Origin of the sequence: Paenibacillus sp. FSL R10-2771 (assembly GCF_038000205.1) — a bacterium.
Lineage (GTDB): Bacteria > Bacillota > Bacilli > Paenibacillales > Paenibacillaceae > Paenibacillus_AQ > Paenibacillus_AQ phytohabitans.
The window spans coordinates 6,804,766-6,862,436 of record NZ_JBBOBM010000001.1; the positions used below are offsets into that span (position 1 = coordinate 6,804,766).

Below are 57,671 nucleotides of genomic sequence, written 5' to 3' on the forward strand. Positions count from 1 at the left end.
CCACGTTGGTGAATATTTCACACTGGCACAAAAAGCACTTGAAGGCGCGAAATAATTATTCGCTATCCTTTTGCAGCTAATCAGACGAATGAGGTGAGTTTCTCTTGAAGAAAATAGTCATTTTGGGCGGCGGCTACGGCGGCGTACTCACGGCTAAGAAACTGGCAAAGAAATTTAAGAACGACAAAGATGTAGAAATCAAACTGATCGACCGAAATCCATACCACACTCTCTTGACTGAGCTGCATGAGGTTTCTGCGAATCGCGCACCTGAGGATTCGATCAAAATTGACTTGAAGAAAATCTTTGCCGGCCTGAAAGTGGATGTTGTTCTCGACGAAATCAGCAACATTGATTTCAAGAACAAGAAGCTGAAATCCGACAAAGCTACCTATGCTTATGATTACCTGGTAATCGGCACAGGAAGTAAACCAACCTTCTTCGGAATTCCCGGAGCTGAAGAGAATACCTTCTCCTTCTGGTCTTATGACGATGCAGTTGCCCTGAAGCGTCAAATCCGCGACATGTACACCAAAGCTGCGAAGGAAAAGAATGCGGCAGTACGCCGTTCCATGCTGACCTTCGTAATCATCGGTGCCGGCTTCACTGGCGTCGAGCTGGTTGGTGAAATGGCTGAGCAACGTGAAGAACTGTGTAAGGAATTCTTCATTGATCCTTCCGAAGTAAGATTGATTGTAGCTGATATGGCTCCGAAGATTCTGCCTATCCTTCCAGAGAAGCTGATTCAGAAAGCCGAAGCCCGCCTGCGTAAGATGAATGTAGAAATTGTTACCGGCGCCAAAATCACCGAGGTAGGCACAGGTTCTGTAGCCCTCGGCGAAAAGAACATCGTGGATGCTCAGACCATCGTCTGGACGGCCGGTGTTGAAGGCTCCGAAATCGTTGGCAGTCTTGATGTTCAGCAACAAGGCCGCAAACGTATTGTTACGAATGAACACCTTGAAAGTGTTGACCATAAGAACGTATACGTTGTAGGGGATAACATCTTCTTCATCCCTGAAGGCGAAGAACGTCCAGTTCCACAAATGGTTGAGAATGCTGAACAAGCTGCACCTGTTATCGCGGGCAATATTACTGCCGATATCAAGGGCACGCCTAAAAAAGCTTACAAACCAGGATTCCATGGCACCATGGTTTCGATCGGCAGCCGCTACGGTGTAGCGAACGTTGGTCTTCCGGGCAAATTCTTCATGCTGACCGGCTTCATGGCTATGCTGTCCAAACATTTCATCAATATGTTCTACCTGTCCCAGGTTGTGGGTTTCAACAAAGTATGGACTTACATGATGCACGAGTTCTTCCATGTTGAGAACCGCAAGAGCTTTGTCGGCGGATACTTCTCCAAGCGCTCGCCGAACTTCTGGCTCGTTCCGCTCCGTATGCTTTTGGGTGGTATGTGGCTATATGAAGGTATAGAGAAGATCAGAAAAATCTGGGTTGATCCCAATAAGATCTTCCTGATTCCTGCAGCTCCTTATGCAGATGCTACTTCTGCAGCCAGCGTGGCTGTGGATGCCGTTAAAGACACCGTAGATGCCCAATCTGCAGCTTCCGCAGTATCCACTGCCAAAGAAGCAGTATCGGCTTTGCCGGTTCCAGGTTTCATCTATGATATTTCTAACTGGTTCATGGATCTTATGTTCTACAACCCGGACGGTTCTTACACCTTCCTGGCTAAATGGTTCCAAATCGGCATGGTTTGTGCCGAAATCGTCTTCGGTGTTATGCTTATCGTTGGTTTGTTCACGGCTATTTCTTCCTTGGCTACTATAGGTATGGCGGTCATGATCTGGACCACCAAGATGGCAGCTACAGAAATGCTCTGGTACGTTGCGGCAGCTATTGCCTGCATCGGCGGATCCGGCAGCGTGTTCGGTCTGGATTACTATGTTCTTCCTTGGCTCAAGAAGCAGTGGAAGAGGATTCCACTCGTCCGGCGCTGGTATCTGTTTACCGACTGACCATACGGGTAACTTCTTAGTAAGTGTATAACTTAAATACAGAAGCGGCGTACGCACATGCTGCGCTGCTGCAAGCTGAATATGATGTTCTTAAGAGTAATGTGTCCCTAGGACACATTACTCTCCTTGTTTAACAAGGGGAAAGCACATATCTGCATAAAGATGTACAGAATGGTTTTGTAGGGATAATCAGGGCTGTGGTTTCTTCCGGCAAAACCGACAAGAAGGAGAGAATCTTGTGAATAAAAAACTCATTGAAGATACATTCCGGATGCTTCAGGCTGAAATGTCCCCGATCGCCGGAATTCAGTTGTATCTCTCTCCGGCAGAATGCGAGCAATTGCTCTCGGTACTGGAACGCCATGATCTGGAATATGACCGCAAAGTCCATTTGCTAGGTATTTATACCATTCTTACCGTGGCTGCACAGCGCCATATGGAATGTGTCCCACATCATCCTGACCTGACCCGCAGCATTTTGGATGGAGATTACCTATACAGCTTTTACCTGCAGTTTGCAGTGAAATGCCGAGAGTTGGATCTGGTTGCTTATTTGGCTCCCTCAATCAAAAAAATGCAAATTGGACGGTCAAATGGAGATTTCACGGAACAGGATCCGGCCCAGGGGTTTGATGAATTCCTCATTCAGGAGCGCAGACAGCGAAGCCGCACAAGCAAAGCCATTTGACAGGTGGGAACACAAAAGATGAAGCTGCACGAAGCCTTGCATATTGATCTCAATGAAATTAACCGTGAAATTAAGAATTTGGTGACCCGCGATAAGGATGTTCCCAAAAAGTCGCTGCTGGCGCAGAGTATTCTTGAACTGACCGGCTCCGGCGGCAAACGGCTACGCCCGCTGATGGTCATAGTCGGCAGCCGGTTCGGACGCAAGCCGGCCGGACGCAGAACCCTGCAATTATCCGCAGCCGCTGAATTCATCCACGCCGCCTCATTGATTCATGATGATATTATTGACGACGCCGAACTGCGGCGGGGCGAGCCTGCGCTGCATACCAAGACCGGCATCCTATCCGCTGTGCATATCGGCAATTATATGTCCGCCCGCGTCATCGAGCTGCTAAGCAAGTATTCAGGTGATAAGAACCGTTACGTTCACGATCTGTCTTCTGTGGCCACTGCCCAGTTATGTCTGGGGGAATACCAGCAAATGGAGCATGCCTTTGATTACAACCTGACACTTGAGCAATACCTGGAGAAGTCCCGTAACAAAACAGCGCTGCTGATGGCTACCTGCCTGCGGGTAGGTGCACTATCCACAGAAAGCACCGAAGAAGTCGCCGATCTTCTCTATAATTTCGGCGAATCGCTCGGCATGTCATTCCAGATTCAGGATGACATCCTCGACTTCACCCAGTCGGCGGATGTGCTCGGCAAGCCAGCAGGCAGCGACCTGCGCCATGGCCAGGTTACCTTGCCTGTACTTTTCGCCCTGCAGGACCCTGAGCTTGCCCCTGTGATCCGCCGGATTGGCCCCTCTTCTTCTTCCGAAGAGGTTGCGCATGTCTTGGAGCTGGTAAAGAACAGCGACGCTCTGGCCCGCACAGAAGCTGTCAGCCAGGACTACCTGTCCAAGGCCGCAGCGATCGTGCAGCAGCTCTCCAGCTTCCCGGCACATGCCGATCTGGAGATCCTGCTGCAGTATTTCGCCGGACGTGACCGGTGAGCCTGAGCAGCCGTGCAGCAGATTAACCACGGCACGCTATATCAATTTCTAAGTAAACGAGTCCTTTGGGGCTCGTTTTTTTTGCTTTATGCGAACCCCCGCCTATATCCCAGCGATTTTTATGAAAATCCTGCACAGAATACAACATTTCCCTCATAAACCTGACTCAAATCCAAAATTGTTGTACAAAAGGCAACATTTCTCCTCTTCCGAGCCGCTTAACGGAACAATTGTTGTATTTCATACAACAATCCGTTCGAATACCCTACTATTAATGAATCAGAGTTGTAATACGTACAACATTATGCCCTTTCAGAGTTACTCAGGTACTTTATAGAGACCTAAACTATACAAGAACCCAGTAGGGTAGGATTCATTCGTGTTTTTTTGATGGATTATACTGTACGGTGCGCAGCAGAAATAGTTAAGCTGGGCATTAATTCTACCTGTATGATGTTGCTAAACAAGTGAACGCAGCAACGCGAACGTGAGCGTGTTTAGCTTAGTGGTTTTGCTTTTAGGTTTGCTTTTTAGGTTTGCTCTTGGGGGTTGTCTCTTGGGGGTTGCTCTTGGGGGTTTGCTCTTGGGGGTTGTCTCTTGGGGGTTGTCCTTGTGTGTTTTCTCTCGGGGGTTTATCCTTGTGGGTTGTCCCTTGGGGGTTGTCTCTTGCGGTTGTCTCTTGCGGTTGTCTCTTGGGGGTTGTCTCACGGAGGCAAAAAGAAAAGCGCGAAGCCTAAGCTTATCGCGCTCTTTGCCGCCCGCCCCGCTGGGTAGGCTTGTTGTCTTTTTGAAGTTAATCTTGCCTGGGGAGAGGTTAGGACGGAACGGAGAGGAATTTTGGAACTGGAGAAGCGTCAGCGTTCGCCTGAAAGCTTTCCGTAGGAAAGCTCGCATCGGAAGCATACGCTAAGCTCGGATTCCTACCGCAAACAGCGGTTCAAATCAGGGAATCTGAGCTTAACAGCGACCGGAGGTCCAAATATTCATCGCAGTGCAGCATCCCAACCTCTACCGCGCGGCCGGCAGCCAGCCGCCAGCCGCGCCTCCGCAAACTAATTAACGTAAAAATAATCAATCAACGTACACAGCAATATCACCATACTGATCACCTGGTTCAAATTATAAGAGGCCACCTTCATCATCTTACGGTTCGAAGGTTTGATGATCTTGTGCTCTGTCATCAGCAGTAATGTAGCAATCCCGATGCCCACTAGATACATCCAGCCAAGATCACGCCAGAGGTACAGGAACAGCAGCAGCATAATCATAATGAAATGCAGCCCCTTGGAGATCCGCAGCGCGTTCTCCAGTCCAAAGAAGCTCGGAATGGACCATAAGCCATTTTTCCGGTCGAAATCGATGTCCTGGGTCCCGTAGATGATGTCAAATCCGGCAATCCAGAGCATGACCACCGTCCCGATAACGAATGGAGTGAATGCAATATTCCCCGTTACAGCAAACCAGGCACCGATCGGCGCTGAAGCAATCACGAAACCCAGATACAGATGGCTCAGGAAGGTAAAACGCTTCGTGTACGAATAGCTCGAGATCAGCACGATGGCCACCGGAGACAGCAGCAGGCAGAGCAGATTCAGCATCCCGGATGCGACAATAAACAGCGCATAGTTGATGATGATGAACAGGATGACTTCCTTCTCAGCGATCAGACGCTGCGGCAGATGCCGGTGTGCGGTACGCGGATTATTCCCGTCAAAGGTACGGTCCACCAGGCGGTTGAACGCATTGGCCCCGTTACGCGCGCCGATTAGAGCGATCAGCCCCCACAGCATCATATGGCCGGAAGGCCAGCCTCCCGCCGCCCATACCATCGAGATGATGGCAAAAGGCAGGGAAAAGAGCGTATGGGAGAACATGACCAGCTCGCTGAACATTTTCAATTTAAGTGCCGTATGCTTAAAAGCATTAATGATAACCATAATGTTGTGCCTCTTTCTTCAATGAATCGCTTGCTTGACCAGGGACAGCACTTCATCCAAGGCAGCAAGCATAGCATCAATATTCTCTGCGGTGACGACCAGCGGCGGCTGGAAGGCGAGAACATTGCGGCCTATGCCGTTTTTGCCGATCAGGTAGCCGCGGTCCTTCATCTCTTCGAGCACATGGTCTGTCCGCTCAGCCGCACCCTCAGCTTCGGAGCCGGCAAGCTCGGCACCCAGCATGAATCCGGTCCCCCGCACATCGGTGATCAGCGCAGGATAACGCTCCTGAAGCCGGAGCAGGCCTTCCTTCAAACGTCCGCCCAGCTCAGCCGCACGTTCCGGCAGCCGTTCACACTGGATATAATCCAGCACAGCCAGCGCCGTAGCCGCGGATACAGGGTTGCCCCCGAACGTCGAGGCCGAAGGCTTGTTCAGTGAAGCGGCAATCTCATCTGTAGTCGAAAATGCGGCGACAGGTACGCCGTTGCCCAGTGCCTTAGCCATGCTGATGATGTCCGGAACTACGCCGAAATGCTCAATGGCAAACATAGCTCCCGTACGGCCATAGCCGGTCTGAATCTCATCGTCGATCAGCAGGACACCGTATTGCTCAAGCAGCGCCTTCACCTCGCGGAAATAAGACAGGGCTGGCATAATCATGCCGCCATTCCCCTGAATCGGTTCAACGATCATGGCGGCGATAGTATCACCTTTCTCGGCGAGAACACGCTTCAGGCTCTGAATCGACTGCGCAGCAGCTTCTTCCAGCGTCATCTCCGGATGATACGGACGCTCAATGAACGTCACATCTTCATCCAGGTAAGCGTCTGTCCGCCACATTTGCAGGCCGGTCACGCTCATTGTAAGATTGGTCCGTCCATGCAGTCCGGCTTCCAGGGCAATGAACCCTTTGCGTCCGGTATGCATCCGGGCCAGCAGGAGTGCCCCTTCATTCGCTTCCGAGCCGCTGTTAACGAAGAAGGTCCGGCGCAACGCGCCCGGCAGCAGACCCTCCAGACGCTCGGCCAAATCTACATTCGGCTGGGTCAGATAGACGGTCGAGGTATGCTGCAGCTGCTGCAGCTGCGCTATCGTACGGGAGGTAATCGCCGGATTGCAGTGGCCGCAGGCGACAACCGATACCCCGGCGAAGAAATCCGTATATTCTTTGCCGTTCTCATCGTACACGTACTGCATGCTTCCGCGTACCAGTTGCGGGGCATCCCGGTAAAAATGTGCAGTGCACGGGTAGAAATACTGCTTTCTTTTGACGGCTACCGCATCTCTTCCAATGATGTTGCTCTGTTCCATGAAGGTTCCCTCGCTTTCAGCTGCTGATAATCCAAGATGATGGCCATAATGTGGATACGAAGTATAAATCAGCTTATTAGTTTGTGAAAATAATAACTTATCAGTACACCACTTACCGTTATTATACTCGCCCTAGCGTTATTTTAAAATTGAATTATTATTAATTAAATTGCAGTGAGCCCAGTGTGTAGCCCGCGTATACCGGCTTAAGTCCTCCCAGCAGATCATCGCCCAGCTTCGGTCCGTTAAGCGCAGCCTGGTAAGCAGCAATAATCGTGCGCAGTTCATCTGTGCTGTAAGTAGCCCCTTCAATCCGGAAGCTCGCAATCCCAAGTCCGTGCATCTCATCCAGCATCGGCAGATAACACAGCTCTTTGGCGAACAGCAGGTGGCAGCGGCCATATTGGTCGCGGTAGACCGGATTCTCACCTTTGTCGGTTTTGAGCACCAGCACATCATTGCTGACAAACTGGTTGTCTTCCTCACCAATCGGCTCCATCACTTCCGTATTCTCGAACAGATCATGCTCCATATACATCAGTGCAGGCGTTCCGTGAACCACAACTTCCAGCGGTAAATCGCTGCGCGAGATGAAGGAGGCAAAGTGCTCCAACGTCATTTCCGGTGAAACTGTAAGCTTCGTAAGGCCGAGTCCGGTATACAGTCCGGCAGACAGGTGGTTGTAAACATTCAGGTTGGCATCGCCAATCATCGGGTAACCGGTCCCGCGGTAGCGGCGGATTGCTCCAAGGTTCGTAATCATCAAGCCGTCAATCGGCAGCTTCTCCCCGTTCAGCAAGTGGTCATATTGATCAAAATGCAGCTCCGTCATCATCCGAGGCATTCCGAGGTACAGCTTAGTCCGGCCTTTGATGGCTCCAAGCTCCTTAATATCCTGCTTCGTGAACGGACGGTCCGGCTCAAACACATCACCCGGAATATATAAGCTCTCTACACCCATCTCCAGCACGACGCGCGCCTGTTCCATATTATTCACCCGCACAGCCAGCTCCGGCTTCGTCTGCTTACTGCGTTTATCTTCGGCCATCCGTTCGCGCAGCTGCATTACCCGTGCTTCGGACAGCTCGCGCTCTGCAGTCGGTGTACTGAATACTTTGCCAGTGCTATAGAACTTGCCTGTACCTTCATAGCGGCGGTTGATATTCGTTAGTCCCGGTTTGCCAAAAGCGTACGCGGTGGAAAAATCACGTTTGCGGTTCTTGTACAGCTCTTTGGAATCCACCGTACGGTCAAAGCCCAGCGGATCATCGATATAGCGGTCAATCGCATCGCCATAGCTGTTGGCCAGGTTCACCATAAACTCCTGGTCGCGCATGCGGCCTTCAATTTTGAAGGAAGTAATACCGGACTCAATCAGCTCCGGAAGATGCTCATACATGAACATATCCTTCACGGCCAGCGGGTATTCCGCAGGGAAGACATAGCCGTCACGTTTGATCCGGTAATCCCAGCGGCAAGGCTTCATGCATTTGCCCCGGTTGCTGCTCATCCCGAACACCTGGGAACTGAAATAGCAGTTCGCTCCGTGCACGGAACACATATCGCCATGGATGAAATATTCCAGCTCTACACCGCTTCTGCTTCCCAGCAGCTTCGCTGTCTGCAGATCCATCTCACGGGAGGTAACGACCCGGCTGACGCCAAGCTCCTTCAGTGCGTGAATCATCTCCAGATTATGCACATTCATCATGACCGAAGCGTGAACCGGAACGGTAAGCTCCATCTCACGGATCAGCTCCAGCACAGCCATATCCTGAACGATCAGCGCATCCGGACGGGCGCCATCCAGAAACTTCAGGTACTCTCGGGCTTCTTCCACGTCTTCTTCGCTAAACAGATTATTTACGGTGACGTATACTTTTTTATCCAGCTTGTGGGCGATCGACACGGCTTCAATTATTTCCTCATGACTTAAGTTATAGCCCTTGCGCATCATTCTCATATTCAGCACCGGACCGCCGAAATACACGGCATCACACTTCGATTCAATCACAGCCTTGAAAATCTCAAACGTTCCGGCAGGTGCCAACAATTCAATCTCTTTACCATTAAAATAACGTGCCATTCTTGTTTCCTCCTAAACTTCCTACAATAATGCTACTGCAACTCCTAAGACAACGAACATAGCAACAAACAGCGTATCAGCGACGCCCCACCTGAGGCGGTGATACCGGCTGCGCGGCGCATCCATACGGAAGCCCCGGGCTTCCATCGAATACACCAGGTCCTGGGCACGCCGGAAAGCACTGGCGATGACCGGAACCAGCAGGGAAACTAGCATCCGCGCCTTCTCTTTCAAAGGGAGCTCCTTCAGATCCGCGCCGCGCGAGGCCTGCGCCTTCAGAATAATCTGCGCTTCATCAAGAATCGTCGGGATAAAGCGCAGCGCGATGCTGATCATCAGCGTGATCCGGTCCGGTGACAGGCCGAGCTTCTTAAACGGAGCGAGCACACCTTCAAGGCCCTGGTTCAGCTTGCCGGGCGTTGTCGTAAAGGTCAGCAGTGCCGTGAAGGTCAGCAGGAAGAGCATGCGGATGACTGAGAACGCCCCCAGCCGCAGGCCTCCCTCATGCAGAGAGAAGGAGCCCAGCGACCACAGGACATCCCCTTCCTTCACGGACAGGGACTGCACAATGAAGATGAATAACATCAGATAACGCAAAGGCTTCGCAGCCTTAATGAAATACTTTAGCGGGATACGGGTGGTTGCCATAACAATGATGGAGAACAGGGCTATGAGCCCAATCGCCATCCACGAATTGGACAGCAGGATAATCACTACGTAGAGCAGCATGCCCGTAATTTTGGACCGGGCATCCAGCTTATGGACCCATGAGCCCGTATCAATGCTGCGTCCCAGCAGCAGGCGTTCATTCATGGCCATTCCCCTTTTCTTCCATGCCGGCGGCGTTCTTGCGCTCTGCGAGCAGGGCGGCGATCCGTTCCGCGAGGGCCTCCGCCGTAAGGAGCGGCTTCTCGCCGGCCAGGCCGAAGCGCTGGGCGACGGCCTGCCAGTACCGGAGCGACTGCGGAACCGTCAGTCCGCAGCGCTCCAGGATCGCCGGATCAGCGGCCAGCTCCTGGCCGCTGCCCTGGAAGGCGAGCCCGCCGTCCTTAAGCAGGGCCCAGCTGTCGGCATACGGCAGCAGCTCATCCATCCGGTGCGTCACGATGATGATCGTCCGGCCCTGCTCGCGGCACAGCCGCTCCAGCAGCGCGATCAGCTCAGCGCGGCTTACCGGGTCCAGCGTCGCTGTCGGCTCATCCAGCACGACAATGTCCGGGTCCATCGCCAGCACGGAGGCGATGGCCGCCTTGCGCATCTGTCCGCCGCTCAGACGGAACGGATTGCGCTCAAGCAGGGCCAGATCCAGGCCCATGTCCGTCATCGCTTTGCGTGCCCGCTCCTTGGCCTCCTCCGGACTCACGCCGAAGTTAAGCGGCCCGAAGCAGAGGTCCTTCTCCACCGTATCTTCGAACATCTGCTGCTCCGGGAATTGAAAGACCAGTCCGACCCGGCGGCGCAGCGGAAACAGCTTCGGCGACTTCTCTCCTGCAGTGATAGTCACATCAAGCACCTGCACCGTACCATCTGTCGGTTTCAGAATCCCGTTGAACAGCTGGAGCAGTGTGGATTTACCGGAGCCCGTTGCCCCGGCAATCCCGGTCAGTGACCCCTGGGCAATATTCAGATTAATCCCATGCAGCGCCGTCTGCTTCCACATACTGCGGTCAGCATACGTATAGCTTACTTCCTGAAGTTGTATGGCCATAGTGTGTCTATAAGCTCCTTTTCGCTGGCGGGTACATCCACCGTAATCCCCCTGCTCTGCAGTTCACGGGCAAGACGCCAAGGGTAGGGTTCCCGCAAATGGCATTTCTCCAGCAGGTCTTCATTACGGAACAGCTCCGCAGGCGGCACATCCGCCGCTATGCTTCCGCCATGCAGCGCAAGCACACGGTCCGAAGCCAGGATTTCATCCGGATCATGTGTAATCAGCAGTATCGTGTACGCCCCTTCTGCCTGCATGTCCCGCAGAATGCCCATAAGCTCATCACGGCTGCCTTCGTCCAACATAGAAGAGGCCTCGTCAAGGATGACGATGCCTGGCTTCATGGCAAGAATCGAAGCAAGCGCGACACGCTGCTTCTGTCCGCCCGACAGCTCTCCGGGATGCTTGGACAGCAGATGATCAATGCCCATCTTCACGGTATAGAGAACAAGCCGCTGCTTCATCTCTTCGTAGGGCAGACACAGGCCTTCCAGGCCGAAGAGGATATCTTCCTCTACCGTCTGTCCGATGAACTGGTTATCCGGATTCTGGAACACCATCCCGATGCATTGCCGGATGTCTCCAATTGTCTCTTCCTGCAGCGTATGTCCGCAGACAGTAATCTCCCCGGCACTCTTAGGCAGCAGTGCATTCAGAAGCTTGACGAGCGTAGATTTCCCGCAGCCGTTGGGTCCTACTATGCTTACCCATTGGCCCTGCGGGATAGACACGTTAATATCATGGAGAATCGGATGCTCCGGATCATATCCGAAGGAGACCCCCGCTAGCGTAATAACGGCCGGTTCCTCACCGGCCTCTGTATCATTGTACGATTGATTCATGTTAGTCATCCTTCCGCAGCTAGTGACCCGGTCCGTTCAGGAACTCTTCAAACAAGGATATCTTGGATAGCGAGTCTACGACATACCGCACGGCGAAGCCGACAGCAATCCCTGTCACGATTCCCATAATCAGCAGAACCGGCAAGTAGTATAAAATACTCATTGATTTGAATACAATCGCTGCCGCCAGCAGTTGTCCGGTATTATGGGCTAGTCCGCCGGCAATGCTGATTCCGATTACACTGAACTTCTTGCCGCCGAGCTTCACCAGTGCGAACATGACCACAAAGCTGAACAGCGAGCCGAACAGGCTGAAGAGCAGACTGGACAGTGTACCGAGCAGAAATGCGGTCAGCAGCGTCTTCAGAATGACCAGCACGAACACATCTCGTCCACGCAAAAAGTAAATACAGGTCAAAATCATAATATTGGCGAAACCCAGCTTGGCTCCGGGCATCAGCCCCATTCCCGCAAGCGGAATCTGAGCCTCGACAATACTCAGCACTACGGCAACGGCCGCGAAAATCGCAATAATAACCGTCCGCTTCAGCGCTGTAGCCGATTCACTACTGGACATAGGCATCTACTTCATCCTCCCCCGACCCGCTTGCAATTTCAACTAATACCCGGTGCGGAAGGCATACTATGGTCTGCTTGGGCAGCGTGATAAATCCAAAGCCGAGACATACCTGATCGGGACAATCCGCATCGTACATCTCAATCCCGTAATCATGCACCTTCAAAATGTTATAGCCCCGATCTGTGCGAATATCAATGGTTTGCTCTTCTTTGGTAAGCGTTACTGTTTTGAACAGCTTGCCGTCTACCGTTATATTGGCCGTAAGTTCCTTGCCCGGCCCACCTTTATCAGCATCATTTGACAGCCATCTCGGCACCAGAAAAGCGAGCGCAGCAATCAGAACGATAGAAATCAGCAGCACATCTGCGCGTTTCATAGAAATCTCCCTTATTTTTTAATTAAAATCCAGACTTAATAATTATAACGGTCCGCCCGCAATCCTTCAATGAATGTAGTCGTTAATTGTCGCATTTCAATGGCAGTTCACAAAATAGGCACGCAAAGCAGAAGCGGAACCCACCATAAACTGGATGGCATCCGCTTCTGCAAGAAATATAAGGATAACCGGAAGAACGCTGCATCCTTATCCTGTTTTGACGGGATAGCCTGTTTGAATAGGTTCCGGCTTCCGTCCAAAGTAAGACAGAAACAAGCCGGCGAATTCCGGGTCCCATTGAGTGCCCCTTCCCTGCTCCAGAATAGCCAGCGCCCGGTCGTGATCCATCCCTTTGCGGTACGGGCGGTTAGAGGTCATGGCATCATAGGCATCCGCCACAGCGATAATCCGGCCATGTAAAGGAATATCCGTACCGGCAAGGCCATCCGGATATCCTTTACCGTCATAACGTTCATGATGGGAACGGACGCCGCCCAGATAGGGTGCCATCTTTTCTACCGGTTCAATCTGCCGCAGAATATTCTCTCCAAGCACCGAATGGCTCTTGATCTGGTCAAACTCCTCATCGGTAAGGGCTTCTTCCTTGAACAGGATGCTGTCCCTCACCCCAATTTTGCCAATATCATGCAGCAGGGCCGTCTTGCGCAGATCGTCCAGCTGCTGCCCGGTAAGTCCGGCCAGCTGGCCGATAATGACAGAGTATTCCGCGACACGCAGGGAATGCCCTGCCGTGTAAGGATCACGGGCATCCAGTGCCACAGCCAGTGTAGTGAAGTAGCTGCCCAGCAGCTGCCGGCTCTGTTGCTCCCGGGCCTGCAGCCCCCGGACCATCATATTAAACCCCGCTACCAGCTTAGAGAATTCATCGGAGTACTCATCCTGCACCTGAATCATATTGCCGTCTTTCACATGATTCATTGCCTGATACAGCTCATTAATAGGGTGCTGCACACTATTGGTCAGCAGCCATGCCGCAATAGAGGAGAAGAGCGTGCCGATCAGCAGCACCATACTCGCCCAGGCCCAGTAACTTTGAAGCCCCACCACAACTACAGGACTCTCATGACCATTCAGACGAATGTGGGTAGCCATGATAAACAGGAACAGCGGAAAGGTGCCGATCAGCATGCAGCTCACCAGAAACTTGGGACGGATAGGTACAAATACATGTCCTTCCAGGGAAAAGTCGACGCCATACTGCTCCAGCGCCCGGTTCCTGAATTCTTTGATCAGCGGAATAATGGCCGTACAGGTCAGAAAAAATTCAATCAGCGCATGCATACACGCCACAAGAACAGCGCCGCACATAGCCAGAATCAGATAAAAATACGGGATAGTGATCCAGCCGTTGTAGATCATCCAGAATGTCATCAGGACAGCCGGGAGGGACAAGCCCAGAAGGTGAGGCCCCATAATCCGCTGAACCGCGCGCTTCGGCAATTGATGTGTATGCAGATATGCCTCTTCCAGCATAGACAAAGTAAGGTTATCTTCATACAGCGCAGTGCGTACCGGTCTGATCTGATTGATAAAAACACCGATCTCCATGACCGCCATGATCACGAATGACAGGGCGAGCACAAGCAAGAGCCTGAAGTATTCGATGCTGCTTATCTCCAGAGAGGAGAGCAGAATCAAACTCCCTACCGCCAGTACCGCTACTGCTGAGCCGAATATATAATTCCGGATCTGATTTTTCAAAAATCTTCTGTATAATCTCATCTGTCCCATCATCCGTCCCGGCCTCAGCCCAATATCCGCTTGCATTTCTATATATCGCATGTTATAATAATATAATATTTGTTTTCGTGTATGATTATCCCCATCAAGAAGATGTCAGGCCGGTGAATTACTTGTCTTTATTATCGGCAGTTTGGACACAAAATCTTACGTTTTCTTGCAGTACTTTTCCTTTTTATGAGATTAAATTCGAACATAGCATTCCGATTCGCACTGGCGCGGCCACGGAGCCGCAAGGACAAAAGAGAGGTAGGGCTTTTGTCGTATTGGAAGGATTTCTCTCGCCACACGGCTGCTGGAAATAACAAGGAACAACGACACCCGTTTCGCTCACAAACGGCGGGGGATTCATATACCGATAAGACATGGCTGGCTGCTTCCCTGACACAGGGAAAGGCCCCATGTGTGGAACATAATAAGCGCCCGATACCCGCTGTTTGCGGATATCGGGCGCGTCTACGTTCCGGGGACTTTTTTTAGACCCAATCAGCCGCTGCCGGGCTGTGTACATAACGTTCCACGAAGTCGCCTACTGTGCGGATATACTCCCTTTTATCCGTATCATAGGCAAGACCATGCCCCGCTCCATGCACCACCAGCTTCTCCTTCGGACTCTTGCAGGCATCATACAGCTCATCCATCATCGCAAAAGGCACAAACTTATCCGCATCTCCATGGATAAACAGAATCGGCACCCGGGCTTTACGCACCTGATTCAGCGCTGACGCTTCACCGAAATAATAGCCGGCCTTCATCCGCGTTACCAGGCTGGCTATCTGCACAAAGGGAAAGCCCGGCAGATGATACATCCGCCACAGCTGGTAAGTCAGCTGCGCTTTGACTGAGGTGTAGCCGCAATCAGCGACAACGGCTTTGACCTGCGGAGGAAGCTGTTCACCGGCGGTCATTAACACTGTCGATCCGCCCATAGATACGCCATGCAGCACAATTTGCGCCTCCGGCCCGGTCTCCTGCAGAATAAATCCGATCCACTGCAGATAATCACGGCGCTCCGGCCAACCGAAGCCAATATAGTCCCCTTCGCTCTTCCCGTGACCTCTGGCGTCGGGCAGCAGTACATTATATCCCAGGTTGTCATAATAGTTTTTGGCGGTTGCCCCCATGTCCTTAGCCTTGCCGGAATAACCGTGGGCGATAATTACGGTACGGCCCGCAGCACGCTCTGAAGCCAGATAGTAGCCTTGCAGCTTCAGTCCATCTTCCGAGACCAGCTCCACTTCCCGGAAGTTCTGCCGTGCCACCCATTCCGCCCCTTCCCCCCACGAAGCTCCGGCTACCGGCGGGTCCACCTTCAGATCTGGCGTCTTGCCCAGGAATTCCTTGGGCGCCCGCTTAATAGCCACTCCATAAAAGTAAAATCCGGCATAAGCCAAAATCCCCGTGATTACAACCAGCACTATTAGCAGGTATATACCCCACATAACGTTCACCCTTTCAGTAAGCAACCATTCCTTTGAGGAAATGTGTATTCTTGCTTTTGAATTCTCCCCCACTTAGCTAACGCTTGAAGTGGCGGATTCTTGCGAACAGAAGAGTACCCTCTTCTTATGGAGCAAGCGATCCCTGCGTTCCCGCAGTTTTACATTTTTGACGCAAGTGAAATGTTGAATTCTATCGTTTGGTTAGGTGGCGGTTAAACCGCTACTTGTTCAATATTGTGAGCGGCGTTTTCGTCACGGTCATGGATCGTCCCGCAGGCCGTACATGTCCATTCCCGAACGGACAGGTTCTTCACCTCGGGGTGGATCGTGCCACACACATGGCAACGCTGACTGGTCGGCTCAAACGTGTCGGCGATCCGAAGATTTCGTCCATACCATTTCGCTTTATACGTCAGCTGTCGCACCCACTCGCCCCAAGACGCATCAGCAATGATTTTGAAAGCTTGGGGTTCTGAATCATATTCGCCACACGCAGATGTTCGATACTAATCGTTTGGTTTTCACGAATCAGTCTCGTGGTCAGCTTGTGGAGGAAGTCATTTCGTTTATTGGCAATGCGTTCGTGAATACGAGCGATATGCTGCCTTGCTTTCTTCCAGTTGGAGCCGCCCGGAGTACGCCCAGCCATCCGCCGCTGCCAAAGCGCCAGCTTGTTCTCGTATTGACGGTAAAAGCGAGGATTGGCGATATGTTCCCCGTTTGAGCATACTGCATATTCTTTCAAGCCTAAGTCGATGCCAATAGGTGTATCCACTTGGGGCAGAGGGTTCTTTTGAACTTCGCAAACGAGCGAAACGAAAAATTTCCCGCTGGCGTTTTTACGAACGGTAGCGGACAATATCCGGCCTTCCAGCTTCCGGGAGTTTGCAAAACGTATCCAGCCGAGTTTTGGGAGCTTCAAGCGACTGCCCTCCATGGCGATATTCCCGTTGGTGAATTTGGTCGTGTAACTTTGAATCGGATGCTTTCGGCTCTTGAAGCGTGGCGCTTGATTTTGCTTCTTGAAAAAACGATCAAAGCTATCCGCCACATGACGAGCAGCCGACTGCAAAGCGATGCTATCGACTTCTTTCAGCCAGTCGTATTGTGCTTTTAAACCGGGGAGTTGTGTTGCACAAGCATCATAAGACAAGCCTTTTCCCGTTTCCGCATAACTTTGATTCCAAGCTCCCAAGAAGTAATTGAACACAAAACGGCAGCAGCCAAACATTCGACGAATGAGTTGCCGTTGCTCTGTATTGGGGTAGATCCGATATTTATAGGCTTGATGAACCAGGGGTTTCGAAGAAACCTCCTGCGCAGACACGAGCATGTGCAACACCTCCTTTTAGTGATCTCATCCATATTATAGCACATATGTTCGTCTTGAAATCGAAAACTGCTGATTCATCCCCACCCTATCGAGGGTGGAGTATTCTCAGCTTTTTTAGATAAATAATTTGAGCATAGTATAGCATGGTATCCGTCCAACTAAAAACACTGCCGTCAGTCTGCGCTGCCTGGTGTGTGTAAGTAGTGAGCTACGAATTGAATGCGCTCCCCGTATACAAAAAGACTGCTTCCCGGAGAATCTCTCCGGCAGCAGCCCTCATCCAAACACAGCGGCTTAATCATAATCATTTGCGCTTGTTCACTCTGGCAGTTCTTCTAAGAAGCAGGCCCAGACCGGCAAGAACAACACCCGTAATATAGTACGGCGCAGGACTTGATTCACCCGTCTGCGGCAGGGTTTGCTCTGCAGTCACACTGCCCAGAGGAATCTCGTCATCGATAATGATTTCTTCAGGTGCCGGTCCTGCTACAGGTGAAGGTCCAGGTGCAGGAACCTCCACAACTGGCTGTAGCGCTGTTGTTGTCAGCACCGTCACAACCGGTGATGCTGCCGGCCCGAGAGGAACCGGGTCATCAATAATAGTCGTGTCAGTATCAGTCACAATAGTCCCAATCACTGTCGGAGCGGTTGATGTCGGAAATACGAAGCTTGGGACAAAGACGCTCGTGCTGGTTGCTGTCGGTGCTGTTGTCGGTACAGCGGTCGGCACTGTTGTTGGTGCCGCTGCCGGTGTTGCCGTTGGCACTGTTGTCGGCGTTGCCGTTGGTGCCGCTGTCGGTGTTGCCGTTGGTGCCGCTGTCGGCGTTGCCGTTGGCGCTGTTGTTGGCGTTGCCGTTGGTGTCGGCGTTGGCGCTGTTGTCGGCGTTGCCGTTGGTGCCACTGTCGGTGTTGCCGTTGGTGCCGCTGTCGGTGTTGCTGTTGGCGTCGCTGCCGGTGTTGCCGTTGGCGTCGCTGCCGGTGTTGCTGTTGGCGTCGGCGTCGCTGCCGGTGTTGCCGTTGGCGTCGCTGCCGGTGTTGCCGTTGGCGTTGGCGTCGCTGCTGGCGTTGCCGTTGGCGTCGGCGTCGCTGCCGGTGTTGCCGTTGCCGTTGGTGCCACTGTCGGTGTTGCCGTTGGTGCCGCTGTCGGTGTTGGCGTCGCTGCCGGTGTTGCCGTTGGCGTTGGTGTTGGCGTCGCTGCCGGTGTTGCCGTTGGCGTTGGCGTTGCTGTTGGCGTCGGCGTCGCTGCTGGCGTTGCCGTCGGCGTCGGCGTCGCTGCTGGCGTTGCCGTCGGCGTCGGCGTCGCTGCCGGTGTCGGCGTCGCTGCCGGTGTTGGCGTCGGCGTCGCTGCTGGCGTCGGCGTCGCTGCCGGTGTTGCCGTCGGTGTCGCTGCTGGTGTTGCTGTTGGCGTCGGCGTCGTTGCCGGTGGCGTCGGCGTTGCCGTTGGCGGATCTTGGCCTTTATAAGGTATATGGTGGGATTCTCCCGATCCTGAGAGCGAAGCTCCGATCAGATTCCCGTTGATTTGACCATTATTAAATTGAATAGAGGCATATGGAGCCAGCACAGATCCCAGAACTCCGATACCTTCGATTTGAAGACTGGTCGCTTGACTGAAGTTATATAACACTTTACTGTTCATAGCGTTATCCTTATTTCCGTTACCATTAATTCCAGTCCCCATATTCTTCATAGTTACTGAAGTACCGGAGATATTAACTATAGCTGTTGAGCCATCGGGAATCTTAATTCTCAACTCATTTGCACTAGACAGCTTGCTGCCGTCTACAGTAAATATGTTAACATCCGAATTTGTACCTTCCAAAAAGAAATTACCGGAGTTGGCAGTGGTAACCCCATTAACAGGCAGAGAAGCAAGCTGCTGAGATTTCTCACGGAGCAAACTGAACTCGGCTGCAAAGTCCACAACATTTACTTGTTGTTGTAAGCTTCCTGTTCCCCGCGCGGGCCGCCGCTGCCGCTATAACTCCCCCCGTAGACTACATCACCCACGGTTTCTCCCTGGGAATAATACAGATTACCACCGGCGATGAGAGAGTAGGCTTCCTTCGTTTCCTCACTAGTAAGACTATGTCCCACAGAATAATTAACATTTAAATTCACGTTTCCGCCGGCAGCTAATCTACCTTCAATATCACTATGTTTAACATCAACATCTCCCAAGATGAACACATTATACTTGGATGCATTGCCCGGCAAAGAGTTGCCCTCGGCTTTAACTGAGGTGCTCCCCAGTGAAATAATTCCGCCGCTTCCTACAATCAGAACTGCTATAAGTCCGAACACCGTAAGACGTTTGAATTTTTTTAATTGGAACATACAGCTCACCTCACAGTTAATATAGATATAGGCCACATTTATATAACAAAAAAGACCGCCGGAAAGAGGATTGCTCTCTTTACGGCAGTCGGACGATCATTGCGCTCCATCGCGCTTTAGACTCCTGGACTTTGCGTCCCGTCCTTTCGAACGGTTTGCGTTTATACGTCAGTGGAAGATTAGGTTGTGAAATTATGTACTAAATCAAACTTTTATACTAATGTCTATGACATTCGTTACTTTGGAACTATTTTTAGTTTATCCGCTATCAAGGCTGATTGTCAATGAAATCCTTTGAAACATCTGGTAATAGATTATATCTGCTAATTCATTCCAAAGCACTGTTACAAAAGGTTTTTTTAAAGAATCTATAGCTTTTTCACCTAAATACCGATCCTCTCATCGCCCTCGATGGCACCTACAAGAATATTTTGGAACCATGTATAAAGAACTAATTTTAATATTGCAAATTTTAATATAAACATGAGGGCCCATGATCTTAAAGACGCACCTCTTTCTCCTTAGCACATTTTCTTTTAAGAGGAAACATAATAACAAATGTATATCCCATATGAAAAAGGCTGCTTTCAGGAGAACGTCTTCTCCCAAAGCAGCCTTTTCCCGATTTAGCGGTGATATCGCCAGCCTTTCGGAAAGGATCTTACGGATTGCATTTATTTACGTTTATCTGTTCTGGATCTTCTGCCGAGGAATATTCCCAATCCTGCAAGGGCTAGACCGACTAAGTAATAAGGAGCCGGACTGGACTCACCAGTCTTCGGGAGCGCGGCATCCGCAGGTACATTGCCTAACGGAATCTCTTCATCAATGATTGTCACAATCGGCGTTGAACTTGGTGTTGCGCTTGGGCTTGGCGTTAGGGTTGGACTTGGTGTCACCACTAACGGCCGAGGTGTTGCTGTTGCCACAGGGCCCAAAGGCAGCGGATCATCAATGATTATGGTATCCGGATTTACAATATAGCCGATTATTGGAGTCGGCGTTGGCACTACATTAATAAAGACGGGCGGTGCAGACGATGGCACTGGTGTCGGTGGTAATGTCGGTGCTGGTGTTGCCGTTGGTGTCGGTGTCGGTGTCGGTGTCGGTGTCGGTGTTGGCTCTGCCGTTGGCGTTGGTGTCGGTGTTGGCTCTACTGTTGGTGTTGGTGTTGGTGTTGGTGTTGGTGTCGGTGTTGGCTCTGCCGTTGGTGTCGGTGTCGGTGCTGGTGTTGGCGTTGGTGTTGGCTCTACTGTTGGTGTTGGTGTTGGCTCTGCCGTTGGTGTCGGTGTCGGTGCTGCCGTTGGCGTTGGTGTTGGCTCTGCCGTTGGCGTTGGTGTTGGTGCTGCCGTTGGTGTCGGTGTTGGATCTGCCGTTGGCGTCGGTGTCGGTGCTACTGTCGGTGTTGATGTTGGATCTGCTGTTGGTGTTGGTGTCGGTGCTGCCGTTGGCGTTGGTGTCGGCTCTACCGTTGGTGTCGGTGTCGGTGCTGGTGTTGGCGTTGGTGTTGGCTCTACTGTTGGTGTTGGTGTTGGCTCTGCCGTTGGTGTCGGTGTCGGTGCTGCCGTTGGCGTTGGTGTTGGTGTTGGCTCTGCCGTTGGCGTTGGTGTTGGTGCTGCCGTTGGTGTCGGTGTTGGATCTGCCGTTGGCGTCGGTGTCGGTGCTACTGTCGGTGTTGATGTTGGATCTGCTGTTGGTGTTGGTGTCGGTGCTGCCGTTGGCGTTGGTGTCGGCTCTACCGTTGGTGTTGGTACTGCTGTCGGTGTTGGTGTTGGATCTGCTGTTGGTGTTGGTGTCGGCTCTGGCGTTGGTGTCGGTGCTGCTGTTGGTGTCGGTGTTGGATCTGCCGTTGGCGTCGGTGTCGGTGCTACTGTTGGTGTTGGTGTCGGCTCTGGCGTTGGTGTCGGTGCTGCTGTTGGTGTCGGTGTTGGATCTGCCGTTGGCGTCGGTGTCGGTGCTACTGTTGGCGTTGGTGTTGGCTTTACCGTTGGTGTTGGTGCTACTGTTGGCGTCGGTGTCGGTGTTGCCGTTGGCGTTGGTGTTGGTGCTGCCGTTGGCGTTGGCGTTGGTGTTGGTGCCGCTGTTGGCGTTGGTGTCGGTGCAGCCGTTGGCGTTGGTGTCGGTGCTGCCGTTGGCGTTGGTGTTGGCTCTGCCGTTGGTGTTGGTGTCGGTGCTACCGTTGGCGTTGGCGTTGGTGCTACCGTTGGCGTTGGCGTTGGTGCTGCTGTTGGTGTCGGTGTTGGTGCCGCCGTCGGCGTTGGTGTTGGTGCTACCGTTGGTGTTGGTGTCGGTGTTGGTGCCGCCGTCGGCGTTGGTGTTGGTGCTACCGTTGGTGTTGGTGTCGGTGCTACCGTTGGCGTTGGCGTTGGTGCTGCTGTTGGTGTCGGTGTTGGATCTGCCGTTGGCGTCGGTGTTGGCGCTGCTGTCGGTGTTGGTGTTGGTGTCGGTGCTGCTGTTGGTGTTGGTGTTGGATCTGCCGTTGGTGTTGGTGTTGGCTCTGGCGTTGGTGTCGGTGTCGGTGCCGCTGTTGGCGTTGGTGTCGGTGCAGCCGTCGGCGTTGGTGTTGGTGCCGCTGTTGGCGTTGGTGTCGGTGCTGCCGTTGGCGTTGGTGTTGGTGCCGCTGTTGGCGTTGGTGTCGGTGCTGCCGTTGGCGTTGGTGTCGGTGCTGCCGTTGGCGTTGGTGTCGGCGCTGCCGTCGGCGTTGGTGTTGGTGCCGCTGTTGGCGTTGGTGCTGCTGTTGGTGTCGGTGTCGGTGCTGCCGTTGGCGTTGGTGTCGGCGTTGGTGTTGGTGCTGCCGTTGGCGTTGGTGTTGGTGCCGCCGTTGGCGTTGGTGTTGGTGCCGCCGTCGGTGTCGGTGTCGGCGCTGCCGTTGGCGTTGGTGTTGGCGTCGGTGTCGGTGTTGGCTCTACCGTCGGTGTTGGTGTTGGTGCTGCCGTCGGTGTTGGTGTCGGTGTTGGTGCAGCAGTTGGCGTTGGTGTCGGTACCGCTGTTGGCGTTGGTGTCGGTGCCGCCGTTGGCGTTGGTGTTGGTTTCACTGTCGGTGTTGGCTTCACTGTCGGTGTTGGTTTCACTGTCGGTGTCGGCTTCACTGTCGGTGTTGGTTTCACTGTCGGCGTCGGCTTCACTGTCGGCGTTGGTTTCACTGTTGGTGTCGGTTTCACTGTCGGTGTTGGCTTCACTGTCGGTGTTGGCTTCACTGTCGGTGTCGGCTTCACTGTCGGTGTTGGCGTCGGAGTGCACTTAGGTGTCGGCGTCGGCTTCACTGTCGGCGTTGGCTTTACCGTTGGTGTCGGCGTCGGCTTCACTGTCGGCGTTGGCTTTACCGTTGGTGTCGGCGTCGGCTTCACTGTCGGCGTCGGCTTTACCGTTGGTGTCGGCGTCGGCTTCACTGTCGGCGTCGGCTTTACCGTTGGTGTTGGTGTCGGCTTCACTGTCGGTGTTGGCGTCGGAGTGCACTTAGGTGTTGGCGTTGGTTTTACCGTGGGTGTCGGTTTCACCGTTGCTGTCGGTGTTGGTGTCGGTGTTGGAGTTGGTTTCACCGTCGCCGTCGCCGTCGGCGTTGGCGTTGCGGTCGGTTTCACTGTTGGTGTCGGGCTTGGTGTTGCGGTTGGTGTTGGCGATGGGCTGGGTGTTGGTGTTGCGGTCGGTGTCGGACTTGGCGGCGGTCCATCTCCCTCGTATGTTCCAAGGTGCATTTCTACTCCGCCGCTAAAAGACTTGGCAATTAGCGTTCCGTAAAGCTCTGCACCGGAATAATTGACATCCGCCTTAGGCGCCAGTATCGTTCCCAAAAAGGTCGTATACGCAATATTCACCTTGGTCGCTTCGTAGAAATTGAACAACACTTGACTTGCTCTACCGTTATTCATTGCGAAACTTGGTACATTGACCGTAGCTCCACTTATGTTAATAATTAACGTGGCATTCTGGGCAATGTTGAATTGAATATTGTTTGTATTCGCCAGCGTTGCCGCATCCAGATGAACTACGTTGAAAAGATCCGGCGCACTTATTGTAAGTGTTCCATAATTATTACCAATTTCTTTCGTAGCGGACAATGCCCCGTATGCTGCAGAACGCGAGATCAGATACTGCTTCTCAGCCGGGAAATCAATCGGGCTTCCCTGCTTCTTCGCGCCTATAATGTTCACACTAGGCTCATTGGCTTCAAAGGTGTCCCCATACACAACGTTTCCGTAGATTTCTCCGCTGCCCGAATGTTTAAACTTCTTGCCGGCAACGAGTACGTCGGTGGCTGAAGAATTCCTGTAGGCCCTGGCTACCCCGTAACCTCCAGAGAGAGTAATATTCCCCCCCGCTGCAAGACGGCCTTCAATTTGATCATTGCCTTGCGTGAAATCGTCAAAGATAAAAGCATTAAAATTCCCGGCAATCCCCAAGACCGGCGTTGGATTGTAAGGCACACCAGATGTTGCCCTTACCTCCGTCCCCCAAGTGAAGGCGCTACTTACGGTCAGTACGCCCGCCAGAATAAAGGCGGCCGCTTTTCGCATTTTTCTTCTCAATAATCTACACCTCCTATTCAACTATTCTATGAAATCGCCGCAAAACTATAACAAAAAAAAGACCGCCACGAAGGGTTAGCTTCACGGCGGCCGGACGACCATAGCCCGGACTTAAGGGGCATCAGATTCCTGACTTTGCGTCCCGCTCTTTCGAAACGGTTTGCGTTTGTACATGATTGATATGAAATTGGAAAAGCTTATGTAATACCCAACTGAAACCTGTGATATTTGTTACTTTAGAACTAACTTCAGTTTAGATGCCGACTGGCATATTGTCAATATATTTCCAATTGATTTCACAGCTATTTTTTTGATGAAAAAAGATTGAAAAAACCCTTTATTTATAAGGATTTATAGAAGTTGAGAATATAACCTCCTGACGAAAAAGGTCGATAATTCCGCTAATTCGCCGCAGTATTTTTCCCTTTTCACAGAGCTATTTCTTACAATTTTAAATATTAAAATTTAGTATTTTAGTCCTATTCCTTCTCCCTTCCCCCAACTCATCTCCGCTAAAGCAACCTCACCATGGTAAACGCGAAGAAACGGGCGCCATCCCCTTTAAGGATACCGCCCGTTTTCCGTTCATACCGGAGAGCTCTTTTATAGTAAAGGCCCTATGATATTCATATATTTTCACAAAAACTGGCGCCTAAGCAAACCCTGGCAGCAGTCTTTAATCGACATTTCTAGGGAGTTTGCGTAGAGGGCTGAAAATCTGCACACGCAGGAATCCATTTTTAGAGCAGCTGAATCCAGCCAATCATTGACACCCAGAGCGGAACGCTAAGGAATAACCCGAATAATAAACCGCGGCGGAGATTTCCTTCATGACTCATTGCCATTCTCCTTTTAAACTGATTTATTTTTAATCTTTATTATTTCAATTTTAATATAAAATAATTTTTCCTATTTTATTGTGAATTATGTCACATTAATAGCCTTCTTTTTTAAATACCATTGATTTTTTTTGAACTTCGGGTTAAATTACGAATATATGTTCTCATTAGAGGGGGTGAGATTGATGCACAGAGCAGAGAGCCAGGACAATATGCTGGTGAAATCGTATATCTTGCTGCCGCTCATTTTATCCGCCTTTGAACGCGATGCTTCCATCCTATCTGCAGAGCTGCGTACACCCGCTCCTTACCTGGAGGTTGTCCGGACAGCGGCGGGTGCAGCCATAGCCGATCTGCGGAATGTCCGCACCGAGATGAGAGCCCGTGGTCTGAAGGTCTATGCACAGCAGCAGCTGGAAGTTGGCATTGAAGCCAAATTTGTCTGCAGGGGTTATCATGAACGGATGCTGCTGCTGGATGATGTCATTACCGCCCAGTCTACTATCCGCATGCGCAGATATCTGGGTCTTGGCACTCCGGATTCAACCGCCTTGAGATGAACAGCATTCTGGCGATGTTAATTCTCAGCGTTTCTCCCCTCATAAAAAAGAGGCCCGCCATGATCGGCAAGACCTCAGGGTACCATATTACACCGGGGGATGTTTGGTAACCCCAATATACATCCCTTACCTGAAAATAAGCTGATACCCAGATAAAGATTACATTAAAATCGTCCAATACCCAAGCGTGCCGCAGATAACCACAGCCGCTACGGGATACAGGATCTTCCGGCTTACCTGATCCTTAAACACAATAAACAAACAAAGCATACAAAGCCATGCGATAAGAAGGCTGCCCATCTCTTATGCATACGCTCCTTCCCGGCAATTCTGCCCTGGCTCCTGCAGCATACCGCCGCAGAGTCCGCTTTCCATATATATAAGAAGATTACCCGCTGATTATCCCTATCATACCCGCTGACAGCTGATCTGCATTAAATTTTTATTTATTTGGCCACAAACGGATTCACCATTCCTCCTCAAGAACGGGATATTCCCAGAAACCTAAGCGCCCCTTGGCAGGTATAGGATGAGCCAGCGCAACTACCCCCTCCAGCTTCCAGGCGTACCGGCCTTCTGCATAATCGCCGAACACATATTCATTCCCGCCCGGCCAGCTCTGCTGCGCCTGCTGAGGCGTAACCCCACAGCAACCGGCCAGCCGGCTGGTCGCAAGGATTACTCCGGAGGGCAGATTATCCGCGGTGTAGCCGTGCCGGGCAAGCACTGATTGATACGGCTCCGTCTTGCATATGGCCTTATATACCTGCATACCGGCATGGATGGCTAAATCCCCCCGGTAAGACGTCGGCCAGGAACGGGTCTCGATCTGTTTTTCACCCAGCGCAATTAAGGTGGCCCAAGGCTGGCGAATCGTCAGACACTTCATACAAGGCTTGCCTCCATTCCAGAAAACACATAATGTCCAGTTTACACTCAGCTTCCCAGTTGTTCAAAAACTGTATGAGCAGCTTCATCGACCGGTAAGTAGGCCTCAATTCTTGGATATAGATGATGGCCCGCGGAAATATGAATTTGCTTGTACCGGATAGGAACCAACTTATCTGAGGCACCCATTCTGGCTAAGATCATTTTGTGCTGACCAGGCTCGGTACCTGTGTTATCAGGCCGCTTATTCCAGTACTTATTGAAATCACTGTATTGCCGGAGTCTTTCGAGGCTATGCGTATACCATGGCTCCTGTCTGGAGCCGGTGTGTATTTTTTGATAAGCATGTATACCCTCCACTGCATGAGATTCCCATAATTCAAAGGATGCGGCATTGAAGGTCGAGCGGGAGCGCACAGGATAATCCGCATTGAAGTGAAGATCTGCCATATTCAAGTCTTTATAGAAAGCTTGATGTGCAGGCAACTCAAATAACCGGCTAAACCGTTCATTCACCGCCTTGATATTTAACATGTGGTTCACAATCATTGCCGGCAGCGGCAGGCTGCTCAGGATCTGCCTCACTTCTTCCAGCGCCTGCTCCATAGCTGCTCCTTCAAGAGCCGGATAGACCGGGAGATAACCGGCAGCCAGCAGCAGAGCATTCCGTTCAACGGCTGTACACTCCAGATATTCAGCAATACAGATAATCATCCGGCGATCCGGCACGCGGTGTGAGCGTCCCATTAATAGGTTTTTATACGTAGGGCAAGCCATATCGTTAAGCTCCTGCTGAGTAAACCGTTTCAACAACGGATGGGGTTGATTAGCATAATCCAGTTGACGTGTTACGCGAAGATTCTCAATTTCAGCGATTACCCCCTTCAACGTCTCATCCTGAACGTCCCTATCCTTACGTATAGTCATCAGGCTCACCGCCTTTACCATATTGAGGTGTAGTTCTACTCTTGGTACAAGCCAATTCCTACAGTATACTCCACTATGAAAACAGGGCGCAATTTCCATTACGCTTCTAATTATATTTATGGAGGAGATCCTATGAATCGTGCAATTGTTACAGACTCACCGGCTCATGGATATTTGACCGTCAAGGAAGTCGCCGCACCGGAGGCCCAGCCCGGGGAGGCAATCGTTAGAGTGCATGCTTTCTCCCTTAACCGGGGTGAAGTTGTTGATGCAAGGAAGGAGGCTGAGGGATTCCGGCCGGGCTGGGATTTTGCCGGAACTGTTGTCCAGCAAGCCCGGAATGGCACCGGACCCAGAGAAGGAAGCCGTGTCACCGGGCTTCTCCCGATGGGGGCATGGGCAGAGCGGGTGGCTGCACCCGCTTCGTTCCTGGCAGAGATACCGGATAACATAACCTTCGCCCAAGCCGCCACTTTGCCTGTAGCAGGCCTGTCCGCACTTTACACCCTTAGAAAGGGCGGAATGCTGCTCGGCAAGAAAATATTGATCACCGGCTCCACTGGAGGCGTGGGAATCATGGCTCATCAGTTAGCCGCACAGTCCGGGGCATTTACAGTAGGTGTAGCAAGAACAAAGGAAAAAGCCCAGGTTGCCCGGGAAGCCGGCGCTAATGAGGTTGTGGTTGGAGAAGCTGCGATATCTCAGGCAATTCCTTACGGGCCTTATCATCTAATCGTGGATTCGGTGGGCGGTGATACACTGGCTGCTTTGATGCCTCAGCTGGAACCGGGAGGGACCCTAGTCTCGATGGGACATTCAACCTCTCCTTATTCCACACTTGATATCAGAGGCTTAGGCGGCAGAACCTTGTACAGCTTCTTTCTTGGAGAAGAAGTTAGCCGTTACTCCGTAGCCGACGACCTCAAACTGCTGGCCGGCCTACTCTCTGCAGGCCAATTAACACCCCTCATTGAAGTGGAAGCGTCATGGGAGAAGATAGCGGAGGTATCCGAGGCGCTGCTGGAACGCAGATATTCCGGTAAGGCCGTGCTGTTGACCGAATAATTCTGATATAAAAAGCGCCTGTAAAGCACGCACGACAGATATGGCAGACCCGTTTCACCACAAAAGAGGTTAAATTGGTCATAATGTTCTCAATCTCTTAAATGGAGGATTAGGCAACAATCTCAATGAATCAGGCTACCCCCCATTGTATTGAAGGAGGATAATAAACATGCAGAACTAAATAAAGAAAGAAAGGATGAATATAATGGAAGATAGCATTAACCCCTTCCATCCTTATATTGGAATGTGGGTAACCGCAGATGGTTATATAAGGCATGAATTGCTGCCTAACGGCCGCTATGCTGAAGCACGCGGAAGCAGAAAAAGCGCTTATCAAGGAAGTTATTCTATTACAGGTGATCATATTGAATATGTAGATGATACCGGCTTCACCGCCGATGGTGATTTTCGCGATTCGGTGCTCTATCACGGAGGCATGGTCTTGTATCGGGAGTAAACCAAGTTTCCACATAACAGGAATAACAAAAACACCGCATTCTCAGGAGAATTGGCGGTGTTTTTGTGTGATGCAACTATATCGTTTCCCGGAACCGATGTACATCCCGAATAGGCGGCTGGCCGAACAAGCGGGCATACTCACGATTGAACTGCGTGGCGCTCTCATAGCCAACCTGATAAGCGACACTTGTCGCATCGCTCGTTGTCGCCAGGAGAATTTTCCGAGCTTCTGTCAGCCGCAGGCGTTTCTGATACTGGAGGGGGGTCATTGCCGTCACTTCTTTGAAACAGGCAAAAAAAGATGATTTGCTCATTCCGGCTGCTTGCGCGAGCTTCTCCACCCGCATGGGTTCCGCATAGTGGAGATTCATCCCTTCAATCACGTGGGCAATTTGATGGGCACGGCTGCCCAAGAGAGCGAACTGCCGTATAGAGTCCCCTTGCTCAGTCTGCAGCATACGGTAAAGAATCTCGCGCACTGCATAAGGAGCCAGCACCGGTAGATCATCCGGCGTATCCAGCAAACGGATTAGATGCATGACAGCCTCATGAAGCGGATCGCTCATCCGGCTGATAACCAAAGCGCGGGGAGGTTCTTGTCCTGTGTTTTCTGTGACATTGGATTGTTGAATCACATCCAAAATCTGATCCATATCAAACTGTAGCTGAAGGGACAAGTACGGGGTCTCTGGAGAGGCTTCAATGACTTGTCCGGTAATTGGCAGGTGCACGGAAGCGGCCAGATAGCTTCCGTGATTATAACAATAGCTTTCCAGCCCCAGCATTACCCGCTTGGCACCTTGAGCAATCACACACAGGGATGGCTTGTATACCGCAGGCACTGGCGCGGATATGTCGGAAGAACGAATTAAAGAAAGAGCAGGATAGGCGGTAACGATGGTCCCATCTTGTACGGCAATACGTTCGATTCGTTCGGTCAATTCAGTCAAGCGTATTCCTCCATTCTGCGACTATTACAATTTACTTTATTGCATTTTGGAGGATTAGGCAATCTCTTCACAGTATCCGGCTACCGCAAGCTTTGAAGTCGGCAGCATAATGAACATGTAACACCTAAGCGTATTTCATTCATAAAAGGAGCGGTGTGGCATGTCGACATTAAAAGATAAAGTAGTGCTTATTACCGGTGCCAGTAGCGGCATTGGAGAAGCGACCGCCAAATGGCTCGCTAAGCGTGGAGCACAGGTGGTGCTCGGTGCAAGACGGACGGACAGGCTAGAAAAGCTGGCGGAGGAGATCAGAAACGCGGGCGGGATTGCTGAATACCATTCCCTCGACGTAACGGATTTTGAGCAAATGAAATCAATCGTCCAATTTACAGTTCATCAATTCGGACGCCTTGATGCCCTTGTAAATAACGCAGGTGTGATGCCGTTATCGCCACTTGATGCATTAAAGATCGAAGAGTGGAACCGTATGATTGATGTCAATATTCGCGGTGTGCTGCACGGTATCGGAGCTGCTATTCCCGTAATGAAGGAACAGAATTCCGGCCATATCATCAATGTTGCCTCCGTTGGCGCCTATACTGTCTTTCCGAAATCATCGGTTTATTGTGCCACCAAGTTCGCGGTCCGGGCGATTACAGAGGGCCTGCGTCAGGAGTTGGGAGCAACAATCCGTACGACGGTTATTTCTCCAGGCGTAACCGAATCCGAACTGGCTGATACCATCACTGATGAGTCAGCCCTCGAGATGATGAAATCCTTCCGGGCCAATGCTTTGCCCTCTTCCGGTATTGCCCGCGCCATTGCCTATGCCCTTGAGCAGCCTGCGGAAGTGGATGTAAATGAATTGATCGTGCGCCCAATGGGGCATCCGGCTTAAACCGCTAAGCAGATTAGGAAATAAGACTTGACGGCTACCAAAAGTGAATTCCGTTACTTCACTCGAATATGGTAGAAGAATGGTAGAGGTTTATGGTGGTACAGAAAAAAGCGCGGCCTCCGAAATCCCCGGAGGCCGCGCTGCATATGAATTCAAAAGATGCTGGTGAAGGGAATTGAACCCCCGGCCTACGCATTACGAGTGCGTTGCTCTACCCCTGAGCTACACCAGCTTAAAGGATAGTCTGCCTGCCAAACAAAAAATATTATAACTCTTTCAGCAGAAAACGCAACCCTTTTTGATCATTCGCGCTGCCTAGTCCTGCATTAGCCCCAGCCCGCGGAAATATTCCAGTGCCTCCTTAGCACTTTCCAACGAGGACACGGCATAAGCCTCTTGCTCTACTATATAGTACAGAATCCCGCTCTCCTCTGCCTTGTCGAAGACGCTCCGGAAATCAACCTGCCCTTTCCCGAGGTCAGTCTCTTCATTATTTGCCCCGAAATCCTTAATGTGAACCAGCGGAACACGGCCGGCATAACGGGCGACATAGTCAATAGGACGTGCTCCGCCCCTGTGTACCCAGCCCAGATCGAACTCTGCAAACATATGCTCCGCAGGAATCTGTTCCAGCCATATATCGATGACTGCTTTGCCGTCTACCTCCGCAAATTCATAATCATGGTTGTGATACCCGTACTGCAGGCCTGCTGCACGGACCATCGCGGAGGCCTTCTCCAGGAAGGGAATCACCGCCGTCACATCCTCCATTGAGGGGTTCTGCGGAAGCGGTGCCGAAGGGGTGATCATATATTGTAATCCAAGTTCCTTCGCATATTCAATTTCTTTGGCTAACGCCCGTTCCATGTTATCCAGACTGCTGAAATCCAGGCCCACATGCGCCGAAGGCGCAGCAAGACCCAACCGGTCCAATGTACGGCGCAGTTCTCCTGCAGACACGCCGAAATAACCGGCGAATTCTACCGCCTGATATCCCATCTCCGCAACTTTGCCCAGTGTACCCAGGAAATCGCGCTCCGTCTGGTCACGCAGTGTGTACATTTGAATCCCGATCTGCTGTGAGGCTTTTGCCATGAAAGATCCGCTCCTTATAGGTTGAATCTGATTACAACTACAGGTACTCTTTACTCTCCTTGCAGCTTGCGTTCCACGGATTCCAGCTTGCTGCGGCTCGTAGAAGGCTTGTCACGACGGTCATCAATCTTAAGCGAGGTGGAAACCCGCTGTGCTCCTGACGTAAACGGCGACTCATGCAGCGCTTCTACCGCAGCAAGAATCCGTGCAACCGGTCCTTCAATAATAGTCCCCATCGAAGTAAGCTCATAGGTAATCCCCTCCACGGTCTGCAGCACACGCTGCATATCGGCCACATAGCTGCTGAGACTGGTACTGCCAGTGCCAATCGGAATAACGGTCACTTCGCCAATCGCCATTATGAAATCCCTCCTGCAAGTTTGATGAGTCTGCTCTGTCCTTACTCCTTAATTGTAACCCTTCAGCGCCGCTCCCACAAATACCCATAGCCCCCCCCTCTTTATTACTATCTCCCTAGTAAAACTACTAGGATTAGACGCACTCTATTTATGGAGTCTTTGTGGCATCTTTTGGGACAATTTATGACTCATTTAAGGCCATATCCACAGGAAAGTTGTGGATTACCTGTGGACTAACTGTGGATCATCTGTGAGTAAACCTGCGGAACCCGCTCCCCGCGCGGATTCGCAAAAAAATGTTTACAAACACAATATATTGAGTTACTTTTATTTAACAACAACAAAATATAGTAGAAACAGGTGTTTCGCCCTCTTGCTAGGGTTGAAGCTTAATAGGGAAACACGGTGCAAATCCGCTGCGGTCCCGCCACTGTAACCGGATGTTCCAGCTGCCAGACGCCGCTGGAGCAGCATCCTCCGACAACAAGCCACTAAGGGGCTGCGAGGCCCCTCGGGAAGGCGCCGGAGGGCATGCCGGAAGCCAGGAGACCTGCCTGTTTCTGTGGCACCTGTTAGACTCCTGCGAGGAACAGGCGAGGTGCCCGCATGCGGCCTGCACGAGCAGAGTTAGCCTTTCCGTTAATCGGGCCAGAGGCTGCCGATACCTGAGGACGATAGAGTATCGTCCTCAGGTATCGGCTTCTGCGGAAGGTACAAGAACAGGTTCCAGAACAGGACAAGCCCTGTGCCCGTTCGTATTTTCCACATAGACCACCGGCAAATGTCCGCTGTTTCGGATATTTGCAATACGCATTCGGGCATTTCCCGCCTCCCGGCTGGAGATGCCTTTTTACTGATGTCATGGAGCACATGCTTCACGCTTACGATACCGAGAGGAGAGAGCTATACAATGACGCTGCTGGAGAAACGATATAACGAAGGACAAGCTGCACAGGAAGTTCTTTTGGAAGAAGTTATTCATTTGGGACGGGATATTATCGACAGCCGGGATTTGGATCTGCTGCGCGAGAACGCCAACTTGAACGGGGAGAGCTTCTCCGGCAAGATGAGCAAATTCGGCAGTGAATATTCCAAGTGGTACGCCCGCAATTTCACAATGCCGCCACAGCTCGTGCAGGCTATTGAAGATAATGTTGTATATGTACACGACCTGGACCAATATGCCATTGGAACAACTAACTGCATCTTCATCCCGTTTGAACGTCTTCTCCGCGAAGGCTTCAATACCGGCAACGGCAGCGTCCGCCCTCCGAATTCGATTATGACGGCTATGTCGCTGGTGGCGATTATTTTCCAGTCCCAGCAGAATGCCCAGTACGGCGGCGTATCCGCCAACAAGCTGGATTACGATCTGGCGCCTTATGTCACTAAATCCTTCGCTAAGCTGTTCCGCAAAGGAATGGAATACTTCGAGGAAGGTACAGCCGGCGAAGCGCTCGGCGAGGTCACTATGACCCGCAGCGATCTGGAAGAGAAGTATCCGCGTGCCTTCCGTTTCGCCCTGAAAGAGACAGAAATTGAAACCCTTCAGGCTGCGGAGAGCATGGTACATAACCTGAATACCATGTCCAGCCGCTCCGGCGGCCAGATTCCTTTTACCAGCATCAACTACGGAACCTGCACCTCTCCGGAGGGCCAGCTCGTGATTAGCTCCCTCTTAACTGCTACTATGAACGGACTTGGCAGCGGAGAAACACCGGTGTTCCCGATTCAGATCTTCAAGTGCAAACAGGGTGTCAACCAGCAGCCTGGTGATCCTAACTATGAGCTGTTCCTGAAAGCGGCAGAGTGCTCTGCACGCCGGCTGTATCCGAACTTCGCCAATCTGGATGCTCCGCTGAATATGCAGTACTACGATCCAACCGATCCGGATACTGAATTTGCTACGATGGGCTGCCGGACACGTGTTCTGGGCGACCGCTTCGGGCGCAATCACTGCTCGGGCAAAGGCAACCTTTCATTCAATACGCTTAACCTTGTACGTCTTGGTCTGGCTTACGGCACAGTAACTGGCCGCCGCCTTGCCGCTGACGAAGAAGGCTTCTTCGAAGATCTTAATCATTATATGGACGTTGCGCTGGACGGCCTGCTGCACCGGTTCCGCATTCAGGCTTCCCAGAAAGCCAAAGCCTCCGATTTCATGATGCGTGAAGGCGTCTGGGAAGGCGGCGAACAGCTTGCACCGGAAGACAGCGTAGGTGAACTGCTGAAGCACGGCAGCCTGTCCCTTGGTTTCATCGGTATGGCCGAGTGCATGAAGGCTATGTACGGCAAACACCATGGCGAAGATATGGAGGTCCATGCCAAGGCAGTGGCCATTGTCCGCCACATGCGTGAATACTGCGACCGCAAGAGCGAAGAGCTGGATCTGAACATTACTCTATTCGCTACGCCTGCCGAAGGTCTCTCCGGCAAATTCACCAAGATAGACCGCAAGGTTCTCGGTTCCATTCCGGGTGTAACGGACCGTGAATACTATACGAATTCATTCCACATTCCGGTCTATTACGACCTGAGCGCAGCCAAGAAGATCAGCCTGGAAGCTCCATTCCATGAATATTGCAACGCCGGAGCAATCTCTTATGTAGAGCTGAACGGCAATGCCCGCAGCAACCCTGCAGCTTTCGTCAAAATCATCAAATACGCGCTGGAGCAGGACATCAGCTATTTCAGCATCAACCACCCGATTGACCGCTGCTCCGGCTGCGGCCACGAAGGTGTAATCGGCACGAATTGCCCATCCTGCGGCGCTCATGAAGATACAACGCATATCCGCCGGCTGCGCCGGGTAACCGGATATCTGACCGGCGACTATCAGACCCGCTTCAATGCCGCCAAGCAAGCCGAAGTACGGGACCGCGTTAAGCATCTATGAACATCTGCGGATATTATCCGGAGTCGATCAATGAAGGAGAGGGATTGCGGGCGGTCCTCTTCTTCAGCGGATGCCGCCACCGCTGCCCCGGATGCTTCAACCCTAAGACCTGGAACTTCAATTATGGAGAGGTCTTCACTCCGGAGCGCAGGCGCGAGATTATCACCGAGATAGCAGACAATCCGCTGCTGGACGGCTTGACGCTGGCAGGCGGGGACCCTTTTTTCTCGGCAGAGGGAGCGGCTGACTTCATCCATGAGCTCCGCGCCGAGCTGCCGGGCTTCCCGGTCTGGATCTATACCGGTTATACGTACGAGGAGCTGACGGCTTCCCCCGGTTCGCCGGAATGGAAGCTGCTGGCCTTGTGCCAGGTGGTCATCGACGGACGATTTGTAGAGGAACTCAAAGACACTACTCTCCCCTACCGGGGAAGCAGCAACCAGCGGATTATAGATATCCCGGCAAGCCTTGCCGGAGATACGGTTATACATTGGGAGCCTGCGCTAAGCTTTCAAAGGGCATAAATCACGGTAAAAGCCGGGCTTACACCCAGCAAAAAGGGCACTAAACCACCGCATTCCGGTGGTTTAGCGCCCTTTTATGTTCCTCAGGAGGGTGATATCTTACGCCTACTCTCCCGACTTACGTGCCGCCTTATGCGCTGTCTCGTCCGCCAGCTCCTCCAGCACGCTGTTCAGCCGCAGCTTCAGCTCCTCGGCCAGCTCAACGACACCCTGGTCGTTGCGCACAGCCTGCGAGTCTACCGCGTAGACTCCGCCAAGAATATGCCGGGCGCCCAGCACAGACAGCACCGGCTTCAGCGCATAGTCGATCGCGAGCAGATGGGCCAGACTACCGCCCATGAAGAGCGGCAGCACGATTTTGCCGGCCAGCCCTTTTTGCGGAACCAGATCCAGGAAGGTCTTCAGCACTCCCGTATAGGAAGCTTTGTACACCGGACTGACGACGATCACCGCATCCGCTTCAGCCACCAGACCATTCGCTTTGACGATGGCTTCGCTCTCGAACCTGGTATGAATCAGATCCTCCGCCGGAAGCTCCGCTACATTAATCCGTTCCACTTCAAACCCGCGTTCCCGCAGATCCCCCTCCGCATATTCGATCACCGCATTGATTCGGGATACCAGGGATGGCGTACCGTTAATTACCACTATTTTGGCCACTTCCGCACCTCTTCCGTCCGCTTTTATAAGATATGCCGGGCTGCCGTGCCGGACACAAATACTTTAAATTAGTAATAATCCTAGCAGAGTACAGGGAATATTGTCAAACCTCAAATGTGCTTGCAACCCGGCCCTTCTCTGTTTATAATAAACGGCAAACCTATATCCCGACCAGGCCAATGACCGGCATCCAACCGCGAGGCGTCTGCGACCGGAGCAGTTCTCCTGTTCCCTAAGTTTACCGGGTTTCGCCCGTTACCGCGAAGACCAAAGAGGGCCTTATTCCGCGCTTTACAGCTATTTATCGGAATTAGGTCAACCTGGGTGGCACCGCGAGCTGACGCTCCTCGTCCCATGGATGAGGGCGTTTTTTGCATTTTTTTAACACAAAAGGAGCGATAGCGGCATGCTGGACATGAACTGGATCAGGGAGAATGCGGACATTGTACGGAAGACGGCGGAGTGGAAAAAGGTAGCGTTCCCGCTTGCGGAGCTGCTGGAATGGGATGACCGGCGGCGGGTTGCCCGCCGGGAAACAGAGCAGCGCCGGGCGGACCGGAACGCGCTGACCAAAGAGGTTGAGCGGCTGCTGCGCCAGGGCGACGCTGCAGGCGGAGAACAAGCGAAAGAGCAGGTGCGGGAGATCAACGCCCAGCTGACCACGCTGGAGGCGGAGTTGTTGGAGGCGGAGCGCCGCTGCGGCGAGCTGCTGCTGCTCGCGCCGAACCCCATATCGGCCGATACGCCGATCGGGCCGGATGACAGCGCGAATGTAGAGCTGCGGCGGCATGGCGCGCCGCCGGTGTTCGGCTTCAGCGCGCGTGACCATGTCGAGCTCGGAGAACTGCACGGCATCCTAGACATCCCGCGCGGCGTCAAAGCCGGCGGACCCCGCAGCTATGTGCTGAAGGGGGCCGGGCTGCTCCTGCATCTGGCCGTACAGCGGCTGGCGCTGGATGTGCTGATGCAGCGCGGCTTCACCGTGATGGATGTGCCGGTAATCGTCCGGCCGGAAGCGCTGGAGCGGACCGGGTTCTTCCCGGGCGGCATGGATCAGACCTATGAGCTGACGGGTGAAAAGCGCTGGCTCGCCGGCACCTCGGAGGTGTCGCTGGTCTCGCTGTACAGCGATGAGATTCTCGATCTTGAAACGCCGCTGCGGCTTGCCGGAATGTCGGCCTGCTTCCGCCGCGAGGTAGGCTCGGCAGGCCGCGATGTACGCGGGCTGTACCGTGTGCACCAGTTCTCGAAGATCGAACAGGTGGTGATGTGCCGGAACGATCCCGGAGAGTCGGAGCGGATGCTGCAGGAGATTCTCGGCAATGCCGAGCATATTCTCCAGCTGCTGGAGCTGCCTTACCGGGTAGTAGCCGTCTGCAGCGGCGACATGGCGATGAAGACACATAAGCAATATGACATTGAGACCTGGATGCCCAGCAGGGAAGCCTTCGGCGAGACCCACTCGGCCTCGAATCTGCTCGACTTCCAGGCCCGCCGCTCAGGTATCCGCTACCGCGATGAAGACGGGCGGCTGCAGTACTGCCATACCCTGAACAACACGGCGGTAGCTACGCCGCGCATTCTGATTCCATTGCTGGAGAATCATCAGCAGGAAGATGGATCGGTCTATATCCCGCAGGCACTGCGGCCTTATATGGGCGGCAAGGAGCGGCTTGAACTTAATATACAACACATCTGAAATTGAGCTGAACAAATATAACAAGAAAACTAGCAGAGCAGCAATTCTCTTATTTTTGAGAATTACCGCTCTGCTTTTTCATTTTAATATTGTGGACAAAAAATACATTCATTTTACGCAAACATAACATTTAATTTACGAGAAATTCAATTTTATTCTAATATTGAAAGTAATCAAGATGTAATTGTTATAGATTATCACTACATATCTCTAGGTTTTTTGTGCATTTTGTATAAACTTACCTCCATTTAATTTTAATTAACTCGAAATTAATATATATTCATGTGAGACAACCTTTCATTTTACAAACAGATGTTACACTTAATAGGTTGTAAATCATAGTTTTGAGAGGAGTGGGTTTAGAATAATGGTTATATCTCACAGGATGCAGAAATGGTTATCCGCAGGACTAGCAATGTTAATGCTTATTGGCATTGTAGTACCAGCCGGACAAAGCGCACAGGCAGCAAAAGATAACAGCAATATTGTAATCTCACAGGTCTACGGCGGCGGCGGCAACAGCGGCGCATTATTTAAGAATGATTTCATTGAATTATATAATCCAACCGATTCAGCAGTGAGTCTTGAAGGTTGGGAGGTGCGGTATGCCAGCGCCACTGGTGCATTCAATAATGTTGCCACTTTAAGCGGAACAATTAAGGCTGGTGGGTACCTACTTATACAACAGAAAGCGGGAACTGGCGGTAATGGTGCCGATCTCCCTGCTCCTGATCTTACCGGCAGCTTAGATTTCAGCGGTACTAACGGCAAAGTAAATCTGATAGACGGTTCAGAAAATGTTATTGATTTCGTAGGTTATGGAACGGCAAATTCCTCGGAAACCTTACCTACACCTGCCCTGTCTAACTCCACAGCAGCCATTCGGCTTGCACTAACGGGCGCACCTGCCGGCAACCGCGGCTTGGATACAGACAATAACGCTGCAGACTTCGTTGTTCGAACCCCTGATCCCCGTAACAGCAGTTATGGCCTTACACAAGCCGTAGAAGCGGTAACCGCCAACCCAGCAGCTAACGCCTGGCCGGCTGGTACAGCCATCTCCCTTAACTCTTCTGCAGTGGGTGCATCCGTTTACGCCGCAGTCTACATAGACGGCGCTGGTGCAGAATTCAAGCCATACAGCGGTCAAATCCTGCTGAACGTACCTACCACAATCAAAACGTACGCCTCAGTTTCGGATTCGGTATACAGTTCAACGTCCACTTATAACTACACGATCCTAACGAAAACAGATATTGCCTCGGCAAGACTTGCGCCTAAAGGCCAGAATGTATGGACCGAAGGTGTAGTTACCCGCATCGACGGCCCAAAAATGTATATTCAGGATGCGACTGCAGCCATCGTGCTGTACGGATTCCCGGCATTCGCCGAGGTCGGAGATCTCGTTGAAGTTCAGGGTACTATGGATATTTACAATAATCTGCAGGAGCTCAAACCTGCGGCAGGACTTGAATATAAAGTTATTACTGAAACTATCGGCATACCTGCAGCCAAATTAATTACCGCTGCAGACTTGACAGCTGCAAATGGTGAAGCCCATGAAGCCCAGCTCGTCACACTTACAGATGTGACTATTGACAGCAAAGAAGGTACTACTGTCATTGCCAGCCAGGGCAATCAGACCTTTACAATTTACTCAGGGCTTTCTCAGCTGACTGCAGGTAAACATTTTGACCGGATCACTGGTGTAATCGAACAATTTAATACCGTTTATCAATTCATTCCGCTCAGTGCAGAAAGTCTGGTAGAAGAACTATTCTCTGTTACTGCCAGTCCCGGTGCGGGCCGTATCATCATCGGCAGCTCTGTTGCGCTGTCCAGCCCTACCGCAGAAGCGGAAGTCTATTATACGATTGACGGATCAGAGCCAACAATATCCAGCATGTTGTACACAGCACCAATTTTAATAACGGCTGACACAGTGATTAAGGCGATTGCTTCATCCCAAGGCCAGACCAGCAAAGTTTATACTTTTGAATACGTAGCTTCAGAGCTTCCGCGCATTCATGATATTCAAGGCGAATCGCACATCTCCGATTATGCCGGACAAACTGTTAAGGATGTCGAAGGGATTGTTACTGAATACGGATATACTTTTGCAAACGGCAATTATAAAGGCTTCTTCATTCAAGACCCTGAACCGGACGATAATGACAGCACATCCGAAGGAATATTCGTATACAGCACCAATACCAGCCTGAAGCCCGATATCGGGGATCATGTATCTGTCTCGGGACTTGTATCCGAATATAATGAAGGAAGCAGCAGCAACATGACTTCCACACAAATTACACTCAACACAATCAATACAATAGCTAAGGAAGCAGACCTGCCTGAACCTGTAGTACTGGGCAAAGGCGGACGAGCAATCCCTTCTTCAGTCATCGATAATGATGGTTTAACTGTATTCCAGCCTTCTGAGGATGCCATAGATTTCTATGAATCCCTTGAGGGCATGCTCGTCACCCTCCCTACCCCTACTATTATTAGTCCTTACTGGACAAGCGGCGGCGGTACATCAATCGTATATAATATTCCTGCAAGAGTGGACAATGCAGCCGAAGATGTAATTACAGCTGCCGGAGGTCTCGTACTCAAAGGAGCAGACAACCTCAACCCGCAACGCCTGCTGATCGCCTATGGTGATCCTGGTCAGGAAGTCGGTACTGGTGATAAATTTAATGGGGATGTTACAGGCGTTATCGGCTATAACAACGGCAACTATAAAGTTATCCCTGCAAATGGAAGTCTGCCGAGCATTACCCCAAGCAGCTTCACACAGGAAACCTCTACAATTACTGTAGATGAGGAGAAGCTGCTGATTGCTTCCTACAATATTGAGAACTACTATCCAGGTGTAGGTGCCACGAAGATTCAGAAGCTGGCCCAGTCTATCACAGTAAATCTGAAAAAGCCGGATATCATCAGCGTTGTAGAGATGCAGGACAGCGATGGGGAAACCAACAACGGTACCGTCGAGGCCAGTGCAGCCGAGCTGATTCAGGCCATTCAGACAGCCGGAGGTCCGGCCTACAATTACATTGATATTGCTCCTGTAAACAACGCAGACGGTGGAGCACCAGGCGGCAACATCCGTGTAGGCTTCCTGTATAATCCAGCAAGAGTCAAGCTTTCTGACAGCATTAACGGACAAAAGGGCTCAGCCATTCAATCCGTCAGCTACAATGCAGAAGCAGACGAACTGACATACAATCCTGGAAGAATCGCCCCGACAAATGATGCTTTCGCGAATTCCCGTAAGCCGCTTGCGGCACAATTTGAATTTAATGGTGAGAAAGTCATTGTAATTGCTAACCACTTTAATTCAAAATCCGGCGACAACGGGCCGTTTGGAAATGTTCAGCCTCCAGTGCTTTCGAGTGAAGTGCAGCGCCACAAAATTGCTGCTGTCGTGAACGGCTTTGTCAAAGATGTGCTGGCCGCCAACCCGTCAGCAAATATTGTTGCACTCGGCGATTTGAACGATTTCCAATTCACCAAGACCGCCGCAATTCTCAAAGGCAATGAGCTCGATAATCTGATCGAAAAATTACCGCTTAATGAACAGTACACTTACACGTATGACGGAAACTCCCAGGTACTTGACCATATCCTGACCAGCAAAAACATCGCGAATTCCGCCAAAGTCGATGTCGTCCATCTGAACGCAGACTTCCCCGAATCCCGCGGACGGGTATCCGACCATGATCCGGTCGTAGCCCAATTCGATCTAACCAATTTCGATCTGCGTGTTCTGCATACGAACGACACACATGGACATTTGGAGACAATTGCCAAACGAACCACAGCTATCAAGCAGGAACGCAATAGCCATACCCTGCTGCTTGATGCAGGTGATGTTTTCTCCGGAACACTATACTCCACTACGTTCAAGGGAATGGCTGACGTTGATTTCATGAATGACATCGGATACGACGTGATGACATTCGGGAACCATGAATTTGACCAGAACAAGGAACATCCTGAAATCCTCAAGAATTTTGTAGAAGCTGCAGCATTCCCGTTTGCAAGCTCCAACATTGACTTCACAACCAAAAACAGCGAACTTGCGGAGCTGTACCATGACGACATTGTCACGATTGCACAAGGCGATACTGCCTACAACGGTAACATTTATCCGGCTGTGATCAAAGACGTCTATGGGGAGAAGGTTGGAATCTTCGGCTTAACCACAGAGGATACCGTCGGATTGTCTTCCCCAGGAGATAAGATCAGCTTTAAGGATCATGTGCAGAGCGCGAAGAATACCGTAGCGATGCTCGAAGCGAAAGGCGTCAATAAAATTATCGCTGTAACCCATCTAGGCTATACCGTTGATAAAGATCTAGCCGCAGCCGTTCCGGGCATCGATATCATTGTCGGCGGACATTCACACACGAAGATCGACAACCCTCCGGAGCCTGTTACCAACGTCGGTACAGGTAAACCAGTATTGGTCGTTCAGACTGGAGAATATAGCCAATATCTAGGAGAATTGGATGTAACCTTCGATAAGAACGGCGAGATTGTATCTTACAATGGCAAGCAGCTGGAAGTGGCCAAATATGCCGAAGATCCGGAAGCCAAAGCTAAACTAGCTTCCAAATATGACTCCGAGCTCTCGGCTGTCCGGGCTGAGAAAGTAGGATATTCCAATGTTGATCTCTATACCAACCGCACCATCGACGGCAAGTCCGTTCGTGTTGTGCGGCAGGAAGAAACACCAATTGGCAACATGATTGCCGACAGCATCGCGGAGAAAGTAACAGAACTAATGCCAAACTTTGTACCGAAGACTGAACTGGATACCATTAAAGGTGTTATCGCTATCCAGAACGGCGGCGGTATCCGTGCAGCCATTGACAAAGGCGACATTACCATGGGCGAAGTATTAACGACTCTTCCGTTTAACAACAGTCTGGTCGCACTGAAAGTTACCGGAGAAGAAATTATTTCTTCACTGGAGAACTCGGTCAGCGGACTCAGCTCAGATCAAGGCCGGTTCGCTCAGGTATCCGGTATGAAGTACACGTATGATTCTACCAAGACACCTGAAATTGTAGATCCATTAACAGGTATGGTAACACAAGCCGGCAATCGTGTCGTTTCGGTTGATATCAAGCAGGCAGATGGTTCCTACTTGCCGATCGATCCCAAAGCCTACTATATCCTGTCCACGAACTCCTTCATGGCAGGCGGCGGTGACTTCTACCGCGCACTGGCTTCAGCCAAAGCAGACGGACGTTATTACGAGCTGGGTCTACCCGACTTTGAAGTCCTGTTAGCCTACCTGAAGAAACATAATCCGGTGACTTCCAGTGTTGAAGGACGTATCACAGACCTGAAAGGAGCTTCTACTCCTGATGAAGACTTCTCCCTGAGAGTCCTGCACACCAATGACACACACAGTCATCTGGAAACAGTGGTTAAACGGATGACAGCCATCAAGCAGGAGCGCACCGGAAACTCCTTACTGATTGACGCAGGGGATGTTTTCTCGGGTACCCTTTACTTCACTAAGTTCGAAGGACTTGCCGATCTGGAATTTATGAACTACATCGGATACGATGCAATGACCTTTGGGAATCATGAATTCGATAAAGGACTGCCTACGCTTAGATCCTTCATCAACAAGGCAGAATTCCCGTTCATCAGCTCAAACATCGATTTTACCACCAAGAATAATGAACTGAAGGATATCTTCGTAGATAAGGTTGGCGGATCGGATACCGCTACTCCTGTAGAAGACGGGCATATTTATCCATCAGTAATTAAGGAAGTCTATGGAGAGAAGATCGGTATTTTCGGTCTCACCACTGAGGACACCGTTGGCCTATCTTCACCGGGCGAAAACATCTCCTTCCAAGACTACAAGACAAGCGCTGAAAGTACTGTTAAATCCTTGCAGGCGCTCGGCATTAACAAAATCATCGCTGTATCCCACTTGGGTTACAATGTTGACCAAAAACTAGCTGTAGAGGTTGCGGGTATTGACATCATTGTCGGGGGACACTCCCACACCAAGCTGGATTCACCGGTGCTCGTCAATGCAGACACCGAGCCTACACTGATAGTACAGACCGGTGAATACGGCACATACCTCGGCGAACTTGATGTTAACTTTGACGACGAGGGCATCATCACTACGTATAACGGTAAACTAATCGACACCACGGTATATGCAGAAGATCTTAAGGCTAAAGAAATGCTGGCAGGATACGATGCAAAACTGACCGAAATCCGGCAGACCGTGGTTGGCGAATCTACTGTTCCACTTGTCTATGAGCGGATGATTAACGGCAAGCTCACCCGTGTGGTCCGTAATGAAGAAACCAATCTCGGAAACCTGATTGCTGATGGAATCAATGTCAAGGCTAAAGAACTGGTCAGCAAGCTGATTCCTGAATCCGAGCTGTCTACCATCAAGGGATTTGTAGCCATTCAGAACGGCGGCGGTATCCGTGCCGGTATTAACCAGGGCACAATTACCCTGGGTGAAGTGCTGACAGTTATGCCATTCTCTAATAGTCTGGTGGCTCTGAAGGTTACCGGACAGGAAATTATCGATTCCCTGGAAAATGGCGTCAGCGGACTGGAAAACGATCAAGGCCGCTTTGCTCAAGTCTCGGGAATGCGTTATACCTATGACTCCACCAAGACCGCAGAAATCATCAATCCGACAACAAATGTACTACAGCAGGAAGGTCAGCGCATCATCTCTGTTGATATCAAGCAGGCAGATGGCAGCTACACCGCAGTTGATCCTAACGCGTACTACATTCTGTCGACTAACTCCTTCATGGCTGGCGGCGGCGACTTCTACCGTTCCCTAGCGAAAGCTAAAGCAGACGGACGTTATTATGAGCTGTACCTGCCGGATTATGAAGTATTTACGGATTATCTGGATAAACTCAAAATAGTAAATATCGGTATAGAAGGACGCATCACAGACCTGAAAGGTGCTGCACCGACTCCTACACCAACACCGGCACCGACTGCAGGTTCAGGTGGAGGTCCGGGAACAACGGTACCAACTGCAACACCATCACCTAGTCCAACAGCTACTGCTACAGCAGCAGTGCCGCCGCAGGTAACAACGATTACCGCAGCTGATCTGACTGCGCAGCTCGCAGCCCTGCCTGCCGGCACCAGTGAGCTGATCATCCCGCTTACGGCTTCAGGAGGCGGTGCTCAAGTTGTACTGCCGGGCAGTGTGCTGGTTCAGCAGGCTGCTGCTAAACCAAATACAGTGCTGACTTTCACCTCTACCGGCGGAGCATCCTATTCGCTGCCGCTGAGCCTTATTAACGGAACGGCACTGGCTGCCCAGCTTGGTACCAGTGACTTTACGGTTACAGTCTCTCTGCTCCAGGCGGATACCTCCACACTCGACAGTCTGAATAAGGCTATCGCAGCACAGGCTGGCTCCGTCACTCTGGCCGCACCGGTCATTGAATTCTCGGTTACCGCTGAGGCCGGCAATACAAGTGTGCCGCTGAACAGCTTCGGCAGCACCTACGTGAAGCGGACTATTACTGCGACGGGAGCGTTGAGTTCTCAAGGGGCAACAGCCGTTTCCTATGACCCGGCTACCGGCAAGCTGTCCTTCGTACCTTCGATCTTCGCCGGCATCTCAGACGGAGATACTGAAGTGACGATCAAACGCAACAGCAACAGCTACTATACGGTTGTGAAGTCCACCAAGACCTTCGGTGATACTACAGGGCACTGGGCGCAATCATCCATTGAGCTGCTGGCTTCCAAGCTGATTATTACCGGCACCAGCAGTACCGCCTTCTCGCCTTCGCTGTCTATCACGCGGGCAGAATTCGCGGCACTGATTACCCGCTCTCTCGGACTCGCATCCGCAAGCGGAGGAACCACCTTCCGTGATGTCAGCACAGGCGCATGGTATGCTGATGCCGTACAGACAGCAGCCGCAGCAGGTCTGATTACCGGATATACGGATGGCAGCTTCAAGCCGGGCAATCCGATCAGCCGCCAGGAAATGGCTGCGGTCCTGTCCAAAGCCATCAAGTACACCGGCAAAACCCTGACTGCCGATCCGGCAGTGCTGGCAAAATTCAGTGATGCTGCAGGCATCCCGGACTGGTCCAGAGCAGCAGTAGCAGAAATAGCTGCCGAAGGCATCATTCAGGGGACACCTGACGGCGCGTTCGCTCCGGCGAAGCTGGCTACCCGTGCGGAAGCCGCTACGATGCTGGAGAAGACCTTGAAGTCACTTCAATTCATTAACTGACCAGGCTCAAAGTTAGACATTGAAAAGGCGGCACCCGCGGCGCATCATGCGCTGCGGGTGCCGCCTTTTTCTATACGGGTATGATTACTTCGCCAGCGATGACACCGGCACCGGCGCTGATACCGGTACCTGTACCTCCACCTCAAATTCAGGGATATACTCCTTCTCCTGGTTCCCCTCCGGGTCTATGGACAATATCCGGAAGGGCCTTACCGTAATATGCTCCGTCTTATTCTGGAGCGGTTCGAATAGTGCAGCAGCGATCAGCACATTGCCCCCTGTGGCATTCCAGCCGGTAGACCCGTTGATCTCCCGCAATACATGGCCCTGATCATCCACAAGATCATAGCCCAAGAAATCCTTATGATCGACAGGCTGACCCGCAGGCTGTTCAAGCCGGGTGGTGATCCTCGTTGTAATCGGAGTAAGCTCAACAGTATCGAGTGTGAAAATCATACCGGAGCTCTGGCGGATTAACGGCTCCGCAATGATGCTGTGATAGGTCTTCTTTTGCACCGGCAGCTTAATTACAAAGGGCTCCTGGATCCCCTGTACTTCTATGGTAAGCGTGAGCTCAAAATCATCCGGGAAAGCCCGCCCCCCCTGATTCTGCAAATCCGTGAATTGAATGATCCTTGAATCCGCATCCTTCCCGCGAAGCAAGAACGGGCCAAACGAACCGCCGCCGCTGCTGCCAAGCGGACCATAGGTATTGATATCCTCACCGTTGATCGACAGCTTAATAGCTGTCATGAGATCACTAACATCACCCTGCCGGAACTCCAACACATCCGTTTGGCGCCCGAACCCCAGTGATACGCGAATTCCATCGTACAGCACTTCAGGTACAATAAGCTTTAGTCCGTCATGGGTATCGCTCAGCTCAGGTTTCTGTACTGCCGCCAGCCCCTGCTGATCCGCATTCCGCAGCCCCAGATCCCCGGCCAGTCTGAAGATCGACTCCATCCCCGGAATCTGCTTAATGGACGCGGCCAGCGTCGGAGAGATAAACTCTGTCCCCGTGATCAGCAGAAGCAGCAGCAGCACCGCAGCCACTATGCCTGCACCTCTTCGAAGTACACTGCCTCGCCTTCTGCTTAGTCCGACTGGTTCTGTCCTCGTTCCCCGCTGCTGCCCGTCCACGTACCGGTTCATTATGCGTTCTTCCAGATCTACCTGAACCGGTGTATCACGGACCATCCGACCGATCCGCTCCAGTTCTTCTTCCTCCCTGTTAGCGTGGTTCATGAGCGATCATCCCTCCACTGTTTTGACGGCGTCCGAGTTTTTTGCGCATCCGTTCATATTTTTTGCGGACCGCCCCGGGGTTCAAGTCCATAATCGTTCCGATTTCCTCAAAGCTATGCTCCTCCAGTGCCCTCAGCAGCAGAATTTGCCGTTCTTCCATACTCAGCTTCTCCAGCAGTTCATGAACAACCTCCGTATATCGTGAACCTTCGGCGCACTCCGCCTGCTGCTGATGGCTCCTGTAGATGGAGAGCAGCCTGAAGCCTTTGTTTCTCTGTTTAATCCGGTCCAGGCAATGGTTGCGTGCAATGGTGTACAGCCAGGCCGAGAAAGAGACCTTTGCCGAGTACTGCCCCACCCGCTCCAGGGCTCTGATAAAAATCTCCTGAGCCGCATCCTCCGCCTCTTCCCGGTTACCCAGCAGGTAATAGCAGTACAGGTAAATCGGCCGCTGAAAATGTCTGATGATCCAAGTGAAGGCCTGTATATCTCCCAGCTGAACCTTCTCGACCCTTTGCTCCACGGTCAGCTCTGCCGCCTGCTCCTGTTCTGCGTCTCTATTCGTCCGGCAGATTTCCGTTTCATCCACAGCTCCCCCTCCTCTCTGCCTGTATAACTGTCAAAATCCTGATTTTGTGACACGCGCTCTTAAAAATCCTGGAGACTTGTGAAGTCAGCCCTTGCAAACACAAATATGTTCGTTTATTATAAAACTAACAGTAAGTTCTATATTTATAGAACTAATCAAAAATAGTTATCATTTGTTCATTATATCTCTGCCGTAATATCACTTCTCCAGAAAGCAGGTACCCCTATGGATTACAAGGTAACAGTCGATTTCGCGCCAATCTATGAGTGCATCTCCAGCTTAAATGCTTTTATCGGGAAGCAGAACCACAATGCTATGGACGCTGGAATCTCCTGGATCCGCGAGGTGCAGATCCGGTTCGCCCCCGTAATGCTTCAGAAAATGAAAGAAGTAATGAAGCTCACCGATAACTTCAGTCTGTCTCCTTACATATGGAGCTGCCCGGAAGAAGAACGCACCGTCAAGAGGTTCCTGGACTGGTTCGAAGCCCTCTCCCCGGGTGAACTGTATGAGATTGCCGGCCGCTTCGGGCAGACCGTCCCCTCCAACCTGGCCGAGCTGCGAAGCTCTGCCGCTGAAGTCATCAGAGCTTGGGATACGGGGTACTTCAGCAGCATTGATCCGGCCATCATGGAAGGGCTGCAGCAGGAGGCTGGTGCAAGGGCAGCGCTGCTGACCGGCACGAATGATATGGAGGTGTACGAAGCGGCTACAGCAGGTATGCGGCTATACCCTTCAGAAACCCTGAAGCAGGTCATTATTACACCGCAATATCATGCCCGGCCTCTCGTAACCTCCACGCTTTTTGATGAATTTGTATTCACCAGCTACTCCTGCGATGTTCTTCCTCCGGAAGATGGGCGGCCCGCACCGGCTCTGCTGCGGCTTACCCGGGCGCTGTCGGATGAGACGCGGCTCTACATTCTCCGCCTGCTGACCGGCAGGCAGCTGAATTTCACTGAGATTGTGAAGGAGGTCGGCCTGTCCAAAAGCACGATCCACTACCATCTGATCGCACTGCGGGCGGCGGGCCTGGTCATTGTTCATACTACCAGCAAAAACACGTCCTACAGCCTGCGCCTTGAGGCGCTGAACGGCCTGCCCGGACGAATCGGGGAATATCTGGAGGGGTGAGTTCTATGCAGAAACGCAGCTATTACGGGTTATTATCCACAATTTCCTTGAGTGCCTTCGGCGATGCCTTTGGACTGCTGGCAATGGAATGGCTTGTCTATGAGCTGACTGGCTCCAAGCTGGCTATGGGTGCACTTGCCCTCAGCTCCATGATTCCGGAACAGGCGCTCCGCCTGCTCGGCTCACCCTTGTCCGACCGGCTGCCCCGCGTCCGGTTCATGGCCTGCCTCGCGTCGCTGCGTCTGCTGGCCCTCCTGCTGCCGCTGGGCATGGGGCTGGCCGGCCACCTGCAGCTGTGGCATTTGTTCGCTGCCGCCAGTCTCAGCGGAGCCTGCTCCGCCTTGTTCATGCCAACCGCAATGGCCGTGATTCCCGGCATCGCAAGCACCAGCAAGCTGATGCGCGCCTTCGCCATCATCGACGGCTGCAAGGGTGCCGCCGCACTTCTCGGCCCGGCCCTCGCTGGCGTGTTGACTGCAGCCAGCGGGGCCTTGCCGGCGCTCGGCATCAATGCCGTTTGTTATACGGCAGCGATAGCCACTCTGCTACTGCTGCCCCGCATGGGTAAGCCGGCAGCAGCCCCTGCCGGCAGCTTCTCGACAGCCCTCTATCTGCGGGAGGTAGCCGAAGGCTTCTCGTTCTACCGGCAGTTCCCCGCCATGCTGACGATTATGATGATGGCCGCCGTCAGCAATCTGAGCTCCATTGCCGTATGGACCATGATGGTCCCTTATGTCCGCGAGGTGCTGCACCGGGATGCAGCAGCGGTAGGCTCGCTGTCTACGGCCTCTGCGCTCGGATACTTAGCCGGGCTGGGCGTGATCTCCCTGATGGGCGAGATCACGAAGCGGCGCATCGTGATGCTCGGCAGCCTGGGCTTATCGGGTATCGTCACTATGGTGTGGGGGTTCATCCCCAGCTATTTCTTTGCCCTATTTGCGGTATTCGCCGCCGGACTGCTGGGACCTTTCTTCGGTTCCTTAAGCTCCTCCCTGCATGGACGGCTGGTTCCCGGCCACCTGCAGGGGCGGGTCAACTCGGTCCGGTTCCTGATTGGCGGGAGCCTGTCACCGCTCGGCGCCCTGGCAGGAGGAGCGGTCGCTGAGCTCTATGGGGTGCCTGCTCTTTTGCTGGCCGCAGGAATTCTTCCTGCCCTGTATGCTGGAGTGGCGCTGCGCTTGCCGGGACTGAAGGCGCTGGACGGGGACTTATCCGTGCTGGAACAGAGCACGCGTCCGAAGAGTGAAGTCACCCTAACGGGTAATATACCTGTATAGACTGAACTCTGTTTTCTATAATTTTGGGCTAGGCCACGCTCGAAACTCCGTGAAATGTCTGGACTTCCGGCGGGCATTACAATTTTTGCTGGATAGAAGTAAAATGTTGTACTTTCTGCAGAATTTTCGCACAGAAGGGGCCTTCCGGGGCGCATTGTTGTACTTTTTGCAGGATTTTTGCCGGTTTGGTGCTCGTCAGAGCTAGGTTGTTGCACTTTCTGCAAGATTATTGCGGATTCGCTGCTCACCAGAAGTAAATTGTTGTAATTTGCACAGCAATTCATCAGTCTGGACGGAGCTACGGGCAGCGCAGCGCAAGCAGCTGCTGCTTCACCTGCGAAGCCGCAGGAAGCGGCCGGCGCAACACGTCAAACAGGGCGATGCCGTCATGCACATCGCCCTGTTATTCTTAAGAAGTCCGTGCTGCAGAATCAGGATTCCATCCCGCCCTCAGTGGTCTCATAATGACTGGTATCGCCGTGAAGCACAATCTCGGGCACACCGTCCGTGATATCGATTCTGCACAGACAGGTAGGATAGATGTAGGGCAGATCCCAGAGCTTGTTCATGGCTCTGCTCTCGAAATAAGCCATAAGCACCTTAATCACAACCGTATGCGTCACAATGAGCACCGAGCCGCCTGCGTGGAGGTCTGCGATCTCCCGCAGCTTGCCCAGCGCACGCTCCTGCACCGCTGCAAAGGTCTCACTGCCCTCTACACTGAACTGCTCCGGGTCGCTCCAGAAGAACTGATGCTGCTCCGGATACTGAAGCTGCAGCTCTGCGGAATCACGGCCTTCCCAGACTCCCATGCCGATCTCCTTGAATTCATCGCAGGCCGTAAGCGGCAAGTCCCGCTCTCCCATGATAATCTCCGCCGTCCGCAGCGCCCGGGGACTAGAGCTCGCGTACACCGCGTCCAGCTCCACTTGCTGCATGCTCCGGCTTAGCCATTCTGCCTGCTGGACGCCCAGCGGTGTAAGCTCTGAATCCTGATGGCCCTGCATCCGCTTCTGCACATTCCATTCGGTCTGCCCGTGCCGGGTAATGTACACCGTTGTTGTAGTCATGAAACTTTGCTCCCCTCAAGCCGATAGCTCTCTTGCTCTATCCATAATCAATTACGCCTCCGCACCTCTTATGTGCGCTTGCGTTCCAGCCACTTCACCGCGTAATCCACAATCTCCCGCTGCGGAATCAGCTGTGCCGCCGATGCGGCCACCAAACCGCTGGCAATAAGCCCGGTCTCCCGGCCAAAATCCACGCCCAGCTCCGTGAAATCATCCGAGTTCCAGTTGTAATCACTGAATTCCATCCATCGTCTGACTCCGTCCACCATCATCGGCGCTGCAGCCATGACTTCCTGTTTCCCGGCATAGTCTGCCCGGTATTCCGCCAGATGCAGTGAGGTATTATTAAGATTGTCTACGCCAAGCAGCAGCACGCTTCCTCCCAGCTCATAGATCCGGGCCAGCGGAGACTGCTCACCGAAGGCGTACTCCAGGCTATGCCCGTCGATAATGACATCCCGGTGCTTCCCCCAGGCGGCAAAAGAATCGATCGGATGACTGCTGCGCCGGACGCCCTGCTGCTTGCGGAAGCAGTCGGGAATCACGCCCATCCCTCTAAGCGGAGTCAAGTCCGGGTCATATGCAGGCATATGCTCCCGGATGCCGGGCCACCAGGCCTCCGGCACCGGCGGTTTGCTCCAGCCTGACGGATCGGTCAGATCCGAGGATTGCGTAGGCATAACGAGCGTCCCTTCTTCACCCAGTACCTTCTCCAGCGCCAGGATAACGGCAACCGGACCACCAGCCACCCATTGTCCCAGTGATTTAAAGGAAGAATGCAGCAGCAGGGTCATTCCTTCATGCACGCCCAGCTTACGGAAGTCGGCGGCAAGTGTATCTACGGTAATCAGTGTTCCTTGTACTTCTTCCATTCCATTGCCTCCAGCCTCTAGCCATCCGTTGTTCATATCTTAAAATTCCTTATCCTCCGTCTGCCCCGAATAACGCTCCATCAGCTGCTTCGCCCGGTATTCACCGGGAGAGATACCCTCGAGCTCCTTAAAGACACGCGCGAATTGCTTGCTGTTCTCAAAACCTACAGCCTCAGAGACCCCAGCCAGCTTGACGGAATGATCAGCCAGCAGCTCCTTGGCGTGGCGGATGCGGACTTTTTTGAGATACAGCACAAAGCTCTCCCCGGTGTACGCCTTGAAGGCTTCACTGAAATATGAATAATTGAGCGAGACATAATTGCTGACCATAGCCATATTCAGCGGACGCGCATAATTCGCTTCGATATACGCCAGCGCTTCTTCCATATCCGCATGCTCGGTATGCGCAGATCTTATACCTATAATATAATCGTTCACACTAAGGAGCAAATGCTCCAGTGCCCGGTAATAGTCATGGAAATTGCTGAAATTATACAAGTTGCCGACCGCTCGGTACAGCTTCAGCACTTCCACCGAAGCCTCTCCATGCACACGGAACACTTCATCCAGCACCCGTTCATTAATACTCCGCCCTACATTCTCCAGGTAATCCAAATCCAGATGCAGCAAATGATCCGTCTGAAAAATAACACCAAGCAGCGTCTTAATCTCCTTCTCCCGCTCGGTTCCCAGCATATTAAGCAGCTTGCGCAGCTCCTCCTCCGGAGAAGGGAAGCTCAGGCGGCCGGCGCGGATATCCTTATAGTCGACAAAACTGGCCTGCGGGGACAAAAAAGTATACTGCAGCGCCCGGTACGCCTCCATGTAACAGGCACGGAACTGCTCCGGACTCCGGCTCTCACTGCTGATGCCGATGAGCAGCCGCTTAAGTTCTTTGGCCTCAGCCTTACCGGACAGCTCCAGGAAGCTCTCCATATTCCCCACAAGTACAAGCTTCCCGTCCCAATCGGTCAGAATTTCCGTGAATTTATGTTCCAGCGGTCCGATCAGCCGCTCCAGCACGCCCTGGACCTCTCCGTGATTCATCCGCGCGCCGTCCCGGTGATAATAATTGACCACGCCTACTGTAAAAGGAATCTGCAGCGTCGACAGCTCCTCCATCTGTGCCGCCGATGCTTCTACCTCCCGCTGCATCAAAAGCCCCCGCAGGCGGGCAATCCGCAGCTCGCGGCGGTAGCCTTCCGCCTCCTGCTTCTGCCGCAGGCTGCTCGACTGGCGGTCCATTCCCTCCTTGTCAATCCGTTCGAGAATCTCGAACAGCTCTTCGCGGCGGATCGGCTTCAGCAGATAATCCTTCACGCGGTAGCGGATCGCGCTTTTGGCATATTCGAAATCATCATGGCCGCTTAAAATAATGACAGCAGGCGGCTCCTCCTTGCCTGCTTCCACCGACAAACGTTCCAGCAGCGTGATCCCGTCCATAATCGGCATCCGGATATCCGTAATAATGACATCCTTCCGCTCCTGCTTGTACAGCTCCAGCGCTTCCGCACCGTTGCCCGCCATCGTGATGCTGTAGACAGACGGATATTCCCGTTCGATCATCGCCTTCAGACCTTGACGGATCATTTTTTCATCATCCACGATCAGCAGATTGGTCATAGCTAGTTATCCCCCGTCAATAGAACTTTGGGCAGTGACATGAACACAGTTGTCCATTTCCCTGCTTCACTCTGCACTTCCAGCCCGTAGGCTTCACCATAGAACAGCTGCAGACGCTGATGCACATTGCGCAGTCCGACGCCTCCCGACTTATACCCGCCGCTGCTGGTTCCCGAAGGGTCAGCCCCCGGTTCCTCCTTGGCATAAATCGCCTCATGCAGCTGGGTCAGCTGCTGCGGCGTCAGCCCGAGGCCATTATCGCGCAGCGAGATGAAGATATCCCCCTCGGCCTCCGTAATATCGATCCGCACAACACGGTCCGTGAGCTCTATCCCGTCCGCATTCCACGCATGCTTTACACTGTTCTCAACAATCGGCTGCAGCGACATTTTGAGCACCTCCACTTCCAGATAAGCGCTGTCAATATTAAGCTCCAGCCTAATGGTATGCTCGAATCTTATATTCATAACCTCTATATAGTTCTGGATATGGCGGATCTCGTCTTTCAGCTTCACGTATTCACCCGTCCATTTGAAATTATAGCGCATCATGCCGCCAAGCCGGGTAAGCGCATCCGAGATCGTCCGCTGATTCTCAATCTCCGCCAGCATTTTGATATTCTCCAGTGTATTGTAGAGGAAGTGGGCATCGATCTGATTATGCAGCGTCCGCAGCTCAGCTTCCTTCGACAGCGCCTGTTTATGGACAGCCTGAGCCACCAGCGTATTAATTGTGTTCATCAGCTTGGAGAAGTGATGGGCAAGCTCGCCGACCTCGCCGCCTCCGCTGACGCGGATACTTCCATACGGCTCTCCCCGGCGGACTCTCTTCATCGTTTCGGTCAGCCGGCGGAGATTCTTCAGGATGAATGCATTCAGCACGTAAGCAATGGCAGTGACCAGGAAGATGAAGCCGATATTGACCCCAATAATCAGATTACGGGTACGCGAAATATCCATCATCACACCTTTCATCGAGACCACAGTGACCAGAGAAGCATTGATCTGCTCCAGCGGCGCCTGAATCAGCATGAAGGAATTCCCGTTCTCCTTATAATCCATCACCCATTTACCGGTCTTTCCGAACTCTGCCAGCCGGTCTTTGATTGCCGCAGTCAGCCCCTTATTATTCTCCAGAAAAGAGTTGTCTGTCCGGGTGAACAGGTTCAGCTCATCATCCGCAAGAATCATCTGGGATTCATTATCCTGCACGGAGGTATACGTCTTGGGTGTGAATTTACTCAGCAGCATATCTACCTGAACCATCCCGATGTGATTGCCCGCCGGAATGCTGATCTCCCGCAGCACCGATACCTTCGGTTGCCCCTGCTCTGTTTCCCCCGAGAAGCGCTTCATCAGGTCGATATCCGAGTTCTGAAAGGACCACAGATTCCGCAATCCTTCCAGCTCCAATGCCTTCTGAAACCAGGGCTCCATGGAGACCCGGGACTCACGGAAAATAACCGGCCACATCTCATATACATTTTTGCTGCTGGAATACAGGTACAAATGCTCAATATTCGGATTATTGAACTGGATCTGGCTGAGGTTCATGAAGCTGGTTGTGTTGTAATCAATCAGCTCTCCGAGTGTAGGATCACTTTCGCTGATCAGATACTCCCGGGTGATTTTATCACTATACGCCATCTGGAGCGCCCGCTCCATCGCCTCAATCTGATTGAGTACATGCAGCTTCTCCATCTGCAGCAGATAGTCGTTTTTCTCGATCGCATCCTGCATATACGTATTGTTAATGGCCTTGTACGAATAGAAGGACACCAGCAGACTGGGTCCCAGAATAATAAAGATATAAGCCACAACCAGCCGGCTTTGCAGTGATCTCCGTCCGAGCCAATAACGGAAGGAATTCCATAATGCTCCTGTTCGTTTGCGCATATTCACCTCTCCGTTAATAGCTGGAGCCTTGTAGATCCCGTTACTAGAAAATAACCCAAAAGCCCGCGGTTAGCGGGCAATTGGGTCTTATATTGGAGACTACATTCCGAGTTTTTTCTTGTTCTCTTCATATTTAGTCTGGCGGTATGCATCGAAGGTCGCTTGACCTTCCTTCTCTTTTTTGGTGAGATATTCAGACCAGATCTTATCGAATTCCGCATCGGATTCAGCCATCAGTAGCTTCGGCATGGTTTTGCCGCGCAGCTGTTTCAGCTTGGTCGCGATGATGCCCTCCGGCGAGTTACCGCTAGGATCAATCAGCTGGAATTCCGAAGTATTAATAGATTTCCCGCGGGTCCAGTCTTCCAGTTGTTTGAACGGCTCAACGGATTTTGGTGCCCATTGGTCAGTAATATTCGTATTTTGCATCATCCAGAAGGTGAACGAAGAGCCGTATTGCTTATCAAATGCTGCACGGTCCGAATTCATCAGCTTAAGGGCTTCAGGGAGGAATTGATCCTTGCCCTCAATTGTATCATAGCTGACCCCTTTTTCGCCCAGGAAAAGATCCTTTTGGCCTTCTTCACTGTTCAGGTAGCTGAGGAATTTAATTGCGCGTGCTTTATCCTTAACATCCTTCGAGATCAGGGTAACGGTCCAGCCGGAGATCCCAGGGCCATTCAGTGTAGGCTGATCCAGTTTGGTGTTGGCTGGTCCATCTACAGCAATGTAGACCATCTCAGGATTCTTCTGGAAAATAGTTCCTTGCTGGGAAGCAAAGTCTGTACGTTGATACAGCATTGCGAAGTAGCGTCCCTGTACGATTTTTTCTTCCATTTGTGCCCGTTTGTCAATGAAGATATCTTTTGCCAGCAATCCGTCCTGGTTAGCCTGGCGGAGTGTTTTCATCCAGCGTACATATTCAGGATCGGTTTCACGGTCATATACCTTGCCGTCTTTTTCCCAAGGAATCGCCAGGAAGTTCTGAATGTAGCCTTCCAGCGAGTCGTTGCCGTTCTCAGTGAACTCATGCAGACCCAGCGGAATCAGCGGCTGGCCGTTGACTTCAGGGAATTTCTCCTGTGCAGTCTTCAGCGCAGCGAGGAAGCCTTCAGGGGTACGCATATCCGGACTGCCGATGGCTTCATAAATATCCTTGCGGACTGCGAACGTCTGGTTCGATACATAGGTATCGCCATATTTTTCATAGTCGGCTGGAGAAGAGGAGGAGTTAGGATAGCCGTATACATTGCCGTCCGGCTGAGTGTACCAGCCAAGCTTATCTTTATCGGAAACTTTGTAGAAGTACGGGTCGTATTCATCAGCCAGCTTGTTCAGCGGAAGCACCAATTCGCCTTCTACCATTTTTTTGATGGCATCTTCCCAGTAGCCGAGGGTGATGAAGTCAGGCAGCTTGCCGGAAGCAATCAGCGTGTTCAGCTTCTCATTCTCATTCCCTGCAGGCACGATAAAGTTAACATTAACGCCGGTCTTCTTCGAAACATATTGCGAAGTTGGATCTACGCCCCATTTGTTGGCAAACCAGGCAAAGTTCAGATACCAGTCGAAGGTGATTGGTGAAGTGTCGCTCATCCAGCCTGGCTCATCGCCTGTTGCTGCCGGAGCTGTCGTTTCTGTTGCATTGGTTGCCGGTGCCTCTGTAGCTTCAGCCGGCTTCTCCGTTGCTGTATTTCCGTTTGCGGCATTATTATTGCTTGAACAACCCGCTGCAGAGAATGTCAGCATTAGTCCCAAGAGCAGCAGGACCATTTTCTTTGGCTTATGTTTCATGCCCATGCTTGTTTACCCCTTTTCTAGAAAATAGTAATTATAAGCTCAACCCCGCTGCCCGCAAGACAATGGGCTCCGGAGGAGTTACCTTGTGGTTCGCAGATGCTCAGCCTTTGATGGAGCCGATCATCATGCCTTTAACGAAATAGCGCTGCAGGAAC

At 52.0% G+C, this 57,671-nt stretch carries 42 protein-coding genes, 1 tRNA gene, 1 pseudogene and 3 riboswitches (2 of these 47 only partly in view); of the genes and pseudogenes, 14 read left to right on the forward strand and 30 right to left on the reverse strand.

The annotated features are described in order from the left end of the window. The 4 genes from NSU14_RS29350 to NSU14_RS29365 form a co-directional block, all read left to right on the forward strand. A protein-coding gene (locus NSU14_RS29350; protein WP_042133188.1) for a hypothetical protein crosses the window boundary here: on the forward strand, positions 1 to 55 show its final stretch. The gene continues 866 nt to the left of window position 1, outside the view; the window shows 55 of its 921 coding nt (coding positions 867-921); its start codon lies off the left edge, out of view; its stop codon occupies positions 53 to 55. 49 nt (positions 56 to 104) lie between these two features. After that, the gene (locus tag NSU14_RS29355; RefSeq protein WP_039309805.1) at positions 105 to 1,982 is read left to right on the forward strand and encodes an FAD-dependent oxidoreductase; all 1,878 of its coding nucleotides are present in this window, start codon (positions 105 to 107) and stop codon (positions 1,980 to 1,982) included. A gap of 238 nt (positions 1,983 to 2,220) precedes the next feature. After that, on the forward strand, positions 2,221 to 2,670 hold the full coding sequence (locus NSU14_RS29360) for a hypothetical protein (protein ID WP_039309806.1): 450 nt from the start codon (positions 2,221 to 2,223) through the stop codon (positions 2,668 to 2,670). An 18-nt stretch (positions 2,671 to 2,688) separates the two neighbouring features. After that, entirely contained in the window at positions 2,689 to 3,669 is a 981-nt protein-coding gene (locus NSU14_RS29365; RefSeq protein ID WP_042133185.1) for a polyprenyl synthetase family protein, read from the forward strand. A 1,052-nt stretch (positions 3,670 to 4,721) separates the two neighbouring features. Here NSU14_RS29365 and NSU14_RS29370 read toward each other — a convergent pair. The 14 genes and pseudogenes from NSU14_RS29370 to NSU14_RS29435 form a co-directional block, all read right to left on the reverse strand. After that, positions 4,722 to 5,606: a UbiA-like polyprenyltransferase gene (locus NSU14_RS29370; protein ID WP_042133181.1), complete on the reverse strand. Its 885-nt coding sequence runs from the start codon at positions 5,604 to 5,606 to the stop codon at positions 4,722 to 4,724. Positions 5,607 to 5,624: 18 nt separating this feature from the next. Next, positions 5,625 to 6,920 (reverse strand): aspartate aminotransferase family protein, encoded by a 1,296-nt coding sequence (locus tag NSU14_RS29375; protein WP_336103530.1) that lies wholly within the window; start codon positions 6,918 to 6,920, stop codon positions 5,625 to 5,627. 160 nt (positions 6,921 to 7,080) lie between these two features. Continuing rightward, entirely contained in the window at positions 7,081 to 9,006 is a 1,926-nt protein-coding gene (locus tag NSU14_RS29380) for a peptidase U32 family protein (protein ID WP_336103531.1), read from the reverse strand. 21 nt (positions 9,007 to 9,027) lie between these two features. Continuing rightward, positions 9,028 to 9,819 (reverse strand): energy-coupling factor transporter transmembrane component T family protein, encoded by a 792-nt coding sequence (locus tag NSU14_RS29385; RefSeq protein ID WP_076246078.1) that lies wholly within the window; start codon positions 9,817 to 9,819, stop codon positions 9,028 to 9,030. Next, complete coding sequence (locus NSU14_RS29390; protein WP_042133171.1) at positions 9,812 to 10,714, reverse strand: energy-coupling factor transporter ATPase; 903 nt, start codon at positions 10,712 to 10,714, stop codon at positions 9,812 to 9,814. The genes NSU14_RS29385 and NSU14_RS29390 overlap by 8 nt, the downstream gene beginning before the upstream one ends. Beyond that, positions 10,690 to 11,556, reverse strand: coding sequence for an ATP-binding cassette domain-containing protein (locus NSU14_RS29395; RefSeq protein ID WP_340948163.1), 867 nt, complete (start codon positions 11,554 to 11,556; stop codon positions 10,690 to 10,692). The genes NSU14_RS29390 and NSU14_RS29395 overlap by 25 nt, the downstream gene beginning before the upstream one ends. Positions 11,557 to 11,575: 19 nt before the next feature. Further along, entirely contained in the window at positions 11,576 to 12,139 is a 564-nt protein-coding gene (locus NSU14_RS29400; RefSeq protein ID WP_042133170.1) for a Gx transporter family protein, read from the reverse strand. Continuing rightward, positions 12,123 to 12,512 carry a NusG domain II-containing protein gene (locus NSU14_RS29405; protein ID WP_039309813.1) on the reverse strand — a complete coding sequence of 130 codons (390 nt, stop codon included), beginning with the start codon at positions 12,510 to 12,512 and terminating at the stop codon, positions 12,123 to 12,125. Before NSU14_RS29405 ends, NSU14_RS29400 begins: the two co-directional genes overlap by 17 nt. 207 nt (positions 12,513 to 12,719) lie before the next feature. Continuing rightward, complete coding sequence (locus NSU14_RS29410; RefSeq protein ID WP_340948164.1) at positions 12,720 to 14,234, reverse strand: HD domain-containing phosphohydrolase; 1,515 nt, start codon at positions 14,232 to 14,234, stop codon at positions 12,720 to 12,722. A gap of 515 nt (positions 14,235 to 14,749) precedes the next feature. Continuing rightward, positions 14,750 to 15,715: an alpha/beta hydrolase gene (locus NSU14_RS29415; RefSeq protein WP_445670070.1), complete on the reverse strand. Its 966-nt coding sequence runs from the start codon at positions 15,713 to 15,715 to the stop codon at positions 14,750 to 14,752. Positions 15,716 to 15,927: 212 nt separating this feature from the next. After that, positions 15,928 to 17,048: pseudogene (gene tnpB, locus NSU14_RS29420) on the reverse strand (IS200/IS605 family element RNA-guided endonuclease TnpB). Positions 17,049 to 17,352: 304 nt separating this feature from the next. Then, on the reverse strand, positions 17,353 to 18,972 hold the full coding sequence (locus NSU14_RS29425; protein ID WP_340948166.1) for a choice-of-anchor A family protein: 1,620 nt from the start codon (positions 18,970 to 18,972) through the stop codon (positions 17,353 to 17,355). Between the two features lie 5 nt (positions 18,973 to 18,977). After that, positions 18,978 to 19,385, reverse strand: coding sequence for a collagen-binding domain-containing protein (locus NSU14_RS29430; protein WP_340948167.1), 408 nt, complete (start codon positions 19,383 to 19,385; stop codon positions 18,978 to 18,980). 80 nt (positions 19,386 to 19,465) lie between these two features. Further along, positions 19,466 to 19,555: riboswitch (cyclic di-GMP riboswitch) on the reverse strand. A 504-nt stretch (positions 19,556 to 20,059) separates the two neighbouring features. Next, positions 20,060 to 23,911 carry a choice-of-anchor A family protein gene (locus NSU14_RS29435; RefSeq protein ID WP_340948169.1) on the reverse strand — a complete coding sequence of 1,284 codons (3,852 nt, stop codon included), beginning with the start codon at positions 23,909 to 23,911 and terminating at the stop codon, positions 20,060 to 20,062. Between the two features lie 82 nt (positions 23,912 to 23,993). Beyond that, a riboswitch (cyclic di-GMP riboswitch) is annotated at positions 23,994 to 24,086 on the reverse strand. Positions 24,087 to 24,935: 849 nt separating this feature from the next. On the opposite strand from NSU14_RS29435, the gene NSU14_RS29440 reads away from it, so the two are divergent. Then, the gene (locus NSU14_RS29440) at positions 24,936 to 25,310 is read left to right on the forward strand and encodes a hypothetical protein (protein WP_042133162.1); all 375 of its coding nucleotides are present in this window, start codon (positions 24,936 to 24,938) and stop codon (positions 25,308 to 25,310) included. A gap of 466 nt (positions 25,311 to 25,776) precedes the next feature. Here NSU14_RS29440 and NSU14_RS29445 read toward each other — a convergent pair whose 3' ends face one another. Together NSU14_RS29445 and NSU14_RS29450 are read right to left on the reverse strand one after the other, a co-directional pair. Then, positions 25,777 to 26,199 (reverse strand): ASCH domain-containing protein, encoded by a 423-nt coding sequence (locus NSU14_RS29445; protein WP_340948170.1) that lies wholly within the window; start codon positions 26,197 to 26,199, stop codon positions 25,777 to 25,779. Between the two features lie 47 nt (positions 26,200 to 26,246). Continuing rightward, a complete protein-coding gene (locus NSU14_RS29450; protein WP_340948172.1) occupies positions 26,247 to 27,224 on the reverse strand; it encodes an MmyB family transcriptional regulator in 978 nt (325 codons plus the stop codon). Between the two features lie 33 nt (positions 27,225 to 27,257). Here NSU14_RS29450 and NSU14_RS29455 point away from each other — a divergent pair, with 33 nt between their 5' ends. Then, on the forward strand, positions 27,258 to 28,190 hold the full coding sequence (locus NSU14_RS29455; RefSeq protein WP_340948173.1) for a zinc-binding dehydrogenase: 933 nt from the start codon (positions 27,258 to 27,260) through the stop codon (positions 28,188 to 28,190). 205 nt (positions 28,191 to 28,395) lie between these two features. Beyond that, positions 28,396 to 28,647 carry an Atu4866 domain-containing protein gene (locus tag NSU14_RS29460; protein WP_042133155.1) on the forward strand — a complete coding sequence of 84 codons (252 nt, stop codon included), beginning with the start codon at positions 28,396 to 28,398 and terminating at the stop codon, positions 28,645 to 28,647. A gap of 76 nt (positions 28,648 to 28,723) precedes the next feature. On the opposite strand, the gene NSU14_RS29465 is transcribed toward NSU14_RS29460, so the two are convergent. Next, positions 28,724 to 29,599, reverse strand: a complete 876-nt coding sequence (locus NSU14_RS29465) for an AraC family transcriptional regulator (protein WP_340948174.1) — start codon at positions 29,597 to 29,599, stop codon at positions 28,724 to 28,726. A 160-nt stretch (positions 29,600 to 29,759) separates the two neighbouring features. Here NSU14_RS29465 and NSU14_RS29470 point away from each other — a divergent pair, with 160 nt between their 5' ends. Further along, complete coding sequence (locus NSU14_RS29470) at positions 29,760 to 30,497, forward strand: SDR family oxidoreductase (protein WP_042133152.1); 738 nt, start codon at positions 29,760 to 29,762, stop codon at positions 30,495 to 30,497. A gap of 160 nt (positions 30,498 to 30,657) precedes the next feature. Here the strand turns inward: NSU14_RS29470 and NSU14_RS29475 are convergent. The 4 genes from NSU14_RS29475 to NSU14_RS29490 form a co-directional block, all read right to left on the reverse strand. After that, positions 30,658 to 30,729: transfer RNA gene (locus tag NSU14_RS29475), tRNA-Thr, on the reverse strand. Positions 30,730 to 30,812: 83 nt separating this feature from the next. After that, entirely contained in the window at positions 30,813 to 31,592 is a 780-nt protein-coding gene (locus NSU14_RS29480; RefSeq protein WP_076248833.1) for a sugar phosphate isomerase/epimerase family protein, read from the reverse strand. Between the two features lie 50 nt (positions 31,593 to 31,642). Continuing rightward, positions 31,643 to 31,951: an MTH1187 family thiamine-binding protein gene (locus NSU14_RS29485; protein WP_042133148.1), complete on the reverse strand. Its 309-nt coding sequence runs from the start codon at positions 31,949 to 31,951 to the stop codon at positions 31,643 to 31,645. Between the two features lie 341 nt (positions 31,952 to 32,292). Continuing rightward, a riboswitch (cobalamin riboswitch) is annotated at positions 32,293 to 32,523 on the forward strand. A 116-nt stretch (positions 32,524 to 32,639) separates the two neighbouring features. Continuing rightward, positions 32,640 to 32,765 carry a hypothetical protein gene (locus NSU14_RS29490; RefSeq protein WP_256704072.1) on the reverse strand — a complete coding sequence of 42 codons (126 nt, stop codon included), beginning with the start codon at positions 32,763 to 32,765 and terminating at the stop codon, positions 32,640 to 32,642. Between the two features lie 96 nt (positions 32,766 to 32,861). Here NSU14_RS29490 and NSU14_RS29495 point away from each other — a divergent pair, with 96 nt between their 5' ends. Both NSU14_RS29495 and nrdG read left to right on the forward strand, forming a co-directional pair. Further along, complete coding sequence (locus NSU14_RS29495) at positions 32,862 to 34,847, forward strand: anaerobic ribonucleoside triphosphate reductase (RefSeq protein ID WP_336103479.1); 1,986 nt, start codon at positions 32,862 to 32,864, stop codon at positions 34,845 to 34,847. Then, a complete protein-coding gene (gene nrdG, locus NSU14_RS29500; protein ID WP_076248837.1) occupies positions 34,844 to 35,371 on the forward strand; it encodes an anaerobic ribonucleoside-triphosphate reductase activating protein in 528 nt (175 codons plus the stop codon). Before NSU14_RS29495 ends, nrdG begins: the two co-directional genes overlap by 4 nt. Before the next feature lie 105 nt (positions 35,372 to 35,476). Here nrdG and ssuE read toward each other — a convergent pair whose 3' ends face one another. Beyond that, positions 35,477 to 36,031 (reverse strand): NADPH-dependent FMN reductase, encoded by a 555-nt coding sequence (ssuE, locus tag NSU14_RS29505; RefSeq protein ID WP_076248839.1) that lies wholly within the window; start codon positions 36,029 to 36,031, stop codon positions 35,477 to 35,479. Positions 36,032 to 36,437: 406 nt separating this feature from the next. On the opposite strand from ssuE, the gene serS reads away from it, so the two are divergent. Both serS and NSU14_RS29515 read left to right on the forward strand, forming a co-directional pair. After that, positions 36,438 to 37,730 (forward strand): serine--tRNA ligase, encoded by a 1,293-nt coding sequence (serS, locus tag NSU14_RS29510; RefSeq protein ID WP_336103473.1) that lies wholly within the window; start codon positions 36,438 to 36,440, stop codon positions 37,728 to 37,730. 415 nt (positions 37,731 to 38,145) lie between these two features. Further along, on the forward strand, positions 38,146 to 46,011 hold the full coding sequence (locus NSU14_RS29515; RefSeq protein ID WP_340948176.1) for a 5'-nucleotidase C-terminal domain-containing protein: 7,866 nt from the start codon (positions 38,146 to 38,148) through the stop codon (positions 46,009 to 46,011). 84 nt (positions 46,012 to 46,095) lie between these two features. Here the strand turns inward: NSU14_RS29515 and NSU14_RS29520 are convergent, their stop codons facing one another. Together NSU14_RS29520 and NSU14_RS29525 are read right to left on the reverse strand one after the other, a co-directional pair. Next, positions 46,096 to 47,259: a DUF4179 domain-containing protein gene (locus NSU14_RS29520; RefSeq protein ID WP_340948177.1), complete on the reverse strand. Its 1,164-nt coding sequence runs from the start codon at positions 47,257 to 47,259 to the stop codon at positions 46,096 to 46,098. Next, on the reverse strand, positions 47,246 to 47,848 hold the full coding sequence (locus NSU14_RS29525) for an RNA polymerase sigma factor (RefSeq protein WP_336103471.1): 603 nt from the start codon (positions 47,846 to 47,848) through the stop codon (positions 47,246 to 47,248). The genes NSU14_RS29520 and NSU14_RS29525 overlap by 14 nt, the downstream gene beginning before the upstream one ends. Before the next feature lie 225 nt (positions 47,849 to 48,073). On the opposite strand from NSU14_RS29525, the gene NSU14_RS29530 reads away from it, so the two are divergent. Together NSU14_RS29530 and NSU14_RS29535 are read left to right on the forward strand one after the other, a co-directional pair. Then, a complete protein-coding gene (locus NSU14_RS29530) occupies positions 48,074 to 48,982 on the forward strand; it encodes an ArsR/SmtB family transcription factor (RefSeq protein ID WP_336103470.1) in 909 nt (302 codons plus the stop codon). 5 nt (positions 48,983 to 48,987) lie between these two features. Next, positions 48,988 to 50,259, forward strand: a complete 1,272-nt coding sequence (locus tag NSU14_RS29535; RefSeq protein ID WP_042133133.1) for an MFS transporter — start codon at positions 48,988 to 48,990, stop codon at positions 50,257 to 50,259. A 431-nt stretch (positions 50,260 to 50,690) separates the two neighbouring features. On the opposite strand, the gene NSU14_RS29540 is transcribed toward NSU14_RS29535, so the two are convergent. The 6 genes from NSU14_RS29540 to NSU14_RS29565 all read right to left on the reverse strand — a co-directional run. After that, positions 50,691 to 51,329, reverse strand: coding sequence for a histidine phosphatase family protein (locus NSU14_RS29540; RefSeq protein WP_340948178.1), 639 nt, complete (start codon positions 51,327 to 51,329; stop codon positions 50,691 to 50,693). 68 nt (positions 51,330 to 51,397) lie between these two features. Next, positions 51,398 to 52,201, reverse strand: a complete 804-nt coding sequence (locus NSU14_RS29545; protein WP_042133129.1) for an aminoglycoside N(3)-acetyltransferase — start codon at positions 52,199 to 52,201, stop codon at positions 51,398 to 51,400. Between the two features lie 39 nt (positions 52,202 to 52,240). Next, complete coding sequence (locus NSU14_RS29550; RefSeq protein ID WP_340948180.1) at positions 52,241 to 53,824, reverse strand: response regulator; 1,584 nt, start codon at positions 53,822 to 53,824, stop codon at positions 52,241 to 52,243. A 2-nt stretch (positions 53,825 to 53,826) separates the two neighbouring features. Beyond that, positions 53,827 to 55,719, reverse strand: coding sequence for a cache domain-containing sensor histidine kinase (locus NSU14_RS29555; protein WP_042133126.1), 1,893 nt, complete (start codon positions 55,717 to 55,719; stop codon positions 53,827 to 53,829). 99 nt (positions 55,720 to 55,818) lie between these two features. After that, a complete protein-coding gene (locus NSU14_RS29560; protein ID WP_042133124.1) occupies positions 55,819 to 57,516 on the reverse strand; it encodes an extracellular solute-binding protein in 1,698 nt (565 codons plus the stop codon). Positions 57,517 to 57,616: 100 nt separating this feature from the next. Then, positions 57,617 to 57,671 carry the final stretch of a carbohydrate ABC transporter permease gene (locus tag NSU14_RS29565; RefSeq protein ID WP_042133123.1) on the reverse strand. It continues 836 nt past the right edge of the window, so only the last 55 of its 891 coding nucleotides appear in the window; its start codon lies off the right edge, out of view; the stop codon is at positions 57,617 to 57,619.

What these genes read in the sequence shown, in the direction of transcription:
- NSU14_RS29445 (WP_340948170.1), bottom strand. Translation starts at nt 26,199, where the DNA reads ATGAAGTGTCTGACGATTCGCCAGCCTTGGGCCACCTTAATTGCGCTG.
- NSU14_RS29530 (WP_336103470.1), top strand. Translation starts at nt 48,074, where the DNA reads ATGGATTACAAGGTAACAGTCGATTTCGCGCCAATCTATGAGTGCATC.
- NSU14_RS29370 (WP_042133181.1), bottom strand. Translation starts at nt 5,606, where the DNA reads ATGGTTATCATTAATGCTTTTAAGCATACGGCACTTAAATTGAAAATG.
- NSU14_RS29480 (WP_076248833.1), bottom strand. Translation starts at nt 31,592, where the DNA reads ATGGCAAAAGCCTCACAGCAGATCGGGATTCAAATGTACACACTGCGT.
- NSU14_RS29470 (WP_042133152.1), top strand. Translation starts at nt 29,760, where the DNA reads ATGTCGACATTAAAAGATAAAGTAGTGCTTATTACCGGTGCCAGTAGC.
- NSU14_RS29455 (WP_340948173.1), top strand. Translation starts at nt 27,258, where the DNA reads ATGAATCGTGCAATTGTTACAGACTCACCGGCTCATGGATATTTGACC.
- NSU14_RS29375 (WP_336103530.1), bottom strand. Translation starts at nt 6,920, where the DNA reads ATGGAACAGAGCAACATCATTGGAAGAGATGCGGTAGCCGTCAAAAGA.
- NSU14_RS29400 (WP_042133170.1), bottom strand. Translation starts at nt 12,139, where the DNA reads ATGCCTATGTCCAGTAGTGAATCGGCTACAGCGCTGAAGCGGACGGTT.
- NSU14_RS29485 (WP_042133148.1), bottom strand. Translation starts at nt 31,951, where the DNA reads ATGGCGATTGGCGAAGTGACCGTTATTCCGATTGGCACTGGCAGTACC.
- NSU14_RS29550 (WP_340948180.1), bottom strand. Translation starts at nt 53,824, where the DNA reads ATGACCAATCTGCTGATCGTGGATGATGAAAAAATGATCCGTCAAGGT.
- NSU14_RS29540 (WP_340948178.1), bottom strand. Translation starts at nt 51,329, where the DNA reads ATGACTACAACAACGGTGTACATTACCCGGCACGGGCAGACCGAATGG.
- NSU14_RS29395 (WP_340948163.1), bottom strand. Translation starts at nt 11,556, where the DNA reads ATGAATCAATCGTACAATGATACAGAGGCCGGTGAGGAACCGGCCGTT.
- NSU14_RS29490 (WP_256704072.1), bottom strand. Translation starts at nt 32,765, where the DNA reads ATGCGTATTGCAAATATCCGAAACAGCGGACATTTGCCGGTGGTCTAT.
- NSU14_RS29545 (WP_042133129.1), bottom strand. Translation starts at nt 52,201, where the DNA reads ATGGAAGAAGTACAAGGAACACTGATTACCGTAGATACACTTGCCGCC.
- NSU14_RS29390 (WP_042133171.1), bottom strand. Translation starts at nt 10,714, where the DNA reads ATGGCCATACAACTTCAGGAAGTAAGCTATACGTATGCTGACCGCAGT.
- NSU14_RS29405 (WP_039309813.1), bottom strand. Translation starts at nt 12,512, where the DNA reads ATGAAACGCGCAGATGTGCTGCTGATTTCTATCGTTCTGATTGCTGCG.
- NSU14_RS29560 (WP_042133124.1), bottom strand. Translation starts at nt 57,516, where the DNA reads ATGGGCATGAAACATAAGCCAAAGAAAATGGTCCTGCTGCTCTTGGGA.
- NSU14_RS29535 (WP_042133133.1), top strand. Translation starts at nt 48,988, where the DNA reads ATGCAGAAACGCAGCTATTACGGGTTATTATCCACAATTTCCTTGAGT.
- NSU14_RS29365 (WP_042133185.1), top strand. Translation starts at nt 2,689, where the DNA reads ATGAAGCTGCACGAAGCCTTGCATATTGATCTCAATGAAATTAACCGT.
- NSU14_RS29450 (WP_340948172.1), bottom strand. Translation starts at nt 27,224, where the DNA reads ATGGAAATTGCGCCCTGTTTTCATAGTGGAGTATACTGTAGGAATTGG.
- NSU14_RS29555 (WP_042133126.1), bottom strand. Translation starts at nt 55,719, where the DNA reads ATGCGCAAACGAACAGGAGCATTATGGAATTCCTTCCGTTATTGGCTC.
- NSU14_RS29495 (WP_336103479.1), top strand. Translation starts at nt 32,862, where the DNA reads ATGACGCTGCTGGAGAAACGATATAACGAAGGACAAGCTGCACAGGAA.
- NSU14_RS29430 (WP_340948167.1), bottom strand. Translation starts at nt 19,385, where the DNA reads ATGTTCCAATTAAAAAAATTCAAACGTCTTACGGTGTTCGGACTTATA.
- NSU14_RS29440 (WP_042133162.1), top strand. Translation starts at nt 24,936, where the DNA reads ATGCACAGAGCAGAGAGCCAGGACAATATGCTGGTGAAATCGTATATC.
- serS (WP_336103473.1), top strand. Translation starts at nt 36,438, where the DNA reads ATGCTGGACATGAACTGGATCAGGGAGAATGCGGACATTGTACGGAAG.
- NSU14_RS29460 (WP_042133155.1), top strand. Translation starts at nt 28,396, where the DNA reads ATGGAAGATAGCATTAACCCCTTCCATCCTTATATTGGAATGTGGGTA.
- NSU14_RS29415 (WP_445670070.1), bottom strand. Translation starts at nt 15,715, where the DNA reads ATGTGGGGTATATACCTGCTAATAGTGCTGGTTGTAATCACGGGGATT.
- nrdG (WP_076248837.1), top strand. Translation starts at nt 34,844, where the DNA reads ATGAACATCTGCGGATATTATCCGGAGTCGATCAATGAAGGAGAGGGA.
- NSU14_RS29380 (WP_336103531.1), bottom strand. Translation starts at nt 9,006, where the DNA reads ATGGCACGTTATTTTAATGGTAAAGAGATTGAATTGTTGGCACCTGCC.
- NSU14_RS29515 (WP_340948176.1), top strand. Translation starts at nt 38,146, where the DNA reads ATGTTAATGCTTATTGGCATTGTAGTACCAGCCGGACAAAGCGCACAG.
- NSU14_RS29385 (WP_076246078.1), bottom strand. Translation starts at nt 9,819, where the DNA reads ATGAATGAACGCCTGCTGCTGGGACGCAGCATTGATACGGGCTCATGG.
- NSU14_RS29520 (WP_340948177.1), bottom strand. Translation starts at nt 47,259, where the DNA reads ATGAACCACGCTAACAGGGAGGAAGAAGAACTGGAGCGGATCGGTCGG.